The 57,671-nt window shown below is 61.8% G+C and carries 48 protein-coding genes and 2 tRNA genes (2 of these 50 running past the window's edge); 17 read left to right on the plus strand and 33 right to left on the minus strand.

The features are described 5' to 3' along the window. Positions 1-715, plus strand: partial view of a LacI family DNA-binding transcriptional regulator gene (locus tag G473_RS0121725; RefSeq protein WP_029014836.1) — the 3' portion only. Its footprint begins 329 nt before the window's first position; only the last 715 of its 1,044 coding nucleotides appear in the window; its start codon lies off the left edge, out of view; its stop codon occupies positions 713-715. A 258-nt stretch (positions 716-973) separates the two neighbouring features. On the opposite strand, the gene G473_RS0121730 is transcribed toward G473_RS0121725, so the two are convergent. Both G473_RS0121730 and G473_RS0121735 read right to left on the minus strand, forming a co-directional pair. After that, on the minus strand, positions 974-2,089 hold the full coding sequence (locus G473_RS0121730) for a cytochrome-c peroxidase (RefSeq protein WP_029014837.1): 1,116 nt from the start codon (positions 2,087-2,089) through the stop codon (positions 974-976). 14 nt (positions 2,090-2,103) lie between these two features. Then, on the minus strand, positions 2,104-4,638 hold the full coding sequence (locus tag G473_RS0121735) for a TonB-dependent receptor plug domain-containing protein (RefSeq protein WP_035708539.1): 2,535 nt from the start codon (positions 4,636-4,638) through the stop codon (positions 2,104-2,106). 314 nt (positions 4,639-4,952) lie between these two features. Between G473_RS0121735 and G473_RS0121740 the strand changes: the two genes are divergently transcribed. Next, complete coding sequence (locus G473_RS0121740; RefSeq protein WP_154667513.1) at positions 4,953-5,681, plus strand: energy transducer TonB; 729 nt, start codon at positions 4,953-4,955, stop codon at positions 5,679-5,681. Positions 5,682-5,820: 139 nt separating this feature from the next. On the opposite strand, the gene G473_RS0121745 is transcribed toward G473_RS0121740, so the two are convergent. From G473_RS0121745 to G473_RS0121790, 10 genes are all read right to left on the minus strand, one after another. After that, a tRNA-Phe gene (locus G473_RS0121745) sits at positions 5,821-5,896 on the minus strand. A gap of 106 nt (positions 5,897-6,002) precedes the next feature. After that, positions 6,003-6,230: a DNA gyrase inhibitor YacG gene (locus G473_RS0121750; RefSeq protein WP_029014840.1), complete on the minus strand. Its 228-nt coding sequence runs from the start codon at positions 6,228-6,230 to the stop codon at positions 6,003-6,005. After that, positions 6,227-7,396, minus strand: a complete 1,170-nt coding sequence (locus G473_RS0121755) for a ribonuclease E/G (RefSeq protein WP_029014841.1) — start codon at positions 7,394-7,396, stop codon at positions 6,227-6,229. The genes G473_RS0121750 and G473_RS0121755 overlap by 4 nt, the downstream gene beginning before the upstream one ends. Beyond that, positions 7,396-8,046, minus strand: coding sequence for a Maf family protein (locus tag G473_RS0121760; RefSeq protein ID WP_051330565.1), 651 nt, complete (start codon positions 8,044-8,046; stop codon positions 7,396-7,398). Before G473_RS0121760 ends, G473_RS0121755 begins: the two co-directional genes overlap by 1 nt. 16 nt (positions 8,047-8,062) lie before the next feature. After that, on the minus strand, positions 8,063-8,281 hold the full coding sequence (infA, locus tag G473_RS0121765) for a translation initiation factor IF-1 (RefSeq protein WP_028097283.1): 219 nt from the start codon (positions 8,279-8,281) through the stop codon (positions 8,063-8,065). Between the two features lie 152 nt (positions 8,282-8,433). Then, positions 8,434-8,886 (minus strand): arsenate reductase ArsC, encoded by a 453-nt coding sequence (locus G473_RS0121770; protein WP_029014843.1) that lies wholly within the window; start codon positions 8,884-8,886, stop codon positions 8,434-8,436. A gap of 5 nt (positions 8,887-8,891) precedes the next feature. Beyond that, positions 8,892-9,392 carry a UPF0262 family protein gene (locus G473_RS0121775; RefSeq protein WP_035708550.1) on the minus strand — a complete coding sequence of 167 codons (501 nt, stop codon included), beginning with the start codon at positions 9,390-9,392 and terminating at the stop codon, positions 8,892-8,894. Positions 9,393-9,448: 56 nt separating this feature from the next. Then, a complete protein-coding gene (gene hisD, locus G473_RS0121780) occupies positions 9,449-10,753 on the minus strand; it encodes a histidinol dehydrogenase (RefSeq protein WP_029014845.1) in 1,305 nt (434 codons plus the stop codon). Then, positions 10,743-11,417 carry an ATP phosphoribosyltransferase gene (gene hisG / locus G473_RS0121785; protein WP_425411589.1) on the minus strand — a complete coding sequence of 225 codons (675 nt, stop codon included), beginning with the start codon at positions 11,415-11,417 and terminating at the stop codon, positions 10,743-10,745. The genes hisD and hisG overlap by 11 nt, the downstream gene beginning before the upstream one ends. 120 nt (positions 11,418-11,537) lie before the next feature. Continuing rightward, complete coding sequence (locus G473_RS0121790) at positions 11,538-11,885, minus strand: hypothetical protein (protein ID WP_029014847.1); 348 nt, start codon at positions 11,883-11,885, stop codon at positions 11,538-11,540. 138 nt (positions 11,886-12,023) lie between these two features. On the opposite strand from G473_RS0121790, the gene G473_RS0121795 reads away from it, so the two are divergent. Then, the gene (locus tag G473_RS0121795; RefSeq protein WP_029014848.1) at positions 12,024-12,986 is read left to right on the plus strand and encodes an SPOR domain-containing protein; all 963 of its coding nucleotides are present in this window, start codon (positions 12,024-12,026) and stop codon (positions 12,984-12,986) included. Here G473_RS0121795 and G473_RS0121800 read toward each other — a convergent pair. After that, positions 12,967-14,208 (minus strand): O-antigen ligase family protein, encoded by a 1,242-nt coding sequence (locus G473_RS0121800; RefSeq protein WP_029014849.1) that lies wholly within the window; start codon positions 14,206-14,208, stop codon positions 12,967-12,969. The genes G473_RS0121795 and G473_RS0121800 overlap by 20 nt on opposite strands. 206 nt (positions 14,209-14,414) lie before the next feature. Between G473_RS0121800 and ygfZ the strand changes: the two genes are divergently transcribed. The 3 genes from ygfZ to G473_RS28300 all read left to right on the plus strand — a co-directional run bounded on the left by ygfZ (position 14,415) and on the right by G473_RS28300 (position 18,683). Continuing rightward, the gene (gene ygfZ / locus G473_RS28295) at positions 14,415-15,311 is read left to right on the plus strand and encodes a CAF17-like 4Fe-4S cluster assembly/insertion protein YgfZ (protein ID WP_035708553.1); all 897 of its coding nucleotides are present in this window, start codon (positions 14,415-14,417) and stop codon (positions 15,309-15,311) included. A gap of 64 nt (positions 15,312-15,375) precedes the next feature. Beyond that, positions 15,376-18,051 carry a HAMP domain-containing protein gene (locus tag G473_RS0121810; RefSeq protein ID WP_029014850.1) on the plus strand — a complete coding sequence of 892 codons (2,676 nt, stop codon included), beginning with the start codon at positions 15,376-15,378 and terminating at the stop codon, positions 18,049-18,051. A 134-nt stretch (positions 18,052-18,185) separates the two neighbouring features. After that, positions 18,186-18,683, plus strand: a complete 498-nt coding sequence (locus tag G473_RS28300; protein ID WP_051330566.1) for a PRC-barrel domain-containing protein — start codon at positions 18,186-18,188, stop codon at positions 18,681-18,683. 314 nt (positions 18,684-18,997) lie between these two features. On the opposite strand, the gene ppdK is transcribed toward G473_RS28300, so the two are convergent. The 5 genes from ppdK to argB form a co-directional block, all read right to left on the minus strand. After that, the gene (gene ppdK / locus G473_RS0121820) at positions 18,998-21,679 is read right to left on the minus strand and encodes a pyruvate, phosphate dikinase (RefSeq protein ID WP_029014851.1); all 2,682 of its coding nucleotides are present in this window, start codon (positions 21,677-21,679) and stop codon (positions 18,998-19,000) included. A gap of 490 nt (positions 21,680-22,169) precedes the next feature. Next, positions 22,170-24,377 carry a glycine--tRNA ligase subunit beta gene (gene glyS, locus G473_RS0121825; RefSeq protein ID WP_029014852.1) on the minus strand — a complete coding sequence of 736 codons (2,208 nt, stop codon included), beginning with the start codon at positions 24,375-24,377 and terminating at the stop codon, positions 22,170-22,172. Between the two features lie 59 nt (positions 24,378-24,436). Further along, on the minus strand, positions 24,437-25,345 hold the full coding sequence (locus G473_RS0121830; protein ID WP_029014853.1) for a glycine--tRNA ligase subunit alpha: 909 nt from the start codon (positions 25,343-25,345) through the stop codon (positions 24,437-24,439). Between the two features lie 159 nt (positions 25,346-25,504). Beyond that, on the minus strand, positions 25,505-25,972 hold the full coding sequence (locus G473_RS29635; RefSeq protein WP_051330567.1) for an AAA family ATPase: 468 nt from the start codon (positions 25,970-25,972) through the stop codon (positions 25,505-25,507). Then, positions 25,969-26,883 carry an acetylglutamate kinase gene (gene argB / locus G473_RS0121840; protein WP_029014854.1) on the minus strand — a complete coding sequence of 305 codons (915 nt, stop codon included), beginning with the start codon at positions 26,881-26,883 and terminating at the stop codon, positions 25,969-25,971. Before argB ends, G473_RS29635 begins: the two co-directional genes overlap by 4 nt. A gap of 171 nt (positions 26,884-27,054) precedes the next feature. On the opposite strand from argB, the gene G473_RS0121845 reads away from it, so the two are divergent. Next, positions 27,055-27,711: a glutathione S-transferase family protein gene (locus G473_RS0121845; protein WP_029014855.1), complete on the plus strand. Its 657-nt coding sequence runs from the start codon at positions 27,055-27,057 to the stop codon at positions 27,709-27,711. Positions 27,712-27,744: 33 nt separating this feature from the next. On the opposite strand, the gene G473_RS0121850 is transcribed toward G473_RS0121845, so the two are convergent. The 3 genes from G473_RS0121850 to G473_RS0121860 all read right to left on the minus strand — a co-directional run bounded on the left by G473_RS0121850 (position 27,745) and on the right by G473_RS0121860 (position 30,086). After that, positions 27,745-28,626, minus strand: a complete 882-nt coding sequence (locus tag G473_RS0121850) for an SEL1-like repeat protein (RefSeq protein ID WP_154667515.1) — start codon at positions 28,624-28,626, stop codon at positions 27,745-27,747. 155 nt (positions 28,627-28,781) lie between these two features. Continuing rightward, positions 28,782-28,858: transfer RNA gene (locus G473_RS0121855), tRNA-Pro, on the minus strand. A gap of 205 nt (positions 28,859-29,063) precedes the next feature. Continuing rightward, complete coding sequence (locus G473_RS0121860) at positions 29,064-30,086, minus strand: polyprenyl synthetase family protein (protein ID WP_029014857.1); 1,023 nt, start codon at positions 30,084-30,086, stop codon at positions 29,064-29,066. Between the two features lie 166 nt (positions 30,087-30,252). Between G473_RS0121860 and G473_RS0121865 the strand changes: the two genes are divergently transcribed. After that, positions 30,253-30,477, plus strand: a complete 225-nt coding sequence (locus G473_RS0121865; RefSeq protein ID WP_029014858.1) for a putative signal transducing protein — start codon at positions 30,253-30,255, stop codon at positions 30,475-30,477. A gap of 52 nt (positions 30,478-30,529) precedes the next feature. Further along, positions 30,530-31,300 carry a tRNA1(Val) (adenine(37)-N6)-methyltransferase gene (locus G473_RS0121870; RefSeq protein WP_029014859.1) on the plus strand — a complete coding sequence of 257 codons (771 nt, stop codon included), beginning with the start codon at positions 30,530-30,532 and terminating at the stop codon, positions 31,298-31,300. A gap of 4 nt (positions 31,301-31,304) precedes the next feature. On the opposite strand, the gene G473_RS0121875 is transcribed toward G473_RS0121870, so the two are convergent. Further along, positions 31,305-31,955 carry a substrate-binding periplasmic protein gene (locus tag G473_RS0121875; RefSeq protein ID WP_029014860.1) on the minus strand — a complete coding sequence of 217 codons (651 nt, stop codon included), beginning with the start codon at positions 31,953-31,955 and terminating at the stop codon, positions 31,305-31,307. Positions 31,956-32,205: 250 nt separating this feature from the next. Between G473_RS0121875 and G473_RS0121880 the strand changes: the two genes are divergently transcribed. Both G473_RS0121880 and G473_RS0121885 read left to right on the plus strand, forming a co-directional pair. Next, positions 32,206-33,042: a S49 family peptidase gene (locus tag G473_RS0121880; protein WP_051330569.1), complete on the plus strand. Its 837-nt coding sequence runs from the start codon at positions 32,206-32,208 to the stop codon at positions 33,040-33,042. Positions 33,043-33,149: 107 nt separating this feature from the next. Further along, positions 33,150-33,395, plus strand: a complete 246-nt coding sequence (locus tag G473_RS0121885; RefSeq protein WP_154667517.1) for a hypothetical protein — start codon at positions 33,150-33,152, stop codon at positions 33,393-33,395. A gap of 198 nt (positions 33,396-33,593) precedes the next feature. Here the strand turns inward: G473_RS0121885 and G473_RS30050 are convergent, their stop codons facing one another. The 5 genes from G473_RS30050 to rpe form a co-directional block, all read right to left on the minus strand. Further along, positions 33,594-34,346 (minus strand): hypothetical protein, encoded by a 753-nt coding sequence (locus G473_RS30050; protein ID WP_084438479.1) that lies wholly within the window; start codon positions 34,344-34,346, stop codon positions 33,594-33,596. Further along, positions 34,336-35,967: an RNA-directed DNA polymerase gene (locus G473_RS30055; protein ID WP_084438481.1), complete on the minus strand. Its 1,632-nt coding sequence runs from the start codon at positions 35,965-35,967 to the stop codon at positions 34,336-34,338. The genes G473_RS30050 and G473_RS30055 overlap by 11 nt, the downstream gene beginning before the upstream one ends. 397 nt (positions 35,968-36,364) lie before the next feature. Continuing rightward, positions 36,365-37,948, minus strand: a complete 1,584-nt coding sequence (gene purH / locus G473_RS0121890) for a bifunctional phosphoribosylaminoimidazolecarboxamide formyltransferase/IMP cyclohydrolase (protein WP_029014863.1) — start codon at positions 37,946-37,948, stop codon at positions 36,365-36,367. An 83-nt stretch (positions 37,949-38,031) separates the two neighbouring features. After that, complete coding sequence (locus G473_RS0121895; RefSeq protein ID WP_029014864.1) at positions 38,032-39,684, minus strand: heparinase II/III family protein; 1,653 nt, start codon at positions 39,682-39,684, stop codon at positions 38,032-38,034. Positions 39,685-39,694: 10 nt separating this feature from the next. Beyond that, entirely contained in the window at positions 39,695-40,381 is a 687-nt protein-coding gene (rpe, locus tag G473_RS0121900) for a ribulose-phosphate 3-epimerase (protein WP_029014865.1), read from the minus strand. Between the two features lie 418 nt (positions 40,382-40,799). On the opposite strand from rpe, the gene G473_RS0121905 reads away from it, so the two are divergent. Next, positions 40,800-42,305: a TerC family protein gene (locus G473_RS0121905; protein WP_245580235.1), complete on the plus strand. Its 1,506-nt coding sequence runs from the start codon at positions 40,800-40,802 to the stop codon at positions 42,303-42,305. A 920-nt stretch (positions 42,306-43,225) separates the two neighbouring features. Next, entirely contained in the window at positions 43,226-44,047 is an 822-nt protein-coding gene (locus G473_RS0121910; RefSeq protein WP_029014867.1) for a RusA family crossover junction endodeoxyribonuclease, read from the plus strand. 220 nt (positions 44,048-44,267) lie between these two features. Here G473_RS0121910 and G473_RS0121915 read toward each other — a convergent pair whose 3' ends face one another. Next, positions 44,268-44,762 (minus strand): hypothetical protein, encoded by a 495-nt coding sequence (locus G473_RS0121915; protein WP_154667518.1) that lies wholly within the window; start codon positions 44,760-44,762, stop codon positions 44,268-44,270. A gap of 89 nt (positions 44,763-44,851) precedes the next feature. After that, on the minus strand, positions 44,852-45,754 hold the full coding sequence (locus G473_RS28310; protein ID WP_154667519.1) for an alpha/beta hydrolase: 903 nt from the start codon (positions 45,752-45,754) through the stop codon (positions 44,852-44,854). A gap of 104 nt (positions 45,755-45,858) precedes the next feature. On the opposite strand from G473_RS28310, the gene nagA reads away from it, so the two are divergent. The 3 genes from nagA to hisS all read left to right on the plus strand — a co-directional run bounded on the left by nagA (position 45,859) and on the right by hisS (position 49,208). Further along, the gene (gene nagA / locus G473_RS0121925; protein WP_245580238.1) at positions 45,859-47,163 is read left to right on the plus strand and encodes an N-acetylglucosamine-6-phosphate deacetylase; all 1,305 of its coding nucleotides are present in this window, start codon (positions 45,859-45,861) and stop codon (positions 47,161-47,163) included. Positions 47,164-47,374: 211 nt separating this feature from the next. After that, positions 47,375-47,803 (plus strand): hypothetical protein, encoded by a 429-nt coding sequence (locus G473_RS0121930; RefSeq protein ID WP_029014870.1) that lies wholly within the window; start codon positions 47,375-47,377, stop codon positions 47,801-47,803. Positions 47,804-47,852: 49 nt separating this feature from the next. Further along, on the plus strand, positions 47,853-49,208 hold the full coding sequence (hisS, locus tag G473_RS0121935; RefSeq protein WP_029014871.1) for a histidine--tRNA ligase: 1,356 nt from the start codon (positions 47,853-47,855) through the stop codon (positions 49,206-49,208). A gap of 222 nt (positions 49,209-49,430) precedes the next feature. On the opposite strand, the gene G473_RS0121940 is transcribed toward hisS, so the two are convergent. Next, on the minus strand, positions 49,431-52,652 hold the full coding sequence (locus G473_RS0121940) for a glycoside hydrolase family 15 protein (RefSeq protein ID WP_051330571.1): 3,222 nt from the start codon (positions 52,650-52,652) through the stop codon (positions 49,431-49,433). A gap of 96 nt (positions 52,653-52,748) precedes the next feature. Between G473_RS0121940 and malQ the strand changes: the two genes are divergently transcribed. Further along, positions 52,749-54,386, plus strand: a complete 1,638-nt coding sequence (malQ, locus tag G473_RS0121945) for a 4-alpha-glucanotransferase (protein ID WP_281169955.1) — start codon at positions 52,749-52,751, stop codon at positions 54,384-54,386. Between the two features lie 125 nt (positions 54,387-54,511). Here the strand turns inward: malQ and G473_RS30505 are convergent, their stop codons facing one another. The 3 genes from G473_RS30505 to G473_RS29645 all read right to left on the minus strand — a co-directional run. Next, positions 54,512-55,039, minus strand: coding sequence for a hypothetical protein (locus G473_RS30505; RefSeq protein WP_154667520.1), 528 nt, complete (start codon positions 55,037-55,039; stop codon positions 54,512-54,514). Positions 55,040-55,321: 282 nt separating this feature from the next. After that, the gene (locus G473_RS29640) at positions 55,322-56,803 is read right to left on the minus strand and encodes a sensor histidine kinase (RefSeq protein WP_154667521.1); all 1,482 of its coding nucleotides are present in this window, start codon (positions 56,801-56,803) and stop codon (positions 55,322-55,324) included. A 163-nt stretch (positions 56,804-56,966) separates the two neighbouring features. After that, positions 56,967-57,671, minus strand: the end of a protein-coding gene (locus tag G473_RS29645) for a sensor histidine kinase (RefSeq protein ID WP_051330573.1). It continues 828 nt past the right edge of the window; only the last 705 of its 1,533 coding nucleotides appear in the window; its start codon lies beyond the right edge, outside the window; its stop codon occupies positions 56,967-56,969.

Genomic DNA, 57,671 nt, shown 5'->3' on the forward strand with positions numbered 1-57,671 from the left:
GCGCGTCAGCAAACTGGTGCATCAGTTGAACCTGGATGGCGTGGTGCTGACTGCCCCTGTCACTGATAATGAAGCGGTGATGCAGGTGCTGGACGAGGCCGGCGTGCCCTATATCCGCGTCACTCCGGCCACGGAATCGCCCTCTGCATCCTCCGTCCGGATTGACGAACGGGCCGCGGCGGCTGACCTGACCCTACATCTTCTGGCTTTCGGTCATCGCCGCATCGGCTTCATCAAAGGCCGCGCCAACCATGCCGGCACCGATCTGCGTTATGGCGGCTATTGCGACGCCTTGCGCGAATATGGGCTGGAGCCGGAGCCGGAGATCGTGGAACAGGGCGGTTTCACTTACCGCTCTGCGCTGGCCGGTGCGCGGCGCCTGCTGTCCCTGGCCGATCCGCCGACCGCCATCTTCGCCAGCAATGACGAGATGGCGGCGGGCGTCCTGTCAGTGGCCCATGACCGGGGCCTGTCGCTGCCCAGTGACCTGTCCGTGGTCGGGTTCGACGATATCCAGTTGTCGGAAATGGTGTGGCCACCGCTGACCACCGTGCGGCAACCGATCCAGGAAATGGCCGATGCGGCAGCGGAAGTGCTGATCGACCTGCTGGCCCATCGCCGTCAGTCCGACACGGTTCCCCCCCCCATCGCCCATCGTGTGCTGCCGCACAAGCTGGTGATCCGCCGGTCCACCGCCCCGCCGGCCAAGCGCTAGAGCAGATCGCGGAAAAGCGGAATCGCTTTGGAGCGTGAATCTGCTCGCTGAACAAGGGCTTAGAGCCGTGTGCGTTTCCGATTAAACGCACACGGCTCTAGAATGTGTCTGGTTTAGTTGGAATCGGAAATAGTCCTCACTACCGTCACCCCGGCGCAGGGGTCACAAGCGCATTGCTCTACGAAACTGGACCCCGGCCTGCGCCGGGGTGACGGTGTAGGTTGATCCAACCTAAACCTGACAAACTCTAACTCCTCATCACAAGGTACGCAGGAAGGCGACCAGAGCCTCCTTGTCCGCACGCGACAGGTTCAGTTTTCGCAGCAAGGGTGTGGTCGTTGGGAAAAGCGGGTCTTGGACCTGATCCGCCCGCGGCCGTGGCCGTGCCCCCCCTTCATTGTAAAAATTGACCAGCCCCTCCAGGTTGGGAAACAGGCCATCATGCATATAGGGGCCGGTGGCACCGATGCTGCGCAAGGTCGGGGTGCGGAAGGCACCGACATCCTCGGCCTTTCCCGTCACCGCGTACCGCCCCAGATCCTGGCGGGGACGGCCATAGAAATTGAGCCCAAGATTATGGAACTTCTCGTCGCTGAACAGCGGGCCGTTATGGCAGTTGGCGCACCCTGCCTGGGTGCGGAACAGATGCAGCCCCGATAATTCCTGATCCGACAGGACACGGGTGCCCAGTTCCAGCGCCCGATCCCATTTGCTGCGGCGGGGTTTGATCGTGCGCTCGAACGCGGCGAGCGCCATGGCAACCTGGTCAATGGTGACAGGCCCGGTGCCGAAAACGGATGCGAACCGGGCCGCATAATCGCCATGACGGTTCAGCCGCGCCTTGATCTCCGCCGGATCGGCATTCATCTCCACCGGGTTTGCGATCGGGCCTTTGGCCTGCTCTTCCAGAGTCGCCGCCCGCCCGTCCCAGAAGAAACTTTTCCGGTGGGCCACGCCGATCAGCGTGGGGGCGTTGCGCGCGCCGCGCTGGCGCTCATGCCCAAAGGAGGTGCGGACGCCATCCCCCCAGCCCAGTTCCGGACTATGGCAGTTGGAACACGCGATCTGTCCCGACCCGGACAGGATGGGATCATCAAACAACCGCTTGCCCAGCGCCACCTTCTCCGGTGTCGCTGGGTTCTCCACCGGTTCCGGCGCCGGCGGCACGGGACCAAATTCAGCAAAGGTCGCGCCCGGCAGCAGAGTCGGGCGGGGCCAGCTTTCCGGTGGGCCGGCATAAAGGCTCCGCAACGCGGCTATATCCATCGGGGCTGCCGGATCGGCAGCCCCGGCAGCCTGCGGCGTGCTTGGTGCGGTGGAACAGGCGGCGACCAGAATGATCGCCGCCATTGCCCCCACCATCCAGATACGCATGATGGTCACGCCCGTCAGTAGGTGTAGGTCAGGCCCATCCAGACAGAGCGGCCCATCTGGTAGGGATTGGAGGCGCTGGTCGCCGTATTGGGCAGGGCATCCAGCACATTGGTGATCCGGGCCTCGGCAGTCAGCCCGCCGAAGCTGGTTTCCACCAGCTTGGCCTGGACATTCAGCCCCAGATCCAGCCAGCCATCATAGTGACGCTGCTCCCACACCTCATAACTGACGCCGGAAATGCGGGTTGTCTGACCCGAAGCCTGGATGCGCTCGAAATCGGCTTTCCAGCGCCCATGCAGCACGGTTGTGATGCGGTCCTCCCACCAGGTGGAGGTCAGCGCCGCATTGACGTTCCAGGGCGTGCTGAAATCCAGCCGGCGATTACGGGCGATGATGTCCGCTTCGGAGACGAGTTGGCCTTCAAAGAAGATCATATTATCTTCCGCCTCCAGTGAGTCGGACGGATCATAATAGCTGTTCGAGTTGCTCTTGGTTTTACTCCAGGCCCCGTTCAGCGCCAGGCTGTGATTGCGCCAAGTGCCATTCCACTCCACCGACACGCCGCGATACCGGCTCTCCCCGTCATTGCTGACCGTGTAATCGCGATAGGTGCTGGTGCGCCCAGTCACCGGATTGACATAGCTGTAGCTGTCCGCTGTCAGCTTGCGGGTAATCTCGTCCTTATTGTTGCGCAGGATACCCTTAACCCGGACAGAACCCCAGGGGAGCGGCGCCGAGAGGGCAGCCGTCAACTCGTTGGAATAGGGCGTATCCAGATCTGAATTTGAATAGCGGGTGGATTTGGAATAGCTGGAAAGCTCCCAATTATCGCTATAGACCTGCCGGCCGCCGGTCACCGTGGCCGCGCGCTGATAGACGTAATTATCGGGATATTTTTCCCGCAGCGCATAGCCCAGGAAACCACGGCTGTAATAGCGGTTTGCCCCCAGGGTCAGGGTCGTTCCCCACGGCAATGCCGTGGCCACGCTGAGGCGCGGGCTGATGTCATGATTGCCAAGGAAGCTCTCATAATCATACCGCAGGCCGGCCCGCAGATCGAAGCGGTTCCAGCTGAGATTATATTCGCTCCAGGCGTTGAAGCTGTCCAATCCCACATCGGCTTTATACGCCTTATAGACGCTGTACTGCGTTAACACGGTGTCGCCGGCGATGCAGACCACGCTGGTATTGCAGACAATGTTGGTGCCGACAACGCCACGGCTATAGGCGTAATTATCTTCCGGCCGCTCCTTTTTCGCTTCAACGCGTGTATATTCCGTGCCCAGCCGTAGCGTGCCGGCACTGTCGAACCGGTGGGTCCAGTCGCCCTTGATGGCTGTATCGGTCTGCTGCTGGTTGATATCGCCGAAACCGCCTTCGCTGCAATTCGTGCTGCTGCAGAACGACCCGCGCTGTGACCGGGACGGCCAGGAATAATGGATCGGCGCCCATTCCCGGTCAGTGTCGGAATAGGTGTGCGACAACTTCACCGACCAATCATCGCTGTCACCCGTGCGGGCCAGGCTGAGATAGCCTGACAGGCCACCACCATGGGTGCTGGAGAGATCGTCGATCCGGTTGTTGGAGGAGAACTCACTACGGTAGGGGCTATAGGTCACCTGCCCCGTCAGCAACAGATCATCCGCCAGATCCTGCTCAGCCTTGAGCATGAAGTTGTCGCTGGTGCTGGTGCGCGGCGAGGATGTACCGCCATAGGCTGCCGTCTTGTAATAGACAACCTTGGACTGGCTTCGGTTGGCCGCAAGCAGCACGCGGGTGCGGTCAGTCAGCGGCATGTTCAGCGTGCTGCCGAAACGGTATTTCTCAAAATCCACCTTCGGTGCCAGATCGGCGCCAAACGCCGCCCGGTCGGCCTTGCTGATCTTGAAATTCACCATACCGTCGCTGGTATAGTTGCCGGTGACCGTGGCCCCCCAGCGGGCTTCCGGCCGCTTGGTCTGCACATCCACCACGCCGCCGGTGAAGCCACCATATTGGGCGCTGATATTGCTGTCCTCAACAACGATGCTGCCGATCAGGGACGGATCAACCCAGATGCTCTGGGCATGATTGCCCGCCACTTCATAGGCATCAGCCGGATTGAGAGCACCCGACGTATCAACAACATCCAGACGGGAATTGGCCCCCACCCCATCGATGGCGAAATAATTGTCGTAATACCGCCCGCCGGAGATGGAAATATCGGAGGGACGTATATCCTGAATATCTGTCGCCGCCGTGCTGTATTGGCTGCGGCTGAACTGGACATGCGGCAGAATCTTCAGCAACTCCATCGCATCGCCATTCCCCGTCTGCCGCGACTGGACCGCTTCCTGGCTGATCACCGAGCGACCGGTTGCCACAACATCCGTGCTTTCATAGGCGGGTGCTGGCGGGGTAGCACTCTCTTCAACCGAAATGGTGGGGCGCTGGCCCGTCTCCGCTGCCCCGGCATCCTGCTGCGCCAAGGCGGGCACAGCAAACAGCGCGAGCGTGGAAACACCAAGCAAAGCACGACCGCGCAGACGGTCGTATGGAATCAACCCCATTTTCATCCCCATACTTTGTCCATTCAGGCCTGTCCCGGGACAGGTCTGCCCATGGGGTATTGCAATTGCGAATGATGTGCAATTGCAATATTGTCTCATTTCCGTCCTCGCCGCCGCAATCCGGCGGCGCTGAAAACGCATAGGAGTGTATTGCAGTGGCGGCCGTTGCCTTTCGTCGCCCCGTACTGGAAAGGGATCATATCCCGCAGAAACCGGCCCTTGCGCCGGTGCCTGCCCCATTCCTGTGGCAAGCGCGCCCGCCGCTCTGGCGTCTGCGGCCTGAATGGGGGACGGCCCAGGCGAAGCCACGCGCATTGCCAGCAACCTTGATCGCTGCGTCCCATGCGGCGCTCTACGGGCTTTTCATGGTGGGCACGGTGGCATCCTGGATGCTGGCGGTACCCCATCCAGGCGAGGGGTCGCGGGGGGCCAGCCAGGGCGCCCTGATCCTGTCATCCACCCCTGTGCCGCAGCCACAAGTGGCTATGCAGCCGGACATGCCAGCGCCCGTGACCGTATCGCGATTGATGACACCGCCGCTGCCGATGCTGCGGGTGAGCAGCATCCATATCCAGACCCGACCGGCCCCGTCCCTGAAGCAGCAAAGCACCTCAAATGCGGCGCCTGCTTCCCACGCCCTCAGCCCACCCGATACCGGCAATCAAGGCATTGCGGGTGATCAGGGCGACCGCCGCAACATGGATACAGGTCGGAATGGCAGCCAGGGGGGCGGCAAGGTTCAGCCCGCCTCTTACGAAGCCGAGGTACTGGCCTGGATCAACAGGCACAAGCGCTACCCCCACCACGCCATCCAGGCGCGGCTGGAGGGGGTCGTCGGGATTGCTGTGGAACTGGATAATTGGGGACGGTTGCTGAGGGTGGAACTGCTGAACAGTTCCGGCCATCAGGGCCTGGATAAGGCCGCCCTACGCCAAGTCCGCGCCGCCGCCCCCTATCCGCGCCCGGTTGATGCCGACTGGAGCCGTAAGCGGATAGAGTTGAATCTGGCCTTCAGCCTGCGTGACCTACAAGCGGCAAGCTGAAGGCCGCATCCAGCAAACAAAAAGCGTGCGCGGGGAAGGAATGGGGGTTGGGAACCCAAATAGAAAAAAGGCTCGCGATGCGCCTTGGATCAGGGCATCAAGCTAAACAAATTCTATTGATTTCCTTTGGAAAAACTGATGGTGCCCAGGGACGGAATCGAACCGCCGACACGGGGATTTTCAATCCCCTGCTCTACCGACTGAGCTACCTGGGCACTGCATCAATTCATGAAGCGTTGTCCGCTTCATCGCCGGTCAGCGTCGGTGCCGCCGTCCGGTGGAGGGCCTTTTAGAGAGTTGGCCGGACCCTGTAAAGCACTTTTATTCATCAAGCCTGCGATTTTTTTCCAACCCTTGTTCGCTCCCTTCCTCTTCCCCCTCCACAGGCACCCGATAGACCTCACCCAGCCATCGGGACAGGTCGATATCGGCACAGCGTTTGGAGCAGAAGGGTTTGAATTCAACGACAACGGGGCGCCCGCAGATCGGGCAGGACGGGGCCTTGCGCTTCGGGCGCACGGCGGAAAGATCAATCGGTTCGTCGCTCATCTCTTCTCTGTCTCTTCGGCTTGCAGCAGGTCGGCCAGCGGCGGGCCGCGGCGGGCCCGTGTCACCTCAACCAGCCCCAGGCGGGACATGCCATAGACATGGGTGGCAACCGCGTCCGGGGCCACCGCATCGGCCAGGGCGCGGATCACCGCATCCCGGTCCCCTGCCCGCGCCATATTGACGAAATCCACCACCACGATGCCACCCACATTGCGCAGGCGAAGCTGGCGGGCAATTTCCGGACAGGCGTCCAGATTGGTCGCCAGCGGGTTGCCCCGCTCCCCGCCATTCACATCGACGACGGTCAGCGCCTCAGTCCGGTCGATGACAAGGGAGCCGCCGGCCGCCAGCGGCACCCGCCGCCCCGCCAGGGCTGCAATGGCCCCATCCGCATCCCCCTGCGCAAACAGGGGCTGGGTGCCCTTGTGCAGGGCCAGCAGCGGCAGCAGATCGGGCGCAACAGCGGTCAGCCCCTGACGCACCTGGGGCAGCAGATCGGCCCCTTCAACCAGAATTTCCGTCAAGCCATCGCGCGGCAGTTCCGTCACCGCCCGGCGCAGCGCATCGGGCGCGGGCGAAAGCATGGCGGGGCCGGTGGCGCCCGCCCCTTTGGCGGCCTCATGCCATTGCGCTAGAAGCGCCTCCGCCTCACCCAGCACCATGGCCGGATCGGCGGCAACAGCTTCCGCGCGGACGATCCAGCCCCCCATGCGCGGCAATTCCTGCTCCATCAGCGCGCGCAGGCGGGCCACCTCCGGCCCTTTGCCCAGGCGCTTGGACAGGTGCAATCCATTGCCCAGCGGGGTGAAAACAAGGAACCGACCGGGCAGGGAGATATCCATGGTCAGGGTCGCCCCCTTGTCCCCATGGGCATCGGCCTTGACCTGGACCGTCACCGTCTGGCCCGTGCGCAGCAACTGGCCGATACGGGCATCGCGCCGTTGCGGTCGCACATCGCTGGCCGACAGCAGGCCCGGCTTGGCATCGCCAATCTCGACAAAGGCGGCATCCAGCCCGGCAGCGATCCGCGTAACACGGCCCAGCATGACAGCGCCCAGCCAGCCAGGACGGCCCGCATGGTCGATGGCCAGATCGGTCAGCACATTATCGGTGAGAAGGGCGCAGCGGGTCAGCGCCCCTTGCCGGTCTACCAGCAGGCGGCGCATCAGCCTTGCCGGCTGGCAGAAGCCGCCAGCGTCAGCGCATCAAGCCCCGCCGCGCGCAGGGTGCCCCCCACTTCCGTCAGCGGCAGGCCCACCACATTGCTGTAGCTGCCGCTGATCTGGCGGACGAACAGGCTGGCCAGCCCCTGGATGGCATAGCCGCCAGCCTTGCCCTGCCAGTCGCCGGTGGCGATATAGCTCTCAATCTCGAACTCGGAGAGGGTGCGGAAGATAACGGCGGTTTCCACCGTCCGCGACCAGACCCTTCCATCCGTGCCAACAATGCTGAAGCCGGTATGGACCCGGTGGCGCCGTCCCTGCAGCAGGGACAGGCACCGCCGCGCGGTTGCCGCATCCTCCGCCTTGGGCAGGATACGGCGACCCAGCCCGACCACCGTATCGGCGGCCAGCACGATGGATCCTGGATGCCGGGCGGCAACCAGTGCCGCTTTTTCCCGCGCCAAACGCAGGGCATGGGCAGCCGGCAACTCGTCCTTATGGGGGGTCTCGTCAATATCCGCCGGGTCCACCTGGTCAGGAACCAGCCCGATCTGGGCCAGCAATTCCCGACGCCGGGGCGATCCCGACGCAAGCACCAGCACCGGACGCCCCGACACGATCTGCGCCGGGACAGGCGTCTCGCTGGAAGTCATGCAATCCTCTTTCCGCTTACTTGAAGCGGAATGTGATCCGCCCCTTGGTCAAATCATAGGGCGTCATCTCGACATTGACGCGATCGCCCGCCAGAACGCGGATACGATTTTTACGCATCTTGCCGGAGGTGTGGGCAAGCACTTCATGTTCGTTGTCGAGCTTAACGCGAAACATCGCGTTGGGCAGCAGTTCCGTCACCGTGCCGGAGAACTCGATCAGATCTTCCTTGGCCATGTCTTCCTGGTTCTGGGCGCCTCAAAAATCGGCCAATAGGTGATTGGAGCGCGCCCAGCGGTCAAGTGTTTTCAGCGCACAGCAGAACCGAACAGACCGACAGGCAGGAGGCCAGCCTGCCCGATCATGCAATAATGTGATGTATCCATCCGTCAGACTGGGTCAGAGGCGGCAAACCGCTGCTGCAACCGCTTCAATAACTGGTCGCGAACCTGCCGATAGGCATCGAGTCGCATCTCCCGCGTGCCTTCCGTCAGGGAAGGGTCGAACGTGTTCCAGAACTCCACGTCACAGGCGGTGGTGCGGGTCATTTCCACTGCGCGGTGCTGCGCTTCCGGGGATAGGGAAATGACGAGATCGAAACTGTCATCCTCCAACTGGTCGAAGGTCTTGGCACGGTGGCGGGACATGTCCACCCCCAGTTCCGCCATCACGGCGACAACGAAGGGATCGTTCTCCCCCTCCCGCACCCCGGCACTGTCGACATAGATCGACTTGCCATGCAGCATCTTCAGCAACCCCTCCGCCATGGGCGAGCGGATTGAATTATGCGTGCAGGCGAACAGGACGCTGGAAATCCGGGGCGGGCGGGTTTCATGCGTCATCCCGGTCAGGCCCTGATATGCAGAACGCAGATCAGGGTGAAGATGCGGCGCGCCGTGTTCAGGTCGGTTTCCACCTTGCCGGCCAGCCGTTCCCGCAGCAATTCCGATCCCTCATTGTGCAGCCCGCGCCGTCCCATATCGATCGCCTCGATTTGGGATGGGGTGGCTGTCTTGATCGCCTTGTAATAGCTGTCGCAGATCATGAAATAGTCGCGCACGATGGTGCGGAACGGCTTCAAGGGCAGGACGATCCGGTCCAGGGGCTGGTCTTCCCCATTGCGGACATCGAAGATCAGCCGGTTATCCTCGGTGGACAGGAACAGGCGGAACGGCCCGGCGTCAGGCTGTTCACTCAGGGCGAAACGGTTTTCATCCAGCAGGTCGTACAGGGCGACGGCACGTTCATGCTCCACCTCCATATTGTGGCGGATGACATGCCGTTCGACCAGTTCGACATGGATGATCCGGTGATGCGGCTCCTGCCGCACGCCTTCGCCTGGCACCATGCCTTGTTCCCCTCCCCGTCAGACGTCGCCCTTTCCGGGCGGAGGGCTACAGCCTGTTACTGGCTGGCCCCGTTGGCAAGCCGGATTGCAACCGAAAGGGCGTGCGCGCCCAGACCTTCGGCCTCCGCCAGCGCGACGGCGGCCGGGCCGATGGCGGCCAGGGCCGCCGGGCTGCAGCCGACCAGTGTCGTCCGCTTCATGAAGTCCAGCACGTTCAGGCCGGAGGAGAAGCGGGCCGAGCGGGCCGTCGGCAGCACATGGTTGGGGCCGGCCACATAATCGCCAATGGCTTCCGGCGTGTGGCGCCCCAGGAAGATGGCACCGGCATTGCGCACCTGGGCCGCCATGGCATCAGGATCGGCCACGGCCAGTTCCAGATGCTCCGGTGCCAGCCGATCGACCAGCGGCACCGCCTGGGACAGATCCTCCACCAGAATGATGGCGCCATGGTCGTCCCAGCTTTTGCGGGCGATATCCACGCGCGGCAGCCGGGACAGATGCACCTCTACCGCAGCAGAGACGGCATCGGCAAAGGCGGCGTCATCGGTGATCAGGATACTCTGCGCCGAGGTATCATGCTCGGCCTGCGACAGAAGATCGGCGGCGATCCAGGCCGGATCGTTGGCCCCATCGGCCACGACCAGGATTTCCGACGGGCCGGCGATCATGTCGATACCGACCGTGCCGAATACCTGCCGCTTGGCGGCGGCGACAAAGGCATTGCCGGGGCCGGTGATCGTATCCACCGGGGCAATGCTGTCCGTGCCATAGGCAAGGGCCGCCACGGCCTGGGCCCCGCCGATGCGGTAAATTTCCGTCACCCCGGCCAGATCGGCAGCGGCCAGCACCAGCGGGTTAAGAACGCCATCGGGCGTGGGCACCACCATGGCGATGCGCGGCACACCGGCCACCTTGGCGGGGATGGCATTCATCAGAACGGAGCTGGGATAGGCCGCCGTTCCGCCCGGCACGTAAAGACCGACAGCGCCTACCGGGGTCCAGCGCGCGCCCAGGCGCACCCCGGCCTCATCGGTATAACTGGTCGCTTCCACCGTCTGGCGGCGATGGAACGCCTCAATCCGGGTCGCCGCCAGCTTCAGTGCGTCCAGCGTGACCGTATCGCATTGGGCGATGGCGGCCTGCACCTCCTCAGGGGTGATGCGCAACCGGTCAGCCGTCAGGTCCAGCCGGTCCCAGCGGCGCGTATAGTCCAGAACCGCCGCGTCACCACGGGCGCGCACATCGGCCAGGATGGCGGCGACGGCATTGTTCAGATCTTCCTGGACTTCCCGCTTGGCGCCCAGCAGCGCGCGGAACGCATCCTCGAACCCGGCATCGCGGGTGGAAAGCTTAACCGGCATTGGTGATTGCCTCCTGGAAACGGTCGATCCAGCCCTGAATCTCGCCATGGCGGGTCTTGAACGCGGCGCGGTTGACGACAAGGCGGGAAGAGATGTCGGCAATATGCTCAATCTCTGCCAGACCATTCGCTTTCAGCGTGGTGCCGGTGGAGACCAGATCGACAATGCGCCGGCACAGGCCCAGCGTGGGCGCCAGTTCCATCGCGCCATTCAGCTTGATGCATTCCGCCTGCACGCCGCGGGCGGCGAAATGACGACGGGTGATTTCCGGATATTTGGTCGCCACGCGGACATGGCTCCACCGCGACGGATCATCCTTTTCCAGCATGTCCACCCGCTCGGCCACGGCGATGCGGCATTTGCCGATGCCCAAATCCAGGGGGGTATAGAGTTCGGGATAATCGAACTCCATCAGCACATCGCTGCCGCAGACGCCCAGATGCGCCGCACCGAACGCAACGAAGGTGGCGACATCGAAGCTGCGGACGCGGATGATCTCCACGTTGGGCCGGTTGGTGGCAAAGCGCAGGGCCCGGGATTTCGGGTTGTCGAAATCGGGTTCCGGCTCAATTCCGACCCGATGCAGCAACGGCCTCACCTCATCCAGGATACGGCCCTTGGGCAGGGCCAGCACCAGCAGGTCTTGGGGGGCGGACGGCATCATGTCCTGGACGCTCCAGGTAGGAAATCAGGGAGGGAGTACATGGCACGCCCCACCCCCGTAGTCCAGCGACGCGGGCGGAAGGCGGGGTTGCGCAAACACAGGCCAGGCCCGCAGGAGGGCTTAGTGGTCAGACCCCTGGAGGATCTGACGACGCATGCCGGTTTCATATTCCAGCCCTTCACGGGTCAGGATAACGCTGACCGGGAAGCTGCCCTGGATCAGGCCCTTGCGTTCCAGCACCGCCCAGGGGGCGGGGTTGCGCAGGCCCGTCGCATCCTGCGCATAGACCAGCCAGGGGCCGAGATGGAAATGGTTGCCATGGGCAGTGAAGGGCAGTTCCAGCACTTCCACGGCCCCGTCACCGAGGGGGCGGGCAATATCCTCAAACTCCGCCAGCGCCTGGAACAGGGTCAGCGTCTTTAATTGCAGCGGATTGAGGTTGAGCGGGTTCTTCTTGGCGGCGGCCATGGATGCGCACTCTTGGGTCGAGGAAAAAGGATTTTCCTGGTTGAAGCCCGTTTGTGCGGCATCGTCAAGCAAAGCCATGTGGGGTAAGACGAAGGGCAAATCATCCCTGCCCTGCCCGTCACCTTGATGAAGAGGCCCATGCCAGCCCGTTTCCCCGCCCGCCCTTCATGCCTGACTGCCCTGTCACTGCTGTGCCTGACCGCCCTGCCGGTGAAGGCCGACATGCCAGCGGGCCGCGCTGCCTTCGCGGCGGGCGACTATGGTCGCGCCTTTGGTCAGTTCAGTGCCGCTGGCGATGCAGGCGACGCTGCCGGCAATTATCTGGCGGGGGAAATGCTGATCCATGGTCGGGGCACGGCACCCGATCCGGCGGCCGGGCTGGCGCGACTGCGCAAAGCCGCCGATGCCGGTCATGTCGGTGCGCTGGCGGCAGCCGGGGCGCTTTACGCCTTTGGCGGGGAAGTGCCGGCAGACCCGGCCCTGGGCCGCCGCCTGCTGACTCAGGCGGCGGAAGCCGGCGACATGCACGCGCAATATGATCTTGCCCGGCTGTTAAACGGGACCGACCCGGTGGAAGCGCTTTACTGGGCCCGCCGGGCCGCAGGACAGGGATTGTCAGGGGCCATGCGGCTGGCCGATTCCCTGGCCACATCGGCCAACCCCGATCAGGTGGCCGCCGCCAACCGGCTGCTGGCCCGCCCGCTGCCGCAGCGGCCAAGCCCCCTGCCCCCCAGCGGTACAACCCTGACGCTGACCGTAACCAAGCCTGCGCCGGTCATCAGCAAGGCGGCCCCGGCCCAAAGCGCCCCATCAACCCCGGACCAAGCCCCCGCACCGGCCCCTGCTGCCGGGGATTGGGCGGTACAGGTCGGTGCCCTGCCCAGTCAGGCGGAAGCGGACCGCCATTGGGCGGCCCTTCAGCGACGGCAGGGGGATTTGCTGGGTAACCGCACGCCCTATTGGGAAAAGGCTGATCTGGCCAAGGGCACCTTCATCCGCGTGCTGCTGACCGGATTCGCCGACCGCGCGGCCGCCGGCGATTTCTGCACCCGGTTGAAGGCGGCCGGCACGGATTGTCTGGTCAGGCGTTCCCCCGGCTGACCAGCGGCACCCGCATCGCCAGTTCAATCAAGGCGAAGGCGAACAGCATGCCGCACAGCAGCCAAGTCTGCCACGCGCCATAGGCAAAGCACTGGATGAAGATGCAGGTGCCAAACAGGGCCAGCGCCATCACCCGCCGCTGCCCCTCCAGCCGCACCAGCAGCCACAGGACAGCCAGCAACAGCCACGTCACCAGCGCCGCGCCAATCCAGCCCAGTTCCAGCCGGACCTGGAGGAAGAAATTATGCGGGTGGAGCGGCAGCTTGCCCCAATGATCGGTGCCGGGGAACGATTCCTTGCCGCCAGGAATGGCCCGTGCACTGTCCAGGCCCCAGCCCAACCAGGGCTTCTGTTCGATGAAGGGGACGACAAAATCCCAGGTCAGAATGCGATGCTGGAAACTATGCGGCATCCAGGGGGCCTGGGCCAGACCGGCATTCAACATCGCCTGGGCCGCTGGCGTACAGAAAACCATGCCGGCGACAATGCCCACCGCGATGATCCCGGCAGCGATGCGGGGCGACCAGAGGGCGAGAGCGATCAAGCCCAGCAAGGCCAGTTGCGCCGCCGCTGCCGACTGGCTCTCACTCAAAAGGCAGGTCACTGTCACCAGCGCCAGCCAGATGCCTGCCATCAGGCGACGGCCCGACCGCCAGAGCAGCAGGGCCACCGGGCCGGACATCAGCGCCACCAGCACCGATGCACGGTTCACGGCGGAAACGAAGGCCCACGGATAAGGCGGTTCCCCATTCTGCAGGCGGTAGATCGGCTGATCGCCAAAAACCTCCACCCCCAGCAATAGCAGCCCGACCAAAGCCGCCAAGGGCAACAGCTTGGCCAGCCGCGTCGCCGCCCCTGGCGAGATCAGAACCATTGCCGGAAACAGAAGGAAAGCGGGCAGAAATTCATAAAGGAACGTGATCGCCTGCCCGGTCGCATCTTTGGGCACCAGGGTCCAGGTGATAGAGAGAGCGCCATAAAAGATAAACACCAGCAGCGGCACCAGAACCGACCAGTCCAGCACCGGCAAGCGCCGATCCCGCCAGACCAGCAGCCCGCCGCCGAGCACGGCCAGCAGAATGAAACCGGGAGCCGTCGCACGCGCTGCCAGCGGCGCCACCAGCCCCAGCATCAGGCAACCAATGATCAGGAAAATAACGCCAAGCGGCCCCAGGACCGTGGGCGAGGGGGTCGGCTTTGCCGCCCCGAACGTATCAGACATGCGGCACCCGCACCGTTTCCATGGATGCAGCCCACCGCTCCGGGGCCACGGCGCGGGATATTACGCCCTCAGCCCTTAAAAACAAGACCGCCAGCCCGGCCCGTATCTTCCGCGAACATCCCCCGTGATTGCCGACACTGGCATCAAGCCGTGCTGCGTGACTATATGGTGTGGCAATGGTTTTCCGCCCACAAGGCACTGTCCCCATGTCCAGCATGCCCCTTTCCGCCGCCCTGATCCCCCTGACCGACCGCGCCGTAATCGCCGTGGGGGGGGAAGATCGTGTCAGCTTCCTGCAAGGTCTGGTTACCAACGACGTTACCCAGGCCGGTCCCGACCGGGCGCTATGGTCAGCCCTGCTGACGGCCCAGGGCAAGTTCCTGCATGAATTTTTTATCATCGCTGATGGAGAGCATCTGCTGCTGGAGTGCGAATCCGGCCGGCGGGAGGATCTGCTGCGGCGGCTGCGCATGTTCAAGCTGCGGGCCAAGGTAGACCTTGCCGACCTGTCCGACCGGCTTGCCGTTTTCGCCCGACTGGACGAAGACACCGGCGCCGTGCCCGGCAGGCTGTGGCGGGAAGACGGCAATGGCATCGCCTATACCGATCCCCGCCATGCCGGTATCGGCACGCGGCTGATCCTGCCAACCGACCGGGCCGCCGGTGCCACTGGCGACAAGGCCGCCTGGGAACAGCGCCGGCTGACCCTGGGCCTGCCCGATGGCAGCCGCGATATGCTGGTGGAGAAATCCATCCTGCTGGAAAATGGATTCGATGAATTGCACGCCATCGCCTGGACCAAGGGCTGTTATGTCGGCCAAGAGCTGACGGCGCGGACCAAATATCGCGGTCTGGTGAAAAAGCGCCTGACCCCGGTCCGTCTTGCCGGCCCCCTGCCCGCCCCTGGCACGCCGGTCATGGCGGCGGAGCGCGATGTGGGGGAAATCCGCAGCGGTGCTGGTGATCTGGCCTTGGCCTTGATTCGTCTGGACGCGCTGAATGGGCCTGATCCGTTACAGGCCGGCGAAACACAAATCCATCCGACCCTGCCCGATTGGCTGGTTTTGCCCCAGACCGAAGGGTCTGCACCAACGAATGGATGAATCGCCCCCAAGAATTAGCTAGTCTCTGCCGGAACAACGCAATATCCGGGGATCGGGGGCTGGAATGAAGGAGCGGGTAACGGGATCGCGGCTGTCGTCGCTGCGCGGTCTCGCCGCTGCGACGGCGCTGGGGGGAACCGTGCTGGTCGGCGCCTTGGCCGCCGGTGCCACGTTCCAGCTTGCGCAATATTCCGTCCAGTCCGCCAATCTGGAAGCACCGGGGGAAACCCTGGCCAAAACCCGGCTGCTCACCGATATCCAGACCCGTCTGGGCCAGGGCGGCTTTCTGGGCGCACTGGCCCAGTTCGCGGAAACCGGCAGTGCGGAAGCCCGCGCCGAAATGCGCGCCAGCCTGGATGCCGCCGATCAGACATTGCGTGGCCTGCAGGGCAAGCGCCTGACACCGGCAGAGCTTGAACTGGCCGGCGATTTGCGCCGGCTGCTGGACATGGCCTCCCGCGCTGTGGAATCGGCCGCCACCGGCCCGGCCGGCCTGGGCCAGAACACCTCGCTGATCCTGCTGACCCGCCACGCCTCCCTGGCCGACCGGATCGACGCCCGCAGCCGCACGCAGCAGGCGGTGGAACTGGCACGGCTGGAAAGCCTGGCCCAGCGCGGCCTGTGGCTGGGCGTGGGGGCTGTCGCCGCCCTGGTGGTCACCCTGTTCGCCTTCCTGACATTGCTGGGCAGCCGCGTCATCCGCCCCTTGCGGGAACTGACAGCGGGGGTGGAGGCGGTGGCCCGCGGTGACTGGCGCAGCCCCATCTGGGGTACGGGCCGGGCAGATGAATTTGGTGATCTGGCGCGGGCGGTGGATGGTTTCCGCCGGCAAGCGCAGGAAATCCCGGATATTTCCGTCGCGACGGAGGATGGGCGCCTGCGCCTGAAATTCGAAGGGGATTATGCCGACCTGTTCGAGGCCCTGACCGCGCGGCTGCGCGGGGCCGGCGGCACGCTCGCCGTGCTGGGGCAGGATGTTGGCCGCGTGGTGGGCGACACCAAGCAGCAACTGCATGAAACGCTGGGTCAGGTGAACCAGCTTTGCACCGCCGCCGTGCGCACGGTCAGCGAAAGCAACCGTGAAATCCGGCAGGCGACGGAAATGCTGGCCCATGCCGTGGCCCAGGTGAAGGCGTTTGACGCTGATGAACAGGGCGGCGGACTGGACGCTGTCATCGAAGCACTGCGCCACCATGCCGATATGCTGGCCGCCACCCTGTCGCGCACGGAAATGGCCGTCACCAAAACGCTGGAAAGCCTGACGACCACCGATGGCGACATGCGCGATGCCAGTGCGGAGGCGCGGGACGCCGCCCACAACCTGTCCGCCACCATGGCGGAAACCCAGCAGAGCCTGCTGGCAGCGGTGAAAATCCTGCGCGCATCCGGCGACCTGCTGGCCAATACCGCCGACCAGACGGGCAGCCGCCTGACCCGCGCCGCCGACGCCATGGAAGATGGCGAGAAAGCCATGGTCGCCGCCCTGGGCAGCGCCACATCCCGCCTGGATTCCGTGACCGAGCAGGCATCGGCCCGGCTGGAGGATGCCGGCATGCAGGTGGCGCGCGCCGCCGAATTGCTGGATGACCGGTCCGCCGATATTGCCAGCCGCCTGGAAACGGCGCTGGAAAGCATGCATGACGCGCACGACACTTTGCAGAAATCGGCCGAAGCGGCTGAAAGCAAGATGGAGCCGCTGGCCGATCAGTTCATCGCCATCAAGGACCATTTCAGCGGCTTGATGGAAGAGGTCGGCGACCGGGCGGACAGCATGTCCCGCGCCGTGGACGCCTTGCGCACCACGTCGAACGATCTGAAATCGGAGTTTGAGCGGCGGCGGGTGGAGCCAGGCCAGCATGAGGCCATTGCCGACCTGCTGACCCGGCTGCGCGGCAGCGCCACCCAGATCGCGTCCCGCGTGGGCGAGATCGGGGAGACGGCGCAACGGCTGGCCCAGTCCCTGACCGGTGGTGTGGATGATGCCACTGCCCGGCTGCGCGATGTGACCGGCGACCTGCGCCAGGAAACCCGTACCCTGTCCACCGAGGCGCATCAGGCCGCCACCAGCCTGTCCCGCGCCGTGGGGCAGCAGGAACGGATGCTGACCGACCTGCAGAACCTGACCAAAGAGCTGGATGCCCAGCGCGACAAGGATAATACGCCCCAGGCGCTGGTGGACCTGACCAGCGGCCTGCGCGCCGCCATTGATGCCGTGCATGCCCTGATCGCCAGCGCCGACAACCGGGAGAAGACGGCGGTGGAAACCGCCGTTGGGCTGGTGGCGGACCTGCGCCAGCGGATTGAGGCAATCGAGGGCATGGCCGGCGGGCTGCATGCCGCCACGGATGCGCTGCATGCCTTGGCCGCCGCCGACAATGGCAGCCGCGACCGGGAGAATGCCGACCTTCTGTCCATCGCCGAAGCGCTGAAGACGCGGCTGGACAGTATCGACCGGCTGGGCGACCGGCTGGACGGCACGACGGACAGCGTGCGCGGCCTGCTGGAGGAAACCCGCCAGCGGGAACGCACCGATCTTTCCATCGTGTCGGAGCTGACCCAGAACCTGCGGGAGCGGGTGCTGCGCCTGGACGGGTTGTCGGTCGATCTGTCGCGGGCCATCGACATGCTGCGCTCCTCCTCCCGTCAGAACGAGACGGCCAGCGCCAACGCCGCCCGCGACCTGGGATCGCGGCTGGCGCAGATCGCCGAACAGTTGAAAAGCGCCTCTGGCGGGCTGTGACCGAAATGGGGTTTCCATTTCCGATAAAGGTCACAACACAAGTGTGAGCCGATCCCCTGTCAGCCTTGTTGTTAAGGGCATGGACGCAGGCGCAACCGCCTGATCCACCAGACAACAGACAGAGGAATACGACCATGCGTAAGCATATCATTGGCGCCGCTTCGGCCGTCGCTCTGCTTTGCACCGGTGCTGCCTATGCGCAGACCGCCACGACCACAACGACCCCGAACGCGACCAGCACCGAAGCCACCCGTCCGGCAACCACGATGCGCGATGATGCCAATGGCGTTGTCGGCAACCGGGCTTCCGCCGAATCCCTGATGGGCCGGACCGTGATCGGCGCCGATGGCAAGGATCTGGGTGAAGTCAAGGACGTGATCCTGGACGCCAATAGCGGTGAGGCCCGTCAGGTCGTGATCGCCAGCGGCGGTTTCCTGGGCATCGGCGAGAAGAACATCGCCGTTGATTTCAGCGACGCCCAGCTTCTGGCCGGCAAGGATCAGGTACAGGTGAACAGCCTGACCCAGGCGCAGGTGGAGAAGCTGGATGGTTATGAATATGACCAGGATACTGTCTCGCTGAGCCGTGGCGGTGCCACCGCCCCGGCCACGCCGGGCGCTAGCGGCCAGTAATCCGGCCAAAGGTTCTAATCACAACCCATGGAAAGCCCCCGGTCGAAAGGCCGGGGGTTTTTCATGTCCACTTTCATTTCTCATACCAATCTCCCTAGATCATGACCGATCCAGGGAGATTTCGCGTTCCCTCATGCGCCGGGCGCCCGCATCCGCGGGCTTGGCTTGCGCGCCACGTGGCGCGGGCCGGCAGTCGCCGGCCTCCAGCCTGCCTAAAGGTCAGCCTTTAGGCAGGCTGGTATAATTGCAAAATCGCGCATGAAAAAGGGCCGGATCGCTCCGGCCCCTTCCCATACGTACAAGTGAACTCAGGCTTACGCCTCGCTGGCGCGGCGCTCCCCTTCGATGGCAGCCTGTGCGGCCGCCAGACGGGCGATCGGCACGCGGTAGGGAGAGCAGGACACGTAATCCAGCCCCACCTTCTCACAGAAATAGACCGAGGCCGGGTCGCCACCATGCTCGCCACAAATGCCGAGCTTGATGTCTTCCCGCGTCTTGCGGCCCCGTTCAGCAGCGATCTGCACCAGTTCGCCCACGCCTTCGGTGTCCAGGGTCACGAACGGGTCGTGCTCCAGGATGCCGGCGCGCTGGTAATCCGGCAGGAAGGCCCCGGCATCGTCGCGGCTGATGCCGAACGTCGTCTGGGTCAGATCGTTGGTGCCGAAGCTGAAGAACTGCGCCGTCTCCGCGATCTTGCCCGCCTGCAGGGCGGCGCGCGGCAGCTCGATCATGGTGCCGACCAGATAATCAATCTGGTGGCTGGATGCGGCGATAACCTCACCGGCCACGCGATCGATCACCCCCTTCAGGATGTCCAGTTCCTTCTTGGTACCGACCAGCGGGATCATGATTTCCGGGATCACCGTCTCACCCGTTTCCTTGAACACGGCCACCGCCGCTTCAAAGATGGAGCGGGCCTGCATCTCGTAAATCTCCGGAAAGGAGATGCCGAGACGGCAGCCGCGATGGCCCAGCATCGGGTTGGCTTCATGCAACTGAAGCGCCCGATGCTGCACCTTCTGAATGTCGGTGCCGGCGGCCTTGGCCACTTCGGCCATTTCGGCTTCGGTGTTGGGCAGGAATTCGTGCAGCGGCGGGTCCAGCAGGCGGATCGTGACGGGCAGGCCCTTCATGATCTTGAACAGCTCAACGAAATCCTGGCGCTGCATCGGCGCGATCTTGGCGAGTGCGGCGCGGCGGCCCGCCTCGCTGTCGGCCAGGATCATCTCACGCACGGCGATGATGCGGTCGGCATCGAAGAACATATGCTCGGTCCGGCACAGGCCGATACCTTCGGCGCCGAACTTGCGGGCGGTGCGGGCATCCAGCGGGGTTTCCGCATTGGTGCGCACCTTCATGCGGCGATGCGCATCGGCCCAGCCCATCAGTTCCGCGAAATCGCCGGACAGTTCGGGCTGAATGGTCGGCACCTCACCCAGCATCACCTCACCGGTTGAGCCGTCAATGGTGATGATGTCGCCGGCCTTCACCTCCACATCCCGCACCAGGATGATGCCGCGCTTGCCGTCGATGCGCAGTTCCCCGGCACCGGCCACGCAGGACCGGCCCATGCCGCGTGCCACCACGGCGGCATGGCTGGTCATGCCGCCACGGGTGGTCAGGATGCCCTTGGCCGCGTGCATGCCATGGATATCTTCCGGGCTGGTTTCCACGCGGCAGAGGATGACGCTTTCGCCCAGGCCGGCCTGCTTTTCCGCCTCTTCCGCGGTGAAGACGACCTTGCCGGAGGCTGCACCGGGGCTGGCCGGCAGGCCCTTGGCGATGATCTTCTTCACGGCCTTGGGGTCCAGCGTCGGGTGCAGCAACTGGTCCAGCGATTTCGGCTCGATCCGCAGGATGCCTTCTTCCTGGCTGACCAGCCCTTCGCGCACCATGTCCACGGCGATCTTCAAGGCCGCCGGCGCCGTGCGCTTGCCCGAACGGGTCTGCAGCATATAGAGCTTGGATTGCTGCACCGTGAATTCGATATCCTGCATGTCACGGTAATGCTTTTCCAGCTTCAAACGCACCGCGTTCAACTGGTTGAACACTTCCGGCATGCTCTCTTCCATCGCCGGCAGGTCGGAACCATTGGCGATCTTGCCGGCAATGGTCAGGTGCTGCGGCGTGCGGATGCCGGCCACCACATCCTCGCCCTGGGCGTTGATGAGATATTCGCCATAAAAGGCATTCTCGCCCGTGGACGGGTTGCGGGTGAAGGCCACGCCGGTGGCGCAATCCTCACCCATATTGCCGAACACCATGGCCTGCACATTCACCGCCGTGCCCCATTCGGCCGGGATGTCATGCAGCTTGCGATAGGTGATGGCACGCTGGTTCATCCAGCTATCGAACACCGCACCGATGGCGCCCCAAAGCTGTTCCTGCGGGTCCTGCGGGAAGGGCCGGCCCAGCTCTTCCTCGACCACGCGCTTGTAACCGGCGATGACCTGCTGCCAGTCTTCGGCCTTCAACTCGGTATCCAGCACCAGCCCGGCATCGCGCTTATGATCTTCCAGCACTTCTTCAAAGTGATGGTGATCCACATCCAGCACGACATTGCCGAACATCTGGATGAAACGGCGATAGCTGTCATAGGCGAAGCGGGCATCGCCGGAACGCCGGGCCAGACCGGCGACGGTGATGTCATTCAGGCCCAGGTTCAGCACCGTATCCATCATGCCCGGCATCGACGCGCGGGCACCGGAGCGGACGGAAACCAGCAGCGGATTTTCCGCATCGCCGAATTTGGCCCCGACAATGGTTTCCACGGCCGCCAGCGCGTCGGCAACGGACGTGGCCAGTTCCGGCGGATACTGCCGGCCATTGGCGTAGAAATAGGTGCAGACCTCCGTTGTGATCGTAAAGCCTGGAGGCACGGGCAGGCCGAGATTGCTCATCTCCGCCAGATTGGCGCCCTTGCCGCCGAGAAGATTCTTCATCTCCGCGCGGCCCTCGGCCTTGCCTTCACCGAAGCTGTAGACCCACTTCGTCATGGTCTTGGTCCCGTCGATTGTTCAATGGTTGGGATGTTTGGACTGGTGGTGATTTACGCTACGCAACATTGTGCAACGCTTTTGAGGGGGGTGTTGCACAGGGAAAACCGGCGGCAGGGTGCCGCAGGCATGGGGGTGCCCTGCCCGCGTTGGGGGCGGGGGGTGTGGTGGGGTGCGATAGGGGCACCCGTGGTTCAGGCATCCTCTCACCGTCATTCCCGCGAAGGCGGGAATCCAAAATCCGCGCTGTCGTATGGATTCCCGCCTTCGCGGGAATGACGGTTAAAGGGCTGAAAGGTGAGAGAGTCGAAAAGGCCGCGCGCACGCGGCAGGCAGGGCAAGCCCCACCCCCGACCGCATCCTGTAACGCCGCTCCGGCCACTACCTTTTTACCGCAATGCAGCAAAAAAGCCGTAATTCCACTAACTCCACCGCCGCGCCCCGACCGCGACAGGCGGCGGGGGGAGCGGCGGGGGAGCAACATGGCGGATCAGCCCTCGATCTTGGAGAAATCGGCGATCAGCGCCAGGGTATCGCGGATCTGGCTCAACAAACGCAGGCGGTTGGCGCGCAGTTCCTTATCTTCCGCATTCACCGTCACCTTATCGAAGAAGGCGTCCAGCGGGGCACGCAAGGCGGCGAAGGCGGCCATGGCACCGGTGAAATCCTCTGCCTCCACCAGCGCCGTCGCCTGCTTGCCGGCAGCGATCAGCGCATCGGCCAGGGCCTTTTCCTCGGGCTGGTCCAGGCGGCTGGCATCGACCGGCTCACTATAGGATTTGCCGTCCTTCTTTTCCTCGATCCGCAGGATATTGCTGGCCCGCTTGGCGGCGGCCAGCAGATTAGCCCCATCCTCAGTAGCGACAAAAGCGGCCAGCGCATCAACACGGGCCAGCAGGCGGACGAGATCATCTTCGCCACCCAGCGCCAGCACGGCGTCAATCAGATCGTGCCGGACACCCTTTTCCTTCAGGGAGACCTTCAGGCGGTCGAAGAAAAACGGCAAAAGGCTAGGAACGTTAACAGCAACCTGCTCCTCAAAATGCTTTAGGCCATCAGCGGCTGCCTCAAGGTCTTTTTCATCATATAAATCGACCATGCGACCACGATTGGTTTTTAGATGATTTTCGATTTTAGAGTATTCAAGAGAATATGGGTTCTTATTCTTAAGAAGATTTTCAGAGGCAGCAAAAATAGCCGCCAACTTCACCCGCAGCCCGTTCTCCACGACCAACCGGATCACACCCAAAGCCGCACGGCGCAGGGCGAACGGGTCGCGGGAGCCGGTGGGCTTCTCGTCGATGCCGAAGAAGGCGACCAGCGTGTCGATCTTCTCGGCCAAAGCCACGGCCACCGACACCTTGTCGGTCGGCACCCGGTCGGACGGGCCCAACGGCTTGTAATGGTCGGCGATGGCCTCGGCCACCGGGGCAGGCAGGCCTTCATGATAGGCCACATAGCGGCCCATGATGCCCTGCACTTCCGGGAATTCGCCCACCACGCCCGTGGTCAGGTCGGCCTTGGCCAGCCAGGCGGCGATTTCAGCCTGTTCAATTTCAGAGGCGCTGTACCCCAGCGCCTGGGCGATAGACTTGGACAGCGCGGCCATCCGCTCCACCCGCTGATGCAGCGTGCCCAGCTTGGCATGGAAGGTGATGTCCTTCAGGCCCGGCAACCGGTCTTCCAGCTTCACCTTCAAATCCTGGTCCCAGAAGAATTTCGCATCCGACAGGCGGGCGCGCAGCACGCGCTCATTGCCCGCCACCACGGCCTTGCCGCCATCGGCGGTGGTGCGGTTGGCGACGACAACGAAGCGCGGGGCCAGCTTGCCGTCTGTCGTTTCCAGCGCAAAATAACGCTGGTGCGTGCGCATGGAGGTGGTCAGCACCTCTGCCGGCACATCCATGAACTTGTCGTCGATGGCGCCGGTCAGCACCACCGGATATTCCACCAGCCCCGCCACCTCTTCCAGCAGGCCCGGATCATCCTTCAGGCGGAAGCCCTCCGCCACGGCGGCCTTCTGCGCGCCGTCCAGGATCAGACGCTTGCGTGCCTCCCGATCCAGCACCACATGCGCGGCTTCCAGCTTGGCCTTATAATCGGCAAAACCGGTGACGCTGAACGCACCCGGTGACAGGAAACGGTGGCCCTGGGTTTCATTGCCATAGGCGATGGTCTTGGCACCCAGGTTCAGGCTGCCGGGCACCACGGCCCCATCAAACAACGCGATGATGGAGTGCAGCGGGCGGACCCAGCGGAAATCATTGGCGCCCCAGCGCATGCTTTTCGGCCAGGGCAGTTCGCGGATGGCGGCATCGATGATCGCCGGCAGGGCATCAACCGTGGCCCCACCCTTCTTCTCGATCACCGCGAAATAGAACACGCCTTTGCCGGTATCGCGCTGTTCGGCCTGATCAATACTGGCAAGGCCCGCCCCTTTCAGGAAGCCGGCCAGCGCCTGTTCGGGCGACCCGACGCGCGGGCCCTTCTTTTCCTCCCGCACATCGGCCTGGGCCGTGGGCACACCATCGACCACCAGGGCCAGACGGCGGGGGGTGGAATGGGCCTCTGCCTTGGTAAAGGCAATGCCGGCAGCCGCCAGCTTGTCCGTCACCAGACGCTTGAAGTCATCCGCCGCCCGCACCTGCATGCGGGCCGGGATTTCTTCCATGAACAGTTCGATCAGCAGTTCGGCCATGATTTCTTCAGTTCAAAAACGTCTGGTGAAAATTCGTTACGATTACAAAACAAGGCCGCTCAGGCAGCCTTGCCTTTACGGTAGCCATCATCGATCCAGGCCAGACAGCAGGCCTGCGCCAATTCCCGTACCCGCAGGATATAATTCTGTCGTTCCACCACCGAAATGACCCCGCGCGCGTCCAGCAGGTTGAACAGGTGGCTGGCCTTGATGCACTGGTCATAAGCGGGCAGCGCCAGATTATGCGACAGCAGCCGGGCGCATTCCTTCTCCGCGTTCTGGAAATGCTGGAGCAGCATGTCCGTATCCGCGAATTCGAAATTATGGGCGGAATATTCCTGCTCGGCGCGGTGGAACACCTCGCCATATTTCACCGCCGGTACATCGCCCACCGGATCGTTGAATTGCAGGTCATAGACGTTTTCCACGCCCTGGATATACATGGCCAGACGTTCCAGCCCATAGGTCAGTTCCGAGGCGATGGGGGCGCATTCAATGCCGCCAACCTGCTGGAAATAGGTGAACTGCGTCACCTCCATCCCGTCGCACCAGACCTCCCAGCCCAGGCCCCAGGCGCCCAGCGTCGGGCTTTCCCAGTCATCTTCCACAAAGCGGATATCGTGCAGGGCGGGATCAATGCCCAGCGCCACCAGCGATTGCAGGTACAGATCCTGAATATTGGCCGGCGACGGCTTCATGATCACCTGGAACTGGTAATAATGCTGCAGCCGGTTGGGGTTTTCGCCATAGCGCCCATCCTTGGGACGGCGCGACGGCTGCACATAGGCGGCGTTCCAGGCATCCGGCCCCAAGGCCCGCAGCGTGGTGGCCGGGTGGAACGTGCCCGCCCCCACTTCCATGTCATAGGGCTGCAGAATGGTGCAGCCTTGCGCCGCCCAAAAATTCTGCAGCGTCAGGATGACGCCCTGGAAGGAGAGAGGCTTCTTGCCCGATGCGCTGGCGGCCATATGTCCCGGACTTCTACGCTTAACGTTGCAGGTGGCAGGCACCTTAGTCGTGCGTCCAGGCCAAATCAAGGCGAGGTGCCGGTTAAGATATGTGCGGTGATTGCAGGGCTTGTGCCCGTTTGTTGCGCGGGCACCGCAACAGCGGCGATGGCACCGGTATCAGCGCAGCAGCGCCATGGCATGGGCCGCCGCCTCTTCATCCAGAAGCGAGGTGGAGCAACCCGTCGCCCCCTCCCCCATTGCCGGTTCGGACTGGCAGCGCACATTGCGCCAGGGGTCTGCCGGCGGGCCATCGGCAACATGGAACATGACCCCGCCGGGGAAGCTGGCAAGACGCGGGCGCAGGCCCTGTTCCGACAGGTCGGCCTGCGCCCCCAGATCCATCACCACGGCACTGCCGGCGACAATGGATTGCGCCGCCATCTGCCACATCAGATCGTGGCAGCGGGCAATGCGGGCCGCCAGCCAGACCGCATCACAATCAGATGTCAGGTCAGGCACGAACAAGCCCCCCATCCATTCATCCAGGCACAGGCGCAGGCCCGGCAATTCCGCCACCAGTTTACGGATATAGGCGGCCTTGCCGGGCCCTTGCGGCCCCTGGATCAGATGGAGGTGCCGGTTCATTTCTTCCCGATCAAGGTGCCGGCGCCACCTTCGGTGAAGATTTCCAGCAGGATGGCATGGGGCACGCGACCATCCAGGATGACCGCCCCTTCCACCCCGCCGATCACGGCGTCGATGCAGGTTTCCAGCTTCGGGATCATGCCGCCGAAGGCCGTGCCATCGGCAATGGCCCCCTTCGCGGCTTCCACCGTCAGGGAGGTGACCAGATTCTTGTCCTTGTCCAGGAATCCCGCCACATCGGTCAGCAGCAGCAGGCGCATCGCGCCCATGGCGGCGGCGATGGCACCGGCCGCCGTGTCGGCATTGATATTATAGGTCTGGCCATCCTCGCCGATGCCGATCGGGGCGATGACGGGGATGAAGCCGGCATTGCGCAGCTTGTGCAGGATTTCCGGGTTGATGCGGAACGGCTCCCCCACGAAGCCCAGATCCACCACCTTCTCGATATTGCTGTCCGGGTCACGCTTGGTGCGGGTGGCCTTGCGCGCCTCGATCAGATCATCATCCTTGCCCGACAGGCCGATGGCATCGCCGCCGGCATCGTTGATCAGGGCGACGATCTCCTTATTGATGGAGCCAGACAGCACCATTTCGGCAATTTCCATCGTCTCCTTGTCGGTGACGCGCAGGCCGTCGATGAATTCCGACTTGATCTGCAGCCGGTCCAGCATATTGCCGATCTGCGGGCCGCCGCCATGGACGACGATCGGATAGGCCCCCACCTGCTTCAGCAGCACGATATCATTGGCGAAGCGGCGGGCCAGTTCCGGGTTGCCCATGGCATGGCCGCCATACTTCACCACGACGATCTTACCGTCATAGTGCCGCATATAGGGCAACGCCTCCGACAGGGTTCTGGCCTTGGCAAGCCATTCCTCGCGGGTGGGGGTCGGGGCGGCGGGTGCGGTCATGGAGGCGGCTCCGAAAGAAGGTGGGGCATGATGCCGGGCAAACGGCGCAGTGTCTAACATCTGGTGGTGGCGATGGGCAATGCGGGATTGTTCTTGTCACAAAAGTCCCGCTTGCATGGCCGTTCACCCTGTGTTCCGATCCTTGACGATAAATGTATCGGGGGGATGCATATGCCAGTCAAACCGGTCCTTTATGGTGCCAAGGGCTGTGGCTCCGCCGTGGTGGAAGCCGCCTTCACCTTACTGGGGGAGGGTTACGGTTATGTGGAAGCGGAGCCGTGGACGCCATCACCGGCGGTAGACGCATTACGCGCGGTGAACCCGCTGGTCCAAATCCCCACCCTGCGCCTGCCCGACGGCACGGTGATGACGGAATCGGTGGCCATCCTGCTCTGGCTGCTGGAGCGGCATCCCGGCGCGCTGGCCCCGGCACCGGGTGATCCCCTGCGCCCCACCTTCCTGCGCTGGCTGGTCTATCTGCCGGCTGCGATCTATCCCATGTATACGGTGGGGGACTTTTGTGACCGGTGGGTGCCGGGGGCCGATGCCCAGGCCGCGCTGAAGCAGGCCACCATCGATCGCACGCTGGCCTGCTGGCAGGCGATGGAAGCGGCGTTGAAGCCGCAACCCGGCGGCTGGGTTCTCGGCACGCCGGATTGGACCGTGTTGGACCTCTATATATGTATGATGACGCATTGGCGGCCCCGCCGGCAGGCTATCGCCGCTGTTGCGCCCGGCATTGTCACTGTCGCGCGCAAGGTGGAGGCCGATCCGCGGCTGGCTGGTTTCTGGCAACGTCATTTCGGTGCCGGCTATGATGATCCGTGAGACCGCAATCAACGGAGATACAACTCCCCCCCCCTATTGCGCGGTGGCCTGCAATCCCTTCGCGGTGCCGCTGGTGCGATCAAAATAAAGCACGGCCTTCTGCCCGGAACTGTTGACCAGCACCAGCCTGTCCTTTTCCAGACCCTGCTCCCCCACCGGCTCCCGACCTTCCCGCTTCCAGCCAGGATAAAGGATATCCGCCACCGCCTCTTCCGCCGCCGCGGCCTTTGCATCGGTGGAAATGGCATCGGGCTCAAAGCGGACCGGATCATCCACACTGTCACCGCTGCCGGTCATGGCGGGAAGGTTGCGCTGGCGGCGCGTCACTTCCAGCAGCGTGCGATGTCCTTCCCGCACCCCTTCATGGCCAGCGCGGCGCGCCACGCTCAGCCAATAGACCGCCTGGCCAAAATGTTTCTCATACCGGTCAGGGTCGCGCGGGATCAGCCTTTCACCCAGCGTGGCCGCCGCATCCGGATGGCCGCGCCGGGCCACAGCGACCAGATCGACCATCCCGCCCTGAATATCCTGCGCCATCCCCTCCCCCCGCATTTTGAACAAAGCCAGGGTGAAGGCGGCCTGGGCACTGCCCAGATCAGCGGCGCGGCGCAGCAGGGCGGCCGCCTGTGCCTTATCCATCGCCATTCCCTCGCCCTTGAAATAGCGTTTGGATTCCGCAATCAGCGGGGCAGCGGCTGGCGGTTCCGCCGGCGGGGTGATCAACCCTTCCATAGGCACATCGGCCATCTGTCCCGTCAGCGGCAGAAGCGGATCGGCGTCAGGTGCGGATGGGGTAAGGGTAACAGCGCCATTGGACGGCGTTGCCTGCCGGCTGGCACATCCGGTCAACGGCACCAGCAGGAACAGGCAGCAGAGAAGGGTGCGGCAGGACATGGGGCCCCTGATTTCCGACATCGCCCTTTCTTTGTGCCGCCGGACCAGCGGCCCTGTCAAATAAAGGGCGCAAGGGCGGATGGGCTTACCCGTTCGGGTAGTGCGGCGCCCAAGCAGGAATGGCACCCAAAAGACAAAGAAAAAGCCGGTGAACCAAGGGTCCACCGGCTTTTTACTGGTCGGAGTAAGAGGATTCGAACCTCCGGCCTCTGCCTCCCGAAAGCAGCGCTCTACCAGGCTGAGCTATACTCCGTCATGTCCGCCTCGGTGCCGTTCGTCTGGCGCCCCGTGGCGTGGGCGGGTGTATAGCGCTATCCCCGACTGGCTGCAAGCACTTGATGCAGGTTTTTCCAAAAAACTGAACGCATGGCAGATGCGCAGGCCTATCACGTTGAAAACAAACAAAAAGGCCGGGCGTTTCCACCCGGCCTTCTCATATCGCTCCTAAGCGGGACTGATCAGTAATCGCGGTTGACCACGAATTCCAGCACGTCCAGCAGGGCGCGCTTCACGGGGCTGGCCGGGAACAGGCCCAGCGCATCCCGGGCGACGGAAACATAATGGCGGGCCCGCTCCACGCTGTCGCGCAGGGCATTATGCCTGGCCATCAGCTCGATCGCATGATCCAGATCGCCGTCCTGCTGCTCCATATCTTCCATGGTGCGGCGCCAGAAGGCCCGTTCCTCGTCCGTGCCCCGGCGGAAAGCCAGCACGACCGGCAGGGTGATCTTGCCTTCCCGGAAATCGTCGCCCACCGTCTTGCCCAGACGGGCCTGGGCGGCGGAATAATCCAGCACATCATCGACAAGCTGGAAGGCGATGCCGAGATTGAGGCCGAAGCTGCGCAGCGCCTCCTCCTCCGCAGCCGGGCGGTCGGCGACGACGGCACCGATGCGGCAGGCGGCGGCGAACAGTTCCGCCGTCTTGGCCTTGATCACCTCAAGATAGGCTTCCTCGCTCGTCTCCGTATCGTTGGAGGTGGTGAGCTGAAGCACCTCCCCTTCCGCGATGACGGCCGAGGCGTTGGACAGGATGCGCAGCACATCCAGCGACCCATCCTCCACCATCACCTGGAAGGCGCGGGCGAACAGGAAATCCCCGACCAGGACCGAGGATTTATTGCCGAACACGGCATTGGCGCTGGCCTGACCGCGGCGCAGGTCGCTTTCATCCACCACATCATCATGCAGCAGGGTGGCAGTGTGGATGAATTCCACGCACGCCGCCAGCGGCTTATGCCGGTCGCCCTTGTAACCGCAGAGATTGGCGGCCGCCAGCGTCAGCACCGGGCGCAACCGCTTGCCACCGCTGGCAACCAGATATCCCGCCAGTTGGGGAATCAGCGCCACAGGGGAATGCATGCGGGCGACGATCAGTTCATTCACATCGACCAGATCATCGGCAACCAGCGCCACCAGTTGGTCGAGCGCGTCCGAGCCCGGCTTGCGCCGCTTGGGGTCAAGGGTGGTCACGGTGGCCACGGATCGGGTACTCCATACCAGGACAGGCGGGAACGGGCCCGCATGATTGACGGACCGTTGATCGCAGGGGAGCATAGCGGGGGAGCCGCCGGGGTCAAGGCCCGCGCGCGACCGCCACCGGCATGACCGCCCTGCCACGATGGACATATATAAGAAAGAAGTGGCGATGAAGGAACTGATGCGAAGCAACAACCCGGTGGAGATTGCTTATGCCCAGGCCTTGCTGGCAGATTCGGGCATCGGCTGTGTGCTGCTGGACCAGCATGCCGCCGCCCTGGATGGCAGCATCGGCGCCCTGCCCCGGCGGCTTTGCGTCGGCGATGATGATCTGGCGGAGGCGCAGACATTGCTGCGCGACGCCGGGTTGATCAATAAGGAGGGGCCACAGTGACAGGGCTGATTCTGGGACGCCACATCCTATATCTATATGCCGGTGAATGATAATGGTGGATGAAGATGCCGCACCCGTGGCCCTGCTGGGTGGGCGGGTGACGCTGTATCTGCCGGCGAAGGGCTATCGTGCCGCCATCGACCCGGTTTTACTCGCAGCATCTATCCCGGCTGAACCGGGGCAGCGGGTGCTGGACCTGGGGTGCGGGGCCGGCGCCGCCCTGCTGTGCCTGGCCGCGCGCTGCCCCTCGATCAGCCTGACAGGGCTGGACATCCAGGCAGAGGCGTTGCGCTGGGCACAGCAGGGCATTGCGGCGGGCGGCTGGGCAGATCGCGCCGCGCTGATACAGGGCGACGTGGCACAGATTGCCGATAGCGGCCTTTCCCCTAACAGTTTCGATCATGTGATGACCAATCCGCCTTTCTGGGAAGCGGGCCGGCACAGCCCCTCCCCCCGTGCCGGCAAGGCCGCCAGCCATGGTGAGGGAGGGGCCGACCTTGCCGCCTTCATCCAGGCGGGCTTGCGCCTGTTGAAAAGCGGGGGCAGCCTCAGCGTAATTTTCCCTGCCGAACGGCTGGCGACCTTACTGACGCTGATGGAGGGGCGGTTTGGGGATATCGCCGTCTTCCCGCTCTGGCCGCGCGCGGGTGTGGCGGCGAAGCGGGTGGTTGTCCAGGGACGGCGCGACCGACGCTCCCCCCTGCGCCTGCTGCCCGGTCTGGTACTGCATGCGGATGGTGCGGATTACACAGCCGAAGCCGAAGCCATTCTGCGTCATGGAGAGGGGCTTCACCTGGGCCCTGGCCCCGCCGGCGGGCGATGAGGGATTAATTGGTGCGGACATAAAGCTGGGGGATCGCCGCCAGCGTGCCATCAAGACGCATCGATTCCACCGCCGCCGCCAGAGCCTTGACATAGGCCGGGTCACATTGCAGCGAACAGCCCAGATAGATAGAATCCACCTGGATCACATCACCAACGATCAGCGGTTCGGTATGGCCCTCGCCCTGCCACCGCCATTGCGCCTGGAAACCGCTGGTGAACCACGCATCGCCCCGCCCCATCCGCAGCATATAGGGTTCGTTCATCCCCATCGGCACCGATATGATCAGGTGGAGCGGATAATTGGCATCTTTCAATGCCTGTTCGGGGGCGCTGCCGGCAGCAACGATGATACGCACCCCAAGGGCGCGGGCCTGGTCCAACGTATCAACCCGGTGCTTCAGGCTGACCAGCACCCGCTCCACCGACAATAGAGGAGCGATCCAGGTAAAATCGGCCTCGCGCGACGGCAACCGCGTGAGCGGAACGATCAGCGTGTCCTTGGCGGCAGAGCCAGTTTCCTTGACCCGCTTCCAGGGCATGAAGGTGATATGCGGCACCAGTCCCGCGCGGCGAACCGCTTCCACCACCATATCCAGCACGATGCCACGGCGGGCCGGCTCCTCCAGCACAAGCGGGGGAATTTCAGAAGCCATGATGCTAATCGCTGCTTCCTGGCCTCGTGCAGGCACAGCAAGAGACCCCATCACCAGGAGTGACAGGGCGGGGACGCAGAGCCGGCGCACAAGGGAATGATGCCGTGCAACCATACCTTCACGTTGCATAGGCTTTTCCGCCCCGTCAACCGGGCAAAGAGCGCGGAAGTATGGCCCGCCCCTTTCGCAGCCCCGAACCAGCCCCTATTTAGAATGAAGTCATTTTCCCAGAACAAGGCCGCCACCCCCCATGCTGATCCGCCGTATCGCCAAACTGGCCGGTGCCTCTGTGCCGCCGATCGTGTCCGCCATCCGGTTGTCCGGGGTGATCAGCGCCCAGGGCACCGCGCGGCGCGGATTGTCGATGGAGCATCTGGCCGACCCGATTGAGCGCGCCTTTGCCCCGCCGGATGTGTCGGCCGTGGTGCTGCTGGTCAATTCGCCGGGCGGGTCGCCGGTGCAATCCTCCCTGATCGCCGGCCGCATCCGCGCCTTGTCGCAGGAAAAATCAGTGCCCGTGCTGGCCTTTGTGGAAGATGTGGCGGCGTCGGGCGGCTATTGGCTGGCGTGCGCGGCGGATGAAATCGTGGCCGATCCCGCCTCCATCGTCGGGTCCATTGGCGTGGTGTCCGCCGGTTTCGGCTTCACCGACCTGATCGCCAAGATCGGGGTGGAACGCCGCGTCCACACCTCTGGCACGTCCAAGGCGATGCTGGACCCGTTCCGCCCGGAACGGCCCGACGATGTGGCCCATCTGGAAGCCCTGCAGGCCGAGGTGCATGAAGGGTTCAAGCAATGGGTCCGCCAGCGGCGCGGTGCCCGGCTGGACGGCAAGGACGAGGCGGAACTGTTCAACGGTGCCTTCTGGTCCGGTGCCCGTGCGCTGGAACTGGGGCTGGTGGACCGGCTGGGCGATGTGCGGTCGGTGATGCGGGAACGGTTTGGCGAGAAGGTACGCATCCATGTGGTAAACCCGACCAAGCGACCGGGGATTGGCCGGCTGATCGGGCTGGATACCGCCACCCTGGCCGAAGGGGCGCTGGATCTGGCCTCGGAACGCACGGCCTTCGCCCGGTTCGGCCTCTGACGCTTCGGGCCTTAAGGCTGCGACCTTTTAAGGCTTTCCTGCCGCCGCCCTATTTTGGTCTTGGCACCGGGGCGGCGGATCGCCATTCTCGCGGGATCATGCTGTCCTTGACCAAACTCATCACCCTGATCGGCATTCTTGCCATCGTCTGGTTCGGCTTTCGCCTGGTGGGCAAGCTGCAACGCCAACGCGCCGACGCCCTGCGCCGCGCCGGCGGCAAAGACGCCAGCCCCAAAGGCAACCGCACCCCGCCGAAAGCCAGCTCCGCCGAAGACATGGTGAAATGCCCGACCTGCGGCGTCTATATCCCCGCCGACGCGAAGAAATGCGGGACGCCGGGCTGCCGGCAGTGAGGGGCGAAAGGCTTGCGGGGCCAACGGTGACCTTTGCCATAGGCTATGGGAATCGCATTTCGTTGTCCGCAAATCACAATCGTTAAATTGCGGAGACTTAAGGATGAAATCAATATTTTATTGGTCCTGGCCCGCCCTCCTGCTGACGGTTGGCATTATCGGACAATCAATGTCTGAAAACGTCAATCGCGCAGGAAATTATCTACGTTCAGTTTCTTGACTTAAGATAGCGCGTAGTAATTCCAGGAGTTCAACACGATCTAGACGCGCGGAAGCGGCTCGAAGCAGATAGTTGAAATCGATGAGAAGTGCTACATTACGTCGCGGATTAAGAAAAAGTATTTCCGACCAAATTTCATCATCAGTTTCAATAGATCGCGCATATTTTAGAAGCCAATACATTATAACTTGTCGGAAATCACCAGATCCAAAATTTCGCTCTGTATGCTTTACCTCAATCAACATCGATCCAAGCGCAAAATCACCATTTCCCGACGCGATCCATCCGAGGCCTGGGATTACAGGGCTTTGTTCTAGCGCCACATTTGGTCGCTGGGCTTTCACACTGGCCAACATCGAATTAAGATTTCGCGCCGCATGCTCTGCGATCACAATATCTTCTTCTTTTAAAGTTTTCGGTATACAGGCGTCGTAATGGTGGCTCTGGCGTTGGGAAGCAAGCCGCAGATACTTATCCCAATCTTCGACCACATCACCACGAAGCATCCCTTCTGCGCGCACGACGGACAATTCGAACAACATCGCTTTTTGCAATTGGGTTTGTCCAATTATCGACTCTGGAATTGCTATAATGTTTTTGAACGAAAACATTCTCTTGTTTAGGGAAGAAACTAGTCCGCCGGTTAATGTCGGAAACAGCACATCAAGGACGCCAGGAATATCCCGAGCGACAGTTCGTGGATCTTTGCGCGGGAGACGATTAATTTGCATTCTTGGCCCAACTCTCATAAATGGCAGAAAAACTCAGAGATTGTTCTGTTTCGAAGCCAAGCTTCCAAGATTGTGCAAGAGATGCACGCAACTGATCTCGCGCTTTTATACCCTCATCACCAAAAGAACCGGCAGCGAGCCATACCATACGCTGTTCATCTAGCCCCAGATTGGCCCATTGGTTGCGAACACGAGTGAAGTTTGCACGATCCCGCCAGTGCCTCCAACAGTCAATACAGCCTCGCTTCACTGCTGAAGACGATGTACTGTCATATGTCCTCCTCACGAAGCTGCCGCGTGTCTCGGTCCTTACAAACCGGATCGCACGCAGAAAATGGAGGAGATTGGCCTCGGGAACTAGAAGATGCGGCGCAGCCTCTGGGATTTTATCCAACAGAGCATCAAGTTTAGAAAATATCGTATTAAAATCTTGTTGAGAGCGGACAGCGTAAACGCCACGCATGATCTTGGACCATGATGCTCGGAACGAGTCCAAATTTTTGGCGTCAAGTAGGGTAGCACATAATTGCTCAGCAATCTTTGGATCTTGGAACTTCAGAGCTCGACCAATTTGAGCAACGACAAATGCGTCCGGCTGAGATTTTTCCAGTTCTAGATCAAGCAGAAAAGAAATATCAACTTGATCAAGTGACTGCTTTAGCCTTTCATAATCACTTATTGCATTATCCGAGTATGGGTCAAAATGTAGATCAATTTCACGAAGAACAGAGGTGGAATCCAAGCCAATTCCAATTTGATTTTCTGTAAAATCCCTATAATGCTTAGCGCTGAGAAACGTCGTTTTGCTGCGGTTCAACGACAAACCATAGTCCGCAAGGGCGTGAGACAGCACAGACAACGCCTCATATGCCTTCTGTTGCGACCTACAGATCAACGTAAAGTCATCTACGTAGCGGTGCCATATTAGGCCGGCGTCAGAGAGCGACTGGTCAATTGGGGTCATCATGACCTCTGCAAGCACACGAGCGCATTGTCCGCCAACAGGCAAGCCGAACGAACGACCTGCCGCAAGCTTATTCAAAATCCGATCAATCTGAAGCGCAATAGTTGAACTATCAGCCGCTAGATCTTTTACTACATTTTCAAGCCTATGGTGGTAAATATGCTCATAAAAACTTGCGATGTCCGTTTGAACAACGACAGCTTGGTTATCTGCTAAAATATCTTCTTTAAGCGTCGCCTCCTTATATGAGCGCCATGAGCGTGTTCGATCAAAAAAATCCTTTTCATTACTGCTGAGACGATACGAATGTGCTCGAAAAGCTCGCTTGCACTCATTTGCCTCAGCGAGAGCCAACCCCAAACCATTCAAGTAAAGGTTCCAGAACGGATGTATCTTAGCGGTTATCCGAAAGCCATGTGAACCCGACGGCACAAGCAATCGCTCAGAAGTAATTGTGAGGCCATTCATAAAATTTAATGGCCTCCCAAAACTTCCACTATCCACTTTTCGAAAAAAATTTATACAAATATCTGCAAGTTTTTCAGCGCTTTCCTTTATAAAAGTGGCGTCTATATCGTATGGAATTGTGTCATTTTCGCCACTTTGGCCAATTTCTAAAGCCGCACGTAGAAAATGTCTTTTCTCGACTTTTACCATTCTATTACGAGCCCCCCCCAATCATCACACAACGATATAAACACCCCCAACAAAATCACAAAAAAGACGAATTTGTCTAGAAAAACATAACATAATAATAACCACTTTTAGATATATTCCACTAATGCATCAACTCCGACAAAGGATTCGCCTCTTTCGGACCACCTTCTTAGGCATTTCAATACGTTAAGGGCTGGTTTCGACACGACGATATGAATCTTGCGTCTGCGCTAGTGCATTAGATTTCAAGTTTACCCATAGGCTGAATTTCGGCATTGAATTACTCATAGCCGCTTGCCTGCCTCCAACTCCAAAATCAGTCACCCCCTCAGCCAAAACAAAAAAAAGGGGCGCGGCCCTGCGGTCGCGCCCCTTTCCTCACACCACCCCTACAGCGTCAATGCCGGAAGTGGCGCATCCCGGTGAACACCATGGCCAGCCCGCGTTCATCCGCGGCGGCGATTACCTCGGCGTCGCGCATGGAACCGCCGGGCTGGATCACCGCCGTCACGCCGGCGTCAGCGGCGGCCAGCAACCCGTCGGCGAAGGGGAAGAAGGCGTCCGACGCCACAACCGAACCCTGGGTGCCGGCCTCGGCCAGACCGGCGGCCTTGGCGGCGTCGGCGGATTTCCAGGCGGCGATACGGCTGCTGTCCACCCGGCTCATCTGGCCGGCACCGATGCCCACCGTCGCACCCGCCTTGGCATAGACGATGGCGTTGGACTTCACATGCTTGCCCACGCGGAAGGCAAACAGCAGGTCGGCCAGTTCGGCCTCGGTCGGGGCGCGCTTGGTGACGATCTTCAGGTCGGCTAAGGCGATGCGGCCATTGTCGCGCGTCTGCACCAGATAGCCACCGGCAACCGACTTCACGAACAGGCCCGGTTCCGCCGGGTTGGGCATGGAACCGGTCAGCAGCACACGCAGGTTCTTCTTGGTGGCCAGGAACGCCTTGGCCGCCTCGTCCGCATCCGGGGCGATCACCACTTCGGCGAACAGCTTGGCGATCTGCTCGGCAGTCGCGGCATCCAGCGTGCGGTTCATGGCGATGATGCCGCCAAAGGCCGATACCGGGTCACAGGCCAGCGCACGGGTATAGGCATCCAGCAGGTTCTCGCCCTCGGCCACGCCACAGGGGTTGGCGTGCTTGATGATGGCGATGGCCGGACGGTCGAACTCGGCCACCAGTTCGAACGCCGCATCCGTGTCGTTCAGGTTGTTGTAGGAGAGTTCCTTGCCCTGAAGCTGGGTGGCGGTGGCGATGCCGGGGCGCTGATCGCCGGTGGTGTAGAAGGCGGCGGACTGGTGCGGGTTCTCGCCATAGCGCAGGGTCTGGCGCAGTTCGCCGCCAAAGGTCAGGCGCTGGGGGTAATCCTCCCCCAACTGGCCGGCGAACCAGCGGGATATGGCGGCATCATAGGCACCGGTGCGGGCATAGGCCTTGGCGGCCAGCTTGCGGCGGAAGCCCAGCGTGGTCTGGCCGTCATTGCCCTCCAACTGGGCAATCAGCTCGGCATAGTCGGACGCATCCGTCACAACGGCGACGAAATCATGGTTCTTGGCCGCACCCCGGATCAGCGACGGGCCGCCAATGTCGATATTCTCGATGCAGGTTTCAAAATCCGCACCCTTGGCCACGGTGGCCTCGAACGGGTAGAGGTTCACCACCACCAGATCAATGCCGGGGATGTCGTGTGCCGACATGGCGTCGGTATGGGTGGGGAAATCGCGCCGGGCCAGGATACCGCCATGGATCTTGGGGTGCAGGGTCTTCACCCGCCCATCCATCATCTCCGGGAAACCGGTATGGTCCGACACCTCGGTCACGGCAAGGCCGGCATCGGCCAGCGCCTTGGCCGACCCGCCGGTGGAGAGGATCTGCACCCCACGGGCGGCCAGGGCGCGGCCCAGATCGATCAGGCCCGTTTTGTCGGAAACGGAGATGATGGCGCGGCGGATGGGAACAAGATCGATGGTCATTGATGTCAACCCTGGGATGGAAAAGAAGCCGGGCCGATCCATATGGACCGGCCCGGACGGTTAGTGCCGATCACATATCGGCGTCAGGTTTCAGTGTCGGTGCCTTCGCGGCGGAAGCCCCATTTGACCAGCGTCTCCCCGCCCCCGGTCACCGCGCGCAGCACCACCTGCCGGGTGGTGCGCGGCTCGGTCCCGTGGCCGAGATAGATGCTGTCTTCTAACGTGATCTCCGCCCCGGACACGCGCAGATGCCACAGCGCGCCAGAGGCCAGACGCAGCATCAGCCCCGCCTCCCCTTCCACCCAGGCCGTCTGCACACTGGGATGAAGGTGGAAACGCACGGCAAAGGCGTGGCCCGGCGGGCCGGCCAGCACATCCTGGCCCCGTAAATCCTCCCCCGATTCCGCCAGATAGAGCCGGCGGCGATGGGTCAGGCCGAACAGGGGCCGGTATCCGTCATGCGACGCTTCCAGCAGCGTGCCGCCATTGGCCTCTGCCCGCTGCGACAGGACACGCTGCGGCCGGCGGGACAGGCCACCCGCCTCGTTCACGCCGGTGGAGTTGGTATCGGCCACGGTGACGGTGGAATGGGCGGCGGTGGCGGCCAATGCTGCACGCCACGGGCCCATATCGGCAGGATGGGCGCCGCAATTCACGATCATCCGCTCCCGCCCCACGCTCATCTCAAACGACAGGGTGCCGGCATGGGCATGGTCATCCAGGCCCGGCCCCGGCGGATAGCCCGTATCCATCAGGATGCAGGTGCGCCCGGCGGTCAACCGCTCAAACCCGATATGGGGGGTGGATTTCAACGGCCGGCCCCGCGCATCCGCCTGCCCCAGCACCGTGTCGATCAGCACCGGCTCCCCTTCCTGGGCACCATTGAACAGGGCCAGGCCGCCATCCCCATGGCGGAAGAAGCGCAGCGTCGGCGTCATGCGGTCGATGGCGTGCTGCAACGCCTCCGGCACCTCTTCCCGCGCGGCGCGGAAACAGCCCCGGATGTCGATCAGATGGCGCAGCACCACCAGTTGGCGCGCGGGGGAATGTTCGATATGGCCGCCATCGGGCAGCACCTGCTTGGGCAATTCCCGCGTCAGCAGGATCCGCGCCCGCTCCACCATCCGCCCCATGCCTTGCAGGCACAGGCCGCCATAGGCCAGACCCTTGATGGCGGTGATCAGGTCGGTGCCGACCAGCTTGCCGGGCAACACCCGTTCCAGGAACCGGACCTGACGGGCCAGACTGTCAAAGGTGGCGGCGCGAAGCTGGTCATCGGCGCTGGCAAGGAAGAAATCATGCTGGCCGATCCAAGCGGCAATGCGGGTGCCGACAATATCGGGCGCCCAGGCCACCGGGTGCCAGCGCTTGCCATACAGGTCCAGCCAATGGTTGGTCAGCACACGGGCCTGACGGCGGGCACCATCGCCCCCCGTGGCGCGCAGATGGCGCAACCAGTCAAAGCCGTGCATCTCCGTCAACCAGGGGGCGGTTGCCGCCGGCGCCTCCCAAGGCGGCACCTCACCGGCCAGCGACAGGCCGGCAAAGCGAAAATGGTTGTTCAGCAGTTCCTGCCCCTGCGGGGCATCGCCCGGCCAGGGATCGGGCGGCACCAGCAGCAATTGCAGGGGCACCGGGCCAGACAGGGCCGTCATCTGGTAAAGCGGGGAGGCGCGATACCAATCCCCCGCCCCCGTCCGGAACCGCTTATGATCGCTGCCGCTGCTGACCGTCATGGGGTGCCGATCAACCGGCTTCGCCGCGCAGAGCGCGCATATTGGCCCCATAGGCATCCGGCCCGCCGACAAAGGTGGCGGTGCCCGCCACCAGCACGTCGGCCCCGGCCTCAATACATTGTTTGGCCGTGGCGACATTGACGCCGCCATCAACCTCCAGATCAATCACGCGACCGCCCTGGGCTTCCGACATTGCATTGATGCGGCGGCGCAGCTCACGGATCTTGTCCAACTGGGAAGTGATGAAGCTCTGCCCGCCAAAGCCGGGATTGACCGACATGACCAGCACCAGATCAATATCGCCCAGCAGATAATCCACCATGGACAGGGGCGTGTGCGGGTTCAGCACGATGCCCGGCTTCTTACCCAGGGACCGGATAAGCTGCACCGTGCGGTGCGGGTGCGGCCCGGCTTCGGGGTGGAAGCTGATAATATCGGCGCCGGCATCGGCAAAGCCCTGGATGAAATTATCCACCGGCGCGATCATCAGATGCACGTCGAAGGTCTTGGCCGTGTGCGGGCGCAGCGCCTTCACCACACCCGGTCCGATGGTGATGTTGGGTACGAAATGCCCGTCCATCACATCGATATGGATGTAATCGGCGCCGGCGGCGTCGATGGCGCGCACCTCTTCACCCAGCCGGGCAAAGTCGGCGGACAGGATCGAGGGGGCGATCTTGACAGGCTGCTGTTTCATGAGCCCGGTTCCTACCGAAATCCCCCCCATCCGGCAAGCCGGGTTCGGCGCATGAAAGGCCGGTAGGCTGCACATGGCGAACGGGGGAACAAAGATGTCAAAGGCTGGTTTCTTGCCGCAGCGGGCAATCCACGCTACTGTGCCCGCCATTGAGAGATGATGACCTTAGACGGAAACCGATCCTAAGAGCCATGTCAGACGACGGCGGCAGTAGTAGAAGCGAAAGCAGACACCGATGCAGGCGGGCGCCGGCCCAAAGGCGCCTGCCTGATCCCCGTCATCAATCCGCATATGGGAAGCAGCGCGCCTCGGACGGCCTGTCCGGGGCTTTTCGCGTTCTGCCGCTCCCCCACCAGAAGGCCTGAAAATGGAACTGCTTGCTGATCCTAATATATGGATCGGACTGACGACCCTTGTCTTGCTTGAAGTCGTTCTGGGGATCGACAACCTCGTTTTCATTGCCATTCTGGCCGATAAGCTGCCGCCGCATCAGCGCAACAAGGCCCGCCTGATCGGCTTGAGCCTGGCGCTGGTCATGCGCATCGTGCTGCTCTTCTCGATCTCCTGGATCGTGACGCTGACACAGCCGCTTTTCACTGTCGCGACATTTGATTTCTCCGGCCGCGACCTGATCTTGATCTTTGGCGGCATCTTCCTGCTGGCCAAAGGCACCATGGAACTGCATGAGCGGCTGGAAGGCGCCCACAAGCCCAAGGAAGGCCGCGTCGTCCATGCCGTGTTCTGGCAGGTGATTGTGCAGATCGTCGTGCTGGATGCCGTCTTCTCGCTGGACAGCGTGATCACCGCCGTCGGCATGGTGGAACATCTCTGGGTCATGATCACTGCCGTCTGTATCGCGATGGCCGTGATGATGATCGCGTCCAAGCCGCTGATGGCATTCGTCTCGCGGCACCCGACCGTGGTCATCCTGTGCCTGGGCTTCCTGTTGATGATCGGCTTCAGCCTGGTGGTGGAAGGGTTCGGCTTCCATATCCCCAAGGGCTATCTCTATGCCGCCATCGGCTTCTCGGTGCTGATCGAAGCCGCCAACCAGTTGGGCCGCCACAATCGGGAAAAGCGCATCACCACATCCGACATGCGGGAGCGCACGTCGGAAGCCGTGCTGCGCCTGCTGGGGGGTCGCATTGGCGAAGAGCCGATGGGAGAGACAGTGGACATCATCGCCGAACAGGCCGCCCAGAGCGACCTGTTCAAGCGGGAAGAGAAGGAGATGATCCGTGGCGTGCTGGACCTGTCGGACCGGCCCATCAGTTCCATCATGTCACCGCGCAACGAGCTGGAATGGCTGGACCTGAATGAAAGCCCCGAAGCCCTGCGCCGGGATATCAGCAAGCTGACCCATAGCCGCGTGATCCTGGCCCGCGACAGCGTGGATGATTTCATCGGCGTGGCCATTACCAAGGAACTGCTGAACGCCCTGATCGACGGTCGGGATATTGACTGGGCCAAGGTGGTGCGCCAGCCCGTGGTCGTGCCGGAAACCACCAATGTGCTGCGGGTGATGGAACAGTTGCGCCGGTCCCCGGTGCAGATGGCCATGATCATGGATGAACATGGCACGCTGGAAGGCATTGCCACCCCCACCGATGTGCTGGAAGCCATCGCCGGCGACTTCGCCGACCTGAATGATGACGCCGCAGCGCTGGAACATCAGGAAGATGGTTCCTGGATGGTCGATGGCTTTATCGATATCCGCCATCTGAGCGGCATGATCGGCCGCGATCTGGTGGATGATGCCAACCGCTATTCCACGCTGGGCGGCTATATCATGACCCAGCTGGGCCACCTGCCGGTGGCGGGCGAGGTGCTGGAGGCTGACAGGCTGCGGTTTGAGATCATCTCCCTGGAAAAGCGCAGCATCAGCAAGGTCAGGATCAGCGCGGCTGAAATGGACGCCGCCTGAGGACATTTCTCAATAGGCTAAAACGTACCGTATGGCTGAGTTGGGGCCGGAAGTGGACGGACGGGTTTCGACCCTACGACACCATAAAGCGGACGAAACAAGCTGGGGTTAGGTAACGCCGGTCAACTTAAGAATGTCGGATGCGCCAGCGAAGCACTGCAAAAAGCCAGTGGAATGGCATAGTAATGACGGTGTTGGAGATGTGGGGGAGCAATGGTCAGCCGTCCTGCATGGGATTTCGGAGATCCAGACCGATTGGATCATGTTCTCGGTCTTGATTCTGAGATTGCAAGAATGATCGCGTCAATTATAATTTACTTTTCTAATATTGAATACTATCTAGAGCGTGCAATCTGGGCACTGAAGCGGATCAATCCGAGAGGTATCCGGCCTGAAACGGATGGAAAGCCTATTACGGAGCTCATTAATATACTTGAAAATCACGCCTCCACCATTTCCGATGAGAATGCACGCAGCTTCCTTACATGTTGGTGTCGAGCAGCACGCTTGGGTGCCGTAGCCCGAAATAACATCGCTCATGGAGTTACAACAAGACTGGGAGATACCGTCATTGCAAATCGCAATCCATCGTGGGATGGCGAGAAAAGAAATCGGAACTTCGATGATCTCTGGTGTGAACCATCTACGTTGGAGTTGATAAGAGTGTCTTTGGCGACGTTACTTCGAGCCATACATACGGTCGCGGAATCGGCAGCTCATTCCACGTCGCCTCTCGCCTTTAGAGCTGTGAAAGAAGCAGCGGCGATCTTAAGTGAATTGTCAGACCGGTCCTATAATCCCAGATTCGAGAAATACTAAAGCCTTATTCTACTCATACATGTTACGATTATGGATCCAAAATTCGTGGAGCCTATTTGTCGCCTTGGCACTCCCGTTCACCAGTTACCATAGGATAGAGAATGACCAATTTTGAGGAACACCTTGCGATGGAACGCACCGGCGCGTTGGCGGGCCTCAATCCCATGTTTGGCGAGTGGCAGCATCATTTTCACTTTGCTCCGAAGCCCTATGGCAACGTTTCCGCTAAGCAGGGGGAATTTCGAGCAGCGATCCAGGCGGAACTGACCAACCAATGGTTATATTCGAGCAATGTTTCTCTTGAAATAATCCTGCATGTTGATGTCCAGACGACGTTGGAAACAGATGAAACTGCGGATCTGGACAATTATGCAAAAGCAATTCTTGATGCCATCAAGGGCCCTAATGGCATCATGATTGACGATACTCAGGTGCAATCGCTCTCAATTAGCTGGATTAACGGATATGGCAGGCCATCGTTTTCCATTTCGGCAAGGGGATCCCCAGACGATTTCGTGCTCAAGCCGCAAGAATTCTATGAGATGCCGGATCGGCTCTGGTATCCTCTCGGACGCGCTCTCTGGTCAGATGGCAAAGCAGTGAATATTTCGGATCTCGAACACTACCTCCATCTTTCAGTCATTGAGCAGATAAGTTCGGCTCAAAACCGGGTTCGCGCGCAGTTGCGAAATGCTGGCCATAATCGGCTTAAGGCGTACCAAATCGGTCGTCGCATCGCGACTTCTGCAAGAGGTTTCCATCGTAGCCGTATCGAGGGCAGCTTTCAGATGCATTCACGTAGCGAATGGCAGAATGAACGAACAGTATGGGGGGAGCGTAACGCAGACGAACTCAAATTAATAATTAAAGAAATGCGCGAAATACATGATTTGCAGATTGATTTTATTACATCGCAATCCTAAGAAAAAATCGGAACTATTATTGGTGCGATAGAGATTTTACACGTATTACTCACCAAGGTGAGACACCTTCGTGTTAGGATTGATCTGGATAATGCCGGCTTCTGGGGGCAATCGTCTGCATTGTCAGTGTCCAGTATGGAGCGCTTTGCGGCCGACGCGACCTGTCACCAAAGGACGGAAGAAGTGCCCCCGGATGGCCAAGACCGTCCGGGGGCAAGCATCATTGCTTGAGAGTGTCCCTGGTCGGTGCCGGGACCGGGGGCAAGGCCGCGCGGATGGCGGCGATATTCTTCTCCGCCTCCTCCCCTTGCGCGGTGGCCACCGTCCAGTTCATGCAGCGCGTGGCTTCCAGGTTGCCGTCCGGGTCCAGGGTCAGCAGCACGAAGGGCTTATCCTCCACCATATAGCCATGGGAGGCGCCCGCCGGGCTGTTGTAACTGCTGGGGGTGGTGAAGCGGATGATGCTGTTTTCAGCCTGATTGCCCTTCAGCTTCTCCCGCACCAGCGCCTTGAAATGGATCTTGCCATCCACATGCTTGCCGCCGCGCGGGTTGCCGGACTTGGCTTCCACCACCTCCACCACGCCGATGAAGGTGGATTGGCTGATCAGTTCCGCCGCTGGCAGCGCGGCGCAGCGCATGGCCTGTGCCGGGGCCACCCCCAGCAGGACCGGCAGCAGCAGACCGGGCAGGACAAATTTCGCGAAAGACCGCATCTCTTTCTCCATGGCGGGCATCATACCCTACGGATAATCAGCCTGGGCTGCGATGATGGCGCCAGCATGACCGGGATGGCGACGGATGATCAACCGCGCAAGCCCCCGACACCGTAGAGCCATTGCATCCCATAGGTAAAGCCGATGGGAAAAGTGGTTTCATGAATGGTGCCAGGGATCACCATATCCCGCACCTGCAGCCCCGGATAGGCCCGCGCCCGCAATCGCTTCGCCATGGCGGTCTGATCGGCGACCATATCGGTTTCCTTGTTGTAGCGCGGATCGCCAGACCCTGCCTTCACGGTTTCAAACCCACCGGTCGCCAGGAAGATACGGGCCTTCATATCCTTGTTATGGCTGGCATAATCCGCCTCGATCTGCTGGAGCCCTTTGGGCGCATACCAGATGGATGGGCTGGTCAGCAGATAGCTGGAAAAATGGCCCGGCATGGCCAGCGCAATCCACAGGCCCAGCAGCCCGCCATAGGATTGGCCGACAAAGGTCCGCTGCGCCGGGTCGGTGCGGTAGGTAGCATCCACCAGGGTAAAGACCTGGCTGGTGATGAATTCGGCAAAGGCCTTGCCGCCCCCGTTGGGGCCGGGCATGGCACTGTTGACCCAGGGTGTCAGGTCACGACGGCGGGCGGCCATGCCATCCTCGCCCACCGCATTGGGCAGACCGACCAGGATGACATGGTCCATCTTGCCGGCATTATGGGTCAGACGGGTGACACCGGACGCCACCTGAAACGTGTAGTCCCCATCCGTCAGATAGACCACGGGATAGCGGCGCCCCTTATTGGCCGGATCGTGATAGCCGGGTGGTGTCTTGACATAGAGGTTATAGGTGCTGCCGTTGCTGGCAGCTTTCAGCGTATGCAGGCTTGTCCGCTCCATGGGCACTGGAGCCGCTATTTCCTGTGCCCTGGCGGGGGAAACAATCCTTGCCAGACTGGCAGCGCCCAGCGCTGCAACAAAAATACGCCGATCCACAATCACCCCCGCCCTGTCATGCGCACGGGAGCTATAGGCAGGGCGTGAGGCCGGGTAAAGGCGTGATTGCGGCGCGCAAAGGGCAGACAGTGTCGGGGAGTGGTATGGCGACCCGTCAATCTGATATTGTCGCGCGCCTTCAGCAGGATGGGGACCGGATACATGGCGGCGGAACGGCTTTTCCCAGGGGTGGCGGGTATCGTGCCAAGCACCAGATGGCTGCTGTCGGGCGAGGCATGATGGATGATTGTCTGCTGACGGGTGCCCGCGTTTTCACCGGTACGGAAATCGTGGAAACCGACATCGCCGTGAAGGACGGAATGATCGCCGCGCTGCTGCCACCCGGCAGTATGGCGCCATCCGGCCTGAAGACCCGGCACCTGGGTGCCGACATGCTGGTGGCACCCGGCTTTATCGATATACAGGTCAATGGCGGCGGCGGCGTATTGTTCAATGAAATGCCGACCGTGGAAGCCGCCCTTACCATTGCCGCCGCCCATCGCCGCTTCGGCACCACCAGCCTGCTGCCCACCTTCATTACCGGTCCCCGGTCAGCCATGCAGGCTGCTGCCCTGGCCGCGATCGAAGCGACCCGCCACCCCCGGTCAGGCGTGATTGGCGTGCATCTGGAAGGCCCCTACCTGTCGACGGAAAAGCGCGGCGTGCATGAAGCCCGTTTCATCCGGCCGCTCGACAAGGCGGATATGGATTTCCTGACCGCCCTGCCGGGGCAATTCCAGCCGGACAACCGGGTTTTGCTGTCTGTGGCCCCGGAACGGGTTGACCTGACCGATATCACAGCGCTGACAAAAGCCGGGCTGATCCTGTCCGGCGCCCATTCCGTCGCCAGTTACGAACGCACCCTGGCCGCACTGGATGCGGGCCTGCGCGGTTTCACCCATCTTTACAATGCCATGCCGGCACCAATGGGACGAGAACCGGGCATTGTCGGTGCTGCCCTGCTTGATCCCACCTCCTGGTGCGGGATCATTGTGGACGGCATCCATGTCCATCCCGCCATGATGCGGTTGGCCCTGGCCGCCAAGCCCCAGGGCAAGATGATGCTGGTGACGGATGCCATGTCGCCCACGGGCACAGATGTCACCAGCTTTCCCCTCTACGGCCAAACGATCCATCGTCGCGACGGACGGCTGGTGACCGATGACGGCACGCTGGCCGGCGCCGATATCGATATGGCCCAGGCAGTGCGCAATGCCACCTCCCTTCTGGGACTGGAGACGGAGGAGGCGTTGCGTATGGCCTCCCTCTATCCCGCCCAGTTCCTGGGGCTGGATGACAGGCTGGGCCTTATTGCACCGCAGTATCGCGCAGACATGGTGCTGCTGGATGAACGGATGCGTGTGAACGGTACCTGGGTTGCAGGACAGTGGCAGGCGGCGGATAGGTGACCTGGCAAACCGACCCTGAATGATCTTTTATGTTTCTGATAAATAACGATTTTTTAAATAATTATAAAAAGAGATTAAAAATAATATAAAATTATAGCTAATGTTCAACTATACAAAAGCTATATATTCACTGGTTGCATTGTTTGACAAAGAGACACGTCGCTCACTATGTTGCGCCCCAACATTTTCCTTCCATTTCAGGTTTGCAAAAATGTTCTCGGTTGGGCGCAGGGATGGCTTTGTCACCTTAGCGAAGCACGGAAATATCCTGACCCTGCGCATCCATATGGATGCGCGGACGGAAGATGCGGCCATCGCGCTTGAGCTGGCCGGCGATATGGGATTGATGCACCCGAACAATCAGGTATTGATCGATCTGACCACCTATATCGGCACCGTGGACTGGACGATTGTGCGCGATCTTCGCCGCTTCGCGCCCTGGGTTGATCAAGGCTGTACCGCCTGCGCCTATCTGCTGCACAACACACAGTTGAGCTGGCTGGTGCAGATCGTCACCGCCTTTTACCCGCGTGTCCGCCACCGCATCTTCCGGGATGAGGCGGCCGCCTTGTCCTGGCTGCACGAATTCGCCGCAAAGACACAGCCGGGCAGCAATATCGGTACTGGCGATGCCGCGTGACTGCGGCTAAAACCGCCGGACACCTGCCTATCCCGCTGGAAATTGTCCGATGGCCCTGATCTCCCCCCGCACCCCACCCGGCACGATGGAATTGCTGCCGCGCCGGCAGATCACCTTCCAGCGCATGCTGGATACGATCCGCCGCACCTATGAGCGGTTCGGCTTCCTGCCGCTGGAAACCCCGGTTTTCGAGGTGGCGGACGTGCTGTTGTCCAAATCCGGCGGGGAGACGGAAAAGCAGGTCTATTTCGTGCAGTCCACCGGCGGCATTGAACAGGGGCACAAGCCCGATCTGGCGCTCCGCTTCGACCTGACGGTGCCCACCGCCCGCTATGTCGCCCAGCATGAGCGTGATCTGGCCTTCCCCTTCCGCCGCTATCAGATGCAACGGGTCTATCGCGGGGAACGGGCGCAGAAGGGCCGGTACCGCGAATTTTACCAGTGCGATATCGACGTGATCGGCAAGGACAGCCTGTCGGTCGTCTATGACGCTGAAATGCCGGCCGTGATCTATGCCGTGTTCACGGAACTGGCGGTCGGCCCGTTCCAGATCAATTTCAACAACCGCAAGATCCTGCTGGGGATGTTCGAGGCGCTGGGCATCAGTGACCCCGGCATCCGCACCCTGGTGCTGCGCCAGGTGGACAAGCTGGACAAGCTGTCGCGCGAAGATGTGCTGGCCCTGCTGATGGGTGACGGCATCGCGCTCTCCGCCGAACAGTCGGCGACCGTGCTGGATATGATCGGCTTCAGCGGCAATGCCGCCGACACGCTGGCCCATCTGGACCGGCTGGGGCTGGACAGCGCCACTTTCCAGGAAGGCTTGTCGGAACTGCGGCAGGTCACGTCCGCCCTGGCCGGGCTGGGCGTGCCGGAGACCCACTGGCGCATCAATCTCGCCATCGCGCGCGGCCTGGATTACTACACCGGCACCGTGTACGAGACCTTCCTGACCGATCATCCGGGCCTGGGTTCCGTCTGCTCCGGCGGGCGGTATGAGAATCTGGCCGGGCTTTACACCAAGTCCAAGCTGCCGGGTGTCGGCATCTCCATCGGCATGACCCGCCTGTTCTATGCGCTGGAACAGGCCGGCATCGTCCAGGACGGCCCCTCCACCGTCCAGGCGCTGGTGACGCAGTTTGATGCCGCCCTGCTGCCGGATTATCTGGCCATCGGTGCGGAACTGCGCGCCGCCGGCATCAATACGGAAATCCAGTTGGAAGCGGCCAAGCCCAAGAAGCAGTTCGCCTATGCCGACAAGAACGGCATCCGCTTCGCCATCATCATGGGCGAGGATGAGAAGGCGAAGGGCGAGGTCACGGTGAAGGACATGATCTCCGGCGACCAAACCAGTGTAGCCCGCGCCAATCTGGCGACATGGCTGACACAGGCACTGGCTGCCTAGAGTTTTTCATTTTTAAATAGAATTAGATAACCCTCACTACCGTCACCCATGCTGCGGCCGGGGTCCAGGATTACAAGCCCTTTGCTCTACGAAACTGGACCCCGGCCTTCGCCGGGGTGACGGTTTAGGTTGATCCAACCCAAACCTGACAGCCTGCCAAAGCGAAGGTTGAAAGGCGGCGGCAGGCAAAGGCACCGCCACCCTTCAACCCTTTTCTACGCTTCACGCCGCACTGGCCACGGGCGCCACGATACCGGCCAGTGTCAATGCCGCCATGGCCAGATGTTCGGCTGCGACCACAGGTGACAGGTTGTAGAACGCCTTCCAGGCCGCAGCGCCGTAAGCGTCCTCCTGCCGGTTATGCAGCAGGCGCCAATGGCGGGCCACGGCTTCCGCGATCACCTTGTCGGTGGAAAGCAGGCCGGGCAGATGCACCTCCCCATGCACGGTCAGCACCTCCGACACGGCCCACAGGGCTTCCACCGTCAATTGCCGGTATTCGGGATTGGCGATACGGTCCAGCCGGCCTTCCACTTCCCGCGCGAAATCGCGTTCCGCCGGTGTGCTGTCGGCCCGCAGCAGGGCGCTGGCCAGACGGCTATGGGCTTGATTGGCGTCGGCAATCGCCAGTTCGTCGCAATGGCGCAGCACGGCCCAGACGCGCATGAAAAATTCTTCCGGCACCGGCAGCAGCGTGCCGGTGACATCGCGCCAGCCCCACCAGTCCCCGCCGGACAGGGCATGGGCGGCCCAATGGTCGCTTTCCAGGGCAAATTCCGGCCGGTCCATGGCGCAGGACCGGGCCAGCACCGGCAGGCAGAAATCCCCCACCATGCCGGGGCAGCGGGAAATCAACCGCCGCAGCCGGGTCAGGATAGCGTGCGGCCCCTCCCCCTTCAGGATTTCCAGCGCCTGGGCATCGGACAGGCCGCGCTGACGGCCCAATGAACGGCACAGCAGCCCCAGCAGGTCACCGGGCCGGGCGGACAGGGTATAGCGGAACAGTTCCGGGCTGGCCTTGATCAGCGTGCCGCTGAACAGCAGCATCTCCTCCCGCAGCATGCAGGTGGCGCCATCGCCGCCCAGCGCGCCCAGCCGGCTGATGATGGTCGCATTATCCACCGGGCGATCGACCAGGGAACCATGATCATGCCAGCCGCCCAGCACCACATGCTTCTGGCGGACGACAATCTCCTTCACCGCATCCTGCAACCGCTCATCATGGCGATCGAGCAGGAAGGCCAGGGGACGCACAATATCCCAGCGGCCGGCACGACCGGCAGCACGATAGAGCGCCTCCCCATAATGGCGCAGCGGCGGGCCACCCGGATCGGGATGGAAATCTGCCCCCTGCCGATGCCAGAGCAACGACAGGATCGCCAGATGGCGCTGGGCATTCATCTCCCCATGCAGGGCATGGCTGAGATAGGGGGTATCCGCCTCCTCCAGCCAGCGGCGATCTTCCGCCGTCAGCGGGGTATCAGAAAAATTCCAGGGCGCTTCCGCCGGGCCGGGACGTACCGGACGCGCCGTGACCGGGCAGCTGGGCGCTGTCTGGTCCAGGGACACGATCCGAGCGGAAGCGTAACTATCCGCCAGATCGCCCCCCCGTACATGCAGGTCCGGCACGTTGCCATTGGCAAGATCGGCCAGCGTGCGGGCCAGATCGGGGAAATTGGCATCCTCAGCCATGGCGCGGCTGACGGGGAACACCATCAAGGGCGGCTTGGTGAAGGTCCAGGTCCGGTTGATATAGGCCACTTCCGACAAGAGCCGCTCCACCAGGAAGCGGGTATCGAAGGTGAAATAGAAACCGTCCTGTTCATCCACAAAGGTCGGCACGATCACGGTGGGCTGGCCCGCGAAGCGATAGCCGCAGGCCGTGATCAGTGTGCCCAGCCGGCGCGGCGGCCGCCCGGTCAGGCCCAGCGCCGGCGAACGCCCCAGTTCTGCCAACGCGCCTACCAGCACATCGGCATGGCAGATATGGATAGCGGCCCCGGCCTGATCCAGCGTCTGGCACCACAGCCCATGGTCACGCAGATGGCCGCGCACCGTCGCATCTTCCGCCAGTACCACCAGCCGCAAGGGCACGGGGGGCTTGGGCGCCAGCTTGGCCCGGCGGTTCAGCGGGTCAATATCGCTGGGCGACAGATAGCCTTCATCCAGCAGCAAGCCCATGATGAACAGGCTCTGCGCCCACAAAAGGGGCACATTGTCATTGGGTACACGGGCCTGGCTGCCGGGGGCGGCACGCTCCGCCTCCACCGCCTCTTCCGGCACGATGAACAGTTCCGGCAGCAGCGCCTCGCCATCGCGCAGGACCAGCAGGTCTTCCAGCTTCTCCCGATAGTCGGCCGCCCCTTTGGCGTCACCGGTCAACAGGGCCGTGACATAGACATAGGTGAAGAAAAGCGGCCATTCGCTCTCAATGCCGCGGAACCGCTCCAACTCCCCCGTCTCGTAATGCAGGCGGGCATGGTCTTCCAGCACGGTCTGGTGGCCATCGGCCAGGAAGCGCTTGCAGCCATAGGGGCCACCCAGCTTGCCCAGCACCTCTGCCCGGGTCCGCTCCACCAGATCGGGCGCATCCACGGCGAAAGCCGGCCAGCCGATGACGGACAGCAGCGCAGCATCCACCTCCTTGGAGCCGCTTTCCCGCGGCAACAGCGCTTCCAGCGTCGCCCGCGCACGGGCGATTTCGTCCGGCACGGCATGGATCACCGCCACGCGGCCGCCATCCTCCCCGAACAGGTCCAGGCCCTGCATTGCCTCCAGCGCGGCCTTGGCCATGCCGATGGAACTGGCGTTCAGTTCCACCGCCCCGTCATTGATCTTGCGCCCCCGCTCCCAGATGCCGAAATCGGCGATGCGGTAGGCCGGGCCAATATAATGCACAAGGTTCTGGACGAAGGCGACTTCGTCCATCGTGTAGATCAAGGACATGCCGGAGCGCGTCATCTGCGCCAGCATCAAGAGGAACAGGGACGTGGCGTCGATCTGCAGATGGCCCCAGCCATCATCAGCGGCCACCGCCTCCCCCGTCGCGGCGGAATAGATCGCGTGCAGACTGTCCAGCGGCGCCTGGGTGCGCTTGAACCGTTCCACCTTCGCCGACTGGCGCATCATGGCCTGCAACAGGCCGCGCATCGTCTTGATGATGGATTGTTCCAGCAACCGGGCGCGGGCCGCGCTGTCACCTCGGCGGCGATAGGCCAGCGACAGGGCCCAGGGGCCAATGATGGAATAGACATTATCCCGCACCCAGGCATGGGTGTAATTGCCATGCACCGTGACAGCGGTGCTGGCCGGCAGAAGGCCCGTGACCGGATGCTGCCGGGAGAGGATCACCCGGTTCACATGGTCGAACAGGCGGTCCAGGGCCGCCTTCGCCCCGACATGACCAGCTTTGCCAACCCCGCGCGGCAGGGGTGATTCTACCATAAGCTGCTTCCCGACGCTTGGGAGCGAACCTTTCGCCCACCCATGGAAAGAGTAACAGCGTTACCGCATCGCGCAACCATTGCAATGCAGCATGGCATGCGAAATCATGTATCTGTCTGGAGCCGGAAAGCCCGGCCACCCGTTATCGACAGGTTCCTATCGCCTCCCCGTCCCTTTTCCCCATCGGCCCTTTTCGGAAAGCCCCTATCCGTGATGAGCGAACAGCGTGTAAGCGGTATCCTTCTGCATCCGACATCGCTGCCCGGCGGGCATGGCATCGGGGATATGGGGCCGGCGGCCCGCCATTTCCTGCAACAGTTGCAGGCGGCGGGTCAGGTGATCTGGCAGATATTGCCGCTGGCCCCCACCAGCCTGGGCAACAGCCCCTATTCCGCCCTGTCCAGTTTCGCGGGCAACCCGCTGCTGATCAGCTTCGATGATCTGGTGGCAGACGGTCTGGCGGCGCCCGCTTTGCTGGCCAACCTGCCGGACAATGCGGCACCGCGTGTCGATTATGACCGGGTGGCCCGTGCCAAGCTGGAAGCGCTGGACCTGGTGGCGACGGCATTTCTGAAGCGCCGGCAGGAAGATGAACTCTGGAGCGATTTTGAGCTGTTCTGCGCCCATCATGATGCGGAATGGCTGGCGGAATATGCACTCTATACCGTGCTGAAGGCCCGACATGGCGGGGCCGCCTGGATGGACTGGAACACGGCCTATGCCACCCGCGATCCGCTGGCGATTGAGGAGGCGCAAGAAGCCCTGTCGCATGAGATCGCCAAGATCAAGGTGCAGCAATTCCTGTTCTTCCGGCAATGGATGCGGCTGAAGGAAGATGCCAATGGGCGCGGCATCCGCATCATGGGCGATATCCCCATTTTCGTGGCCGGCGACAGTGCCGATGTATGGTCCCGCCGCGACCTGTTCGAACTGGACGAGAATGGCCGACCGCTGGTGGTGGCCGGTGTGCCGCCGGATTATTTCAGCGCCACCGGACAACGCTGGGGCAACCCGCTCTACCGCTGGCCGGCGCACCGGGACGAGGGGTTCGCCTGGTGGTGCCGCCGCATCCATCGCACGCTGGAAACCGTCGATCTGGTCCGTATCGACCATTTCCGGGGCTTTGAGAGCTATTGGGAGATCCCCGCGACGGAGGAGACGGCCATCAATGGCCGCTGGGCACCGGCACCGGGATATGAACTGTTCCAGGCCTTGCTGGATACATGCGGCCCCCTGCCCATCGTGGCAGAGGATCTGGGCATCATCACGCCGGCGGTGGAAAAGCTGCGCGACCATTTTGGCTTCCCCGGCATGCGGGTGCTGCCCTTTGAATGGGGGGAGGATTTCAACCCCGCCCATTACGACCCCAATCGCTACAGCGCCAACAGCGTCTTTTATACCGGCACCCATGATAATGACACGATCATGGGCTGGTTCCGCAGCCTGGGCGGCCATGACAGCGAGCGGGGCCGCACCATCCTGGCCTATCTGGGCAGCGATGGCTGGGCACCGCAATGGGACTTCATCCGCTTCGCCCTGGGCGTCAATTCCACCATGACCATCACGCCCCTGCAGGATCTGCTGGGCCTGGGCAGCGACGCCAGGATGAATATTCCGGGCCAGCCGGATGGCAACTGGGGATGGCGTTTGCAGGCGGAAATGCTGACCGACGGCCATCTCTCCTATCTGCGGCAATTAACGCAGGCGGCGGGAAGGCTGGGGGAAGGAATTTAACGGGACACCCTGCCGCGAATATATACGTACCCATAAAGAAACAGCGGAAAGATACCTCCAATAATCAGAGGCAGTTTCCGCTGTTTTAGAGATAAAAAAGTAATTTTTAGAATTTTGGAAGAAATTTACCCTGCGGCCATCTTAACAGCCACCTCAAGCGCCGCATCGAAGATAGCGCCTGTCGGGTTGGCCGTGGATATCTGTCCGCCATCCGTGAAAATAAGATTGACCGAGTCAAGATCAACATTCATTTCAACAGGAGCCCAAGAACTGACGGAAATCGACTGATTGGTCGTTTGCTGCCCAAGGGTCAGTTGAACGATCACCGTATTTGGATTTACCGTCCCATCGGCCGTCATAATCGTGATCATCCCTGCAACCGACGGATTGTTCGGCTTTGAAAGGGTCAATGGTATTTGGATGCGGTCCGCATTTGGATCAACCAGAACTCCCGCTTCCAGCGTATATCCGAAACTTGCCTCGCCAGAATTTTGGGGAATGGTGTAAGTCGGATTATCACCCCACAATGGCTCTATTACAACGCTTCCCTGATATTCATTTGTTGGACGCCCTAGAACTATACTGACATTTCCCATCCTGTTATCAATAACAATTTCACCCCTATATACTGTTCCAGCGTAAAAGTTGCTCATATCCACCTCCATTTCCGAATTGGAGACAAAACTCTATATTTATCTATTTTTCTGTCAATATTTTAACGCGTTAATGTTTATATTAAATCTAATTAAAATAGCGATTTCAGAAGCCATGCCATTAAAAAACTTATACAAGCATGAAAGTCCCAAAAAAGTCACAGACATCGACTTCCGTCGTCACCCATGGCGCGGCTGTCGCCTTGTTTTGTAAAGTAACTGGCCGTTGCCAAGAAATACCCGGGCGTTATCACGCCAGCATGATGGCTGCCACCAGATCCGCTATCGCGATGGGATGGCGGGCAGGGTCAGGGTGAAGCAGGTGCCGCGCCCCGGCGCGGTTGTGGCCTGGATGGAGCCACACAAGGTCTGGGTCACAAGATTGAAGACAATATGCAGCCCCAGACCACTGCCGCCTTCCGCCCGGTTGGTGGTGAAGAACGGATCGAACATCCGCTCCGCCACCGCAGGAACCATGCCCCTGCCATCATCGGCAAACCGGATTTCCACCCTGTTGCCCGCAAGGGCCACGCAAGTAATGGTGATCATGCCCTCCTGCCCCGGCGGGAAAGCATGGATCAGGGCGTTGAGAACCAGATGGGTCAGAACCTGAGACAGGGCACCGGGATAGCTGTCCATGGTCAGATCAGGCGGACATTCCACCGTAATCTGGTGCCGCTCCGCCCGCAGGCGGGGGGCAAGGCTGAGCAGTAACTCGTCTATATAGTCCAGCAGCAGAAAGGGCCGCCGCTCCGCGCTGGCCTGATCCACGGCAACCTGTTTGAAGCTCTGCACCAGTGCAGCCGCTCGGGAAAGGTTGGACCAGATCAGGCCAGCGCTTTCGCGCAGCATGTCCTGATAGTCCAGCAGGCGGGAGCGGGTCAGTTCACCGGCAGCCAGGGTGCGGTCAAGCGCCTCCACATTGTCCCGAAGATGGGTGATCGCGGTGACGGCAACGCCCATTGGGGTGTTCAGTTCATGCGCCACACCGGCCACCAACCCGCCAAGGCTAGCCATTTTTTCTGCCTGCACCAGACTGGCCTGGGTCTCCAACAGGCTTTTATGCGCGCTTTCCACCTCCTGCACCTGGGTAGCAAGCTGGTCACGCTGCTGGGCGATGATGGTCTCCCGGCTCCGCAGTTCCGCATTCGCCTCCTCAAGCTGGCGGTGGCGCAGAAACTCCGTCCGGCGGGAGGTGGCTAATTGATAGGCCGTGAAGGCGCCGAAAATATTCGCCAGTACATGCATGACGACCGCGACCTGTATTTGGAATGGCGTCACCCCCGAATGCGGCATGATGAAAACGATATAAAGGAAGCTGGCCGTCAACCCCCAGGCCAGCATCCAGGTCCAGCGCGTGGGCAGAAACAGATAGTTCATCAGCACCACAACCGAGATGAAAAACCCGACCGTAACGCCAACCCCCATCACATCCACCCATAAGGGGGGCGTCGCTGTCAGCAGCCAGATATAGGACAGCATCACCAGGATGCAGACATGCCGCAGCGTATAGGTGGAGGGGCGCGCCGGTAGCAATATGATGAAAATGAGGAAGGGAAACAGCGCCAGACGCAGCGGCAGATAAACGCCAATAACCATGCCCTGCGGCATGTAGTAAAAATCCAGCGCCATCGGCAGCAGCCGCAGCGCCATTAATGCCATCAGATTGATACGCAGGCCCCGTACCTCACGCGCCAATACGGAGAGGCGGAAATCCTGCTCCATAGCAGGGTCGGTAAAGCGCCCCCATTTCTGCGTCGACACCGGCGCTTACCTCCGCGACATTCAACCAATATGGACCCTATGTAAAAGCAACGATGCAGGCAATAGACTTACCACTTTTGCATCCTTGGCGCGAGTTTCAAGGGCTATCGCTGCGCCTGCCTGCGCGTAATAAGGCCATGCGGGCAAATATACCCGGGCGATGTCACGCCAGCATAATGGCTGCTCCCCGATCCGCTATCGCGATGGGGTGGCGGGGCAGGGTCAGGGTGAAGCAGGTGCCACGCCCCGGCGCGGTAGTGGCCTGGATGGAGCCACACAAGGTCTGGGTTACAAGATTAAAAACAATATGCAGGCCCAGACCGCTGCCGCCTTCAGCCCTGTTGGTGGTGAAGAACGGGTCAAACATCCGCTCCGCCACGGCGGGCACCATGCCCCTGCCATCATCGACAAACCGGATTTCCACCTTGTCACCTGCAAGGGCCATACAGGTGATGGTGATCATGCCCTCCTGCCCCGGCGGGAAGGCATGGATCAGGGCATTGAGGACCAGGTTGGTCAGTACCTGCGATAAGGCGCCAGGATAGCTGTCCATCGTCAAGTCGCCCGGACATTCCACACCGATCCGGTGCCGTTCTGCCCGCAAACGGGGCGCGAGACTGAGCAACAGCTCGTCAATATAATCCCGCAGCAGAAAGGGTCGCCGCTCCGCGCTGGCCTGATCCACGGCAACCTGTTTGAAGCTCTGCACCAGTGCGGCGGCGCGGGACAGGTTGGACCAGATCAGGCCGGCACTTTCGCGTAAAGTATCCTGATAATCCAGCAGGTGGGAACGGGTCAGTTCACCGGCCGCCAGGGTGCGGTCCAGCACGTCCACATTATGCTGAAGATGGGTGATGGCGGTGACGGC

Origin of the sequence: Niveispirillum irakense DSM 11586 (assembly GCF_000429645.1) — a bacterium.
GTDB lineage: Bacteria > Pseudomonadota > Alphaproteobacteria > Azospirillales > Azospirillaceae > Niveispirillum > Niveispirillum irakense.

Bases quoted from the DNA above. Each gene is read 5' to 3' on its own strand.
- G473_RS0121730 (WP_029014837.1), bottom strand. From the start codon at position 2,089: ATGCGTATCTGGATGGTGGGGGCAATGGCGGCGATCATTCTGGTCGCC.
- G473_RS0121735 (WP_035708539.1), bottom strand. From the start codon at position 4,638: ATGGGGTTGATTCCATACGACCGTCTGCGCGGTCGTGCTTTGCTTGGT.
- G473_RS0121750 (WP_029014840.1), bottom strand. From the start codon at position 6,230: ATGAGCGACGAACCGATTGATCTTTCCGCCGTGCGCCCGAAGCGCAAG.
- G473_RS0121755 (WP_029014841.1), bottom strand. From the start codon at position 7,396: ATGCGCCGCCTGCTGGTAGACCGGCAAGGGGCGCTGACCCGCTGCGCC.
- G473_RS0121760 (WP_051330565.1), bottom strand. From the start codon at position 8,046: ATGACTTCCAGCGAGACGCCTGTCCCGGCGCAGATCGTGTCGGGGCGT.
- infA (WP_028097283.1), bottom strand. From the start codon at position 8,281: ATGGCCAAGGAAGATCTGATCGAGTTCTCCGGCACGGTGACGGAACTG.
- G473_RS0121770 (WP_029014843.1), bottom strand. From the start codon at position 8,886: ATGACGCATGAAACCCGCCCGCCCCGGATTTCCAGCGTCCTGTTCGCC.
- G473_RS0121775 (WP_035708550.1), bottom strand. From the start codon at position 9,392: ATGGTGCCAGGCGAAGGCGTGCGGCAGGAGCCGCATCACCGGATCATC.
- hisD (WP_029014845.1), bottom strand. From the start codon at position 10,753: ATGCCGGTTAAGCTTTCCACCCGCGATGCCGGGTTCGAGGATGCGTTC.
- hisG (WP_425411589.1), bottom strand. From the start codon at position 11,417: ATGATGCCGTCCGCCCCCCAAGACCTGCTGGTGCTGGCCCTGCCCAAG.
- G473_RS0121790 (WP_029014847.1), bottom strand. From the start codon at position 11,885: ATGGCCGCCGCCAAGAAGAACCCGCTCAACCTCAATCCGCTGCAATTA.
- G473_RS0121795 (WP_029014848.1), top strand. From the start codon at position 12,024: ATGCCAGCCCGTTTCCCCGCCCGCCCTTCATGCCTGACTGCCCTGTCA.
- G473_RS0121800 (WP_029014849.1), bottom strand. From the start codon at position 14,208: ATGTCTGATACGTTCGGGGCGGCAAAGCCGACCCCCTCGCCCACGGTC.
- ygfZ (WP_035708553.1), top strand. From the start codon at position 14,415: ATGTCCAGCATGCCCCTTTCCGCCGCCCTGATCCCCCTGACCGACCGC.
- G473_RS0121810 (WP_029014850.1), top strand. From the start codon at position 15,376: ATGAAGGAGCGGGTAACGGGATCGCGGCTGTCGTCGCTGCGCGGTCTC.
- G473_RS28300 (WP_051330566.1), top strand. From the start codon at position 18,186: ATGCGTAAGCATATCATTGGCGCCGCTTCGGCCGTCGCTCTGCTTTGC.
- ppdK (WP_029014851.1), bottom strand. From the start codon at position 21,679: ATGACGAAGTGGGTCTACAGCTTCGGTGAAGGCAAGGCCGAGGGCCGC.
- glyS (WP_029014852.1), bottom strand. From the start codon at position 24,377: ATGGCCGAACTGCTGATCGAACTGTTCATGGAAGAAATCCCGGCCCGC.
- G473_RS0121830 (WP_029014853.1), bottom strand. From the start codon at position 25,345: ATGGCCGCCAGCGCATCGGGCAAGAAGCCTCTCTCCTTCCAGGGCGTC.
- G473_RS29635 (WP_051330567.1), bottom strand. From the start codon at position 25,972: ATGAACCGGCACCTCCATCTGATCCAGGGGCCGCAAGGGCCCGGCAAG.
- argB (WP_029014854.1), bottom strand. From the start codon at position 26,883: ATGACCGCACCCGCCGCCCCGACCCCCACCCGCGAGGAATGGCTTGCC.
- G473_RS0121845 (WP_029014855.1), top strand. From the start codon at position 27,055: ATGCCAGTCAAACCGGTCCTTTATGGTGCCAAGGGCTGTGGCTCCGCC.
- G473_RS0121850 (WP_154667515.1), bottom strand. From the start codon at position 28,626: ATGTCGGAAATCAGGGGCCCCATGTCCTGCCGCACCCTTCTCTGCTGC.
- G473_RS0121865 (WP_029014858.1), top strand. From the start codon at position 30,253: ATGAAGGAACTGATGCGAAGCAACAACCCGGTGGAGATTGCTTATGCC.
- G473_RS0121870 (WP_029014859.1), top strand. From the start codon at position 30,530: ATGGTGGATGAAGATGCCGCACCCGTGGCCCTGCTGGGTGGGCGGGTG.
- G473_RS0121875 (WP_029014860.1), bottom strand. From the start codon at position 31,955: ATGGCTTCTGAAATTCCCCCGCTTGTGCTGGAGGAGCCGGCCCGCCGT.
- G473_RS0121880 (WP_051330569.1), top strand. From the start codon at position 32,206: ATGCTGATCCGCCGTATCGCCAAACTGGCCGGTGCCTCTGTGCCGCCG.
- G473_RS30050 (WP_084438479.1), bottom strand. From the start codon at position 34,346: ATGCAAATTAATCGTCTCCCGCGCAAAGATCCACGAACTGTCGCTCGG.
- G473_RS30055 (WP_084438481.1), bottom strand. From the start codon at position 35,967: ATGGTAAAAGTCGAGAAAAGACATTTTCTACGTGCGGCTTTAGAAATT.
- purH (WP_029014863.1), bottom strand. From the start codon at position 37,948: ATGACCATCGATCTTGTTCCCATCCGCCGCGCCATCATCTCCGTTTCC.
- G473_RS0121895 (WP_029014864.1), bottom strand. From the start codon at position 39,684: ATGACGGTCAGCAGCGGCAGCGATCATAAGCGGTTCCGGACGGGGGCG.
- rpe (WP_029014865.1), bottom strand. From the start codon at position 40,381: ATGAAACAGCAGCCTGTCAAGATCGCCCCCTCGATCCTGTCCGCCGAC.
- G473_RS0121910 (WP_029014867.1), top strand. From the start codon at position 43,226: ATGACCAATTTTGAGGAACACCTTGCGATGGAACGCACCGGCGCGTTG.
- G473_RS0121915 (WP_154667518.1), bottom strand. From the start codon at position 44,762: ATGCGGTCTTTCGCGAAATTTGTCCTGCCCGGTCTGCTGCTGCCGGTC.
- nagA (WP_245580238.1), top strand. From the start codon at position 45,859: ATGGCGACCCGTCAATCTGATATTGTCGCGCGCCTTCAGCAGGATGGG.
- G473_RS0121930 (WP_029014870.1), top strand. From the start codon at position 47,375: ATGTTCTCGGTTGGGCGCAGGGATGGCTTTGTCACCTTAGCGAAGCAC.
- hisS (WP_029014871.1), top strand. From the start codon at position 47,853: ATGGCCCTGATCTCCCCCCGCACCCCACCCGGCACGATGGAATTGCTG.
- G473_RS0121940 (WP_051330571.1), bottom strand. From the start codon at position 52,652: ATGGTAGAATCACCCCTGCCGCGCGGGGTTGGCAAAGCTGGTCATGTC.
- malQ (WP_281169955.1), top strand. From the start codon at position 52,749: ATGCGAAATCATGTATCTGTCTGGAGCCGGAAAGCCCGGCCACCCGTT.
- G473_RS30505 (WP_154667520.1), bottom strand. From the start codon at position 55,039: ATGAGCAACTTTTACGCTGGAACAGTATATAGGGGTGAAATTGTTATT.